Genomic DNA, 51636 nt, shown 5'->3' with positions numbered 1-51636 from the left:
CTCGACCTCGGCCTGCCCGACCTCGACGGCCAGCAGGTACTGCGCGGCCTGCGCGAATGGAGCCAGATACCGGTGCTGGTGCTCTCGGTGCGCGCCAGCGAGGGGGAGAAGGTGCTGGCGCTGGACGGCGGCGCCAACGACTACGTGACCAAACCCTTCGGCATTCAGGAATTTCTCGCCCGGGTGCGCGTTCTGCTGCGCCAGGGCCTGGGCCGCGAAGCGTTGCCGGCGAGCATCGCCTGTGGCGCGCTGAATATCGACCTGGCCTATCGCCGGGTCAGCCTCGACGGCACCGAAATCGCCCTGACGCCCAAGGAATACGCGGTGCTGGCGCTGCTCGCCCAGCACCTCGGGCGGGTGGTGACCCAGCAACAGTTGCTGCGTGATATCTGGGGCCCCAGTCACGTCGGCGACAGTCATTACCTGCGCGTGGTGGTCGGCCACCTGCGGCAGAAACTCGGCGACGACCCGGCCGCGCCGCGCTATCTGATCACCGAGGCTGGTGTCGGCTATCGTCTGCGCGACTCTGCCTAAAGCTCCAGCGCCAGGCGCAAACGATCCCGATGCCGCAGGCCATTCTCGAACAATGGCTCGGGGTAGTGCTGCAGGAAGTAGTCCGGTTCCACCGCGACCACGCGAAAGCCGGCGCGCTGGTAGAAGGTCAGTTGGTGGCCGAAGCTGCCGGTGCCCAACTCCAGGCGCTTAGCACCGAGTTGCCGGGCTTGGTCGATGGCGTGGTGCAGCAGCAGGGCGCCGATACCCTGACCCTGGTGTTCGGGCGCCACGGCGATGTTCATCAGTTCCCAGGTATCGACGGTCAGGGCCTTGATTACGTAGACGCCGACGATCACGTCGTTCAGGCGTGCGACCACGCAATGACCGTCCTGTAGATAACGGACGATGAGGGCGATGTTGGGATCGGCTTCCAGCAACAGCGCCATGGGCGTCTGTTCGCTGGGGATCTCGTGCAAGGTTGGGGTGGTCATGACGCTCTTTCTTAAAAGATTTTTTGGTTATAAATAAATCATTATTTATTCTTTTTGTTTCGTTTCGTTCCTGAGCATAGTGAGCACCACGCAAGCCGCTGCCAAGGAGCACGATCATGACCATCCGCCTGGGCGACATCGCCCCTGACTTCGAACAGGATTCCAGCGAAGGCCGCATTCGTTTTCACGAGTGGCTCGGTGACAGCTGGGGCATCCTTTTCTCTCACCCGGCTGACTTCACCCCGGTGTGCACCACCGAGCTGGGTTTCACCGCCAAGCTCAAGGATGAATTCGCCAAGCGCGGCGTCAAGGCCATCGCCCTGTCCGTCGACCCGGTGGATTCGCACATCAAATGGATCGACGACATCAACGAGACGCAGAACACTGCGGTCAACTTCCCGATCATCGCCGATGCCGACCGCAAGGTGTCCGACCTTTACGACCTGATCCACCCGAACGCCAACGACACCCTGACCGTGCGTTCGCTGTTCATCATCGATCCGAACAAGAAGGTGCGCCTGACCATCACCTATCCGGCCAGTACCGGGCGCAACTTTAACGAAATCCTGCGCGTGGTCGATTCGCTGCAACTGACCGACAACTACAAGGTGGCCACCCCGGCCAACTGGCAGGACGGTGAAGAGGTGGTGATCGTGCCGTCATTGAAGGACGAGGCCGAGATTGCCGAGCGCTTTCCGAAAGGCTATCGCGCAGTGAAGCCCTATCTGCGCCTGACGCCGCAGCCGAATAAATAAGGAACCAGCATGCACGTCGTGTTGCTCTCCGGTAGCCCTGCGGCGCGTTCGCGCACCGAGGTGCTGCTGGATTACGTCCGCCAGCGCCTCGAGGCGCAGCAGGTGGAAGTGAGCCTGCTGCGGGTGCGGGATTTTCCCGCCGAGGACCTGCTGCACGCTCGCTTCGACAGCCCGGCAGTGCAGCAGCTGCAGGCCGTGGTGGCCAGCGCCGATGGCCTGGTGGTCGGTACGCCGGTGTACAAGGCGTCGTTTACTGGCGCGTTGAAGGTGCTGCTGGATCTGCTGCCCGAGCGCGCCCTGGCGCACAAGGTGGTGCTGCCCCTGGCCAGTGGTGGCAGCCCGACTCATCTGCTGGCTGTGGATTACGCGCTCAAGCCGGTGCTGGCCGCGCTGAAGGCGCAGGAAATGCTCTCCGGCGTGTTCGCCGTGGACAAGCAGATCGCCTACCCGGAAGGGGACAGGCCCGCGCAGATCGACGACGAGTTGCGCGAGCGCCTCGACGAGTCACTGGAACAACTGGGCGCAGCCCTGGCGCGACGGCCGAAGCCGATCGATCCGAACGTATTGAACGACCGGCTGGTGAACGCCCGCTGGAGTATTTGAAAGAGCAGCGATGAGCTGCAAGCTACAAGCTGCAAGTAGAAGCCAGAGCAACAGCGGGCACGCCCGCTTGCGACTTGAGGCTTGAAGCTTGCGGCTGCTTCCTCGCCTTACTCGCCCGCCAACGGGCAAGCAGGCCCACACTCAATCTGCAAAGGAGGTCGCCATGGGCGCCAACACTTTGCGTCGGAGTCTGGTCGCCCTGTTTGCCGCGGCCATTTCCTTCGGCGCCATCACCCAAGCTCAAGCCGAGACGTTGCGTATCGGCTATCAGAAATACGGCACCCTGGTACTGCTAAAGGCCAAGGGCACCCTGGAAAAGCGCCTGGCCGAGCATGGCGTGGAGGTCAAGTGGACGGAGTTCCCGGGCGGCCCGCAACTGCTCGAAGGGCTCAACGTCGGCTCCGTGGACTTCGGCGTTACCGGTGAAACCCCGCCGGTATTCGCGCAGGCCGCTGGCGCCGACCTGCTCTACGTCGCCCATGAGCCGCCGGCACCGAGCGGTGAGGTGATCCTCGTACCGAAAGGCTCGCCAATCAAAACGGTAGCCGAGCTCAAGGGCAAGAAGGTCGTCCTGAACAAGGGTTCCAACGTGCATTACCTGCTGGTGCGCGCGCTCGAAGATGCCGGCCTCAAGTACGGCGATATCACCCCGGTCTACCTGCCGCCAGCCGACGCCCGCGCCGCCTTCGAGCGTGGCAGCGTCGATGCCTGGGTGATCTGGGATCCGTTCCAGTCCGCCGCCGAGCAGCAGTTGCAGGCCCGCAGCCTGCGTGATGGCACTGGCCTGGTCGACAACCACCAGTTTTACCTGGCCACCCGCACCTATGCCGAGCAGCACCCGCAGGTGATTGGTGTGCTGGTCGAGGAAATTCGCGGTGTCGGCGAGTGGGTCAAGGGCAACCTCGACGAGGCCACCAGCCAGGTCGCGCCGCTGATAGGCCTGTCCCCGGAGATCACTCGTCAGGCCGTTGAGCGCCAGGGTTACGGCGCGCAATTCATCACCGCGGATGTGGTCGAGGCGCAGCAGAAGATCGCCGACACCTTCACCGAGCTGAAGCTGATCCCCAGGCAGCTGACCATCAAGGATGTGATCTGGAATCCGCCGGCCAAGGTCGCGCAGGCCCAGTAAGACCATAGCCTCTCCCCCAAACCCCTTTTCCGTGAACGGGAGAGGGGGAGCCGATCAAGGTCGGCGGACGTTTCGGCGCCGCCGGCCAGCTCCCTCGCTCGTCGAGCCGAGGGTGGGGGCGGGGCCGAATTTCCCGGATTGATCCGGACTATGACGATTTCCGGAAAGGAGACAACTCCATGAGCCTCAATATCTTCTGGTTCCTGCCTACCCATGGCGATGGCAAATACCTGGGCACCGCCGAAGGCGCGCGTGCCGTCGACCACGGCTACCTGGTGCAGATCGCCCAGGCGGCTGATCGCCTCGGTTTCGGCGGCGTGCTGATCCCGACAGGACGTTCCTGCGAGGACTCCTGGCTGGTGGCGGCCTCGCTGATCCCGGTCACGCAGAGCCTGAAGTTCCTCGTCGCCCTGCGCCCTGGGATCATTTCGCCGACCGTGGCCGCGCGCCAGGCGGCGACCCTGGATCGCCTGTCGAACGGCCGTGCGCTGTTCAACCTGGTGACCGGTGGCGACCCGGACGAGCTGGCTGGTGATGGCCTGCATCTGTCCCATGCCGAACGCTATGAAGCGTCCGTCGAATTCACCCGCATCTGGCGCCGCGTACTGGAAGGCGAAACCGTCGACTACGCCGGCAAGCACATCCAGGTGAAGGGCGCCAAGCTGCTTTACCCGCCGATCCAGCAGCCGCGTCCGCCGCTGTATTTCGGTGGCTCATCCGACGCTGCGCAGGAACTGGCCGCCGAGCAGGTCGAGCTGTACCTGACCTGGGGCGAGCCGCCGGCCGCCGTGGCCGAGAAGATCGCTCAGGTGCGCGCGAAGGCTGCTGCGCAGGGCCGCGAAGTGCGCTTCGGCATTCGCCTGCACGTGATCGTGCGCGAGACCAATGAGGAGGCCTGGGCAGCGGCGGATCGTCTGATCAGCCACCTGGATCAGGACACCATCGACCGCGCCCAGGCGTCGCTGGCGCGCTTCGATTCGGTCGGTCAGCAGCGTATGGCGGCGCTGCACGGCGGCAAGAAAGACAACCTGGAAGTGTCGCCGAACCTCTGGGCCGGTGTCGGCCTGGTGCGCGGCGGCGCGGGTACCGCGCTGGTCGGCGATGGCCTGACCGTGGCGGCGCGGGTCAGGGAGTACGCCGAGCTTGGAATCGACACCTTCATCTTCTCCGGCTATCCGCACCTGGAAGAGTCGTACCGGGTTGCTGAGTTGCTGTTCCCGCACCTGGACGTGGCTCAGCCGCAGCGCCCGGAGAGCCGCGGCTATGTCAGCCCGTTCGGCGAAATGATCTCCAGCGACATTTTGCCGAAGGCGGCTTCGGCGAGTTGAAAAGCGCCCTCTCCCCAACCCTCTCCCATAAATGGGAGAGTGGGCTGATCGGTGTTGCGGGGTGATTCGGTGGCACGGCTTGGCTCCCCTCTCCCGCTTGCGGGAGAGGGGCGATGTAGCCCGGATGCAATCCGGGAACAGAGACACAGAATTCTTCGAGGCAACCATGAGTAACACGACCCTTCACAAACTGGCCCTGCGCGCTGCGCGCTGCGCCCTGGGCCTTGCCGCTGGGGCTGCTGGCCGCCTGGCAACTGGCTGTGGCCAGTGGCTGGCTGTCCAGCCGCATTCTGCCGGCGCCCAGCGCCGTGCTCGCCGCTGGCTGGGAGCTGCTGGCCTCCGGCGAAATCTGGCAGCACCTGGCGATCAGCGGTCAGCGCGCCGGGATCGGCTTCGCCATCGGCGGCGGTATCGGCCTGCTGCTGGGCTTTATCACCGGCCTGTCGAAATGGGGCGAGCGCTTTCTCGACAGCTCGGTGCAGATGATCCGCAACGTGCCGCACCTGGCGCTGATCCCGCTGGTGATCCTCTGGTTCGGCATCGACGAGGCAGCCAAGGTGTTCCTGGTCGCGCTCGGCACGCTATTCCCGATCTACCTCAACACCTACCACGGTATTCGTAACGTCGACCCGGCGCTGGTGGAGATGGCGCGCAGCTATGGCCTGTCCGGCTTCTCGCTGTTCCGTCAGGTGATCCTGCCCGGTGCGTTGCCGTCGATCCTGGTTGGCGTGCGTTTCGCCCTCGGCTTCATGTGGCTGACGCTGATCGTGGCCGAAACCATCTCGGCCAGCAGCGGTATCGGTTACCTGGCGATGAACGCCCGCGAGTTCCTGCAGACTGACGTGGTGGTGCTGGCGATCCTGCTCTATGCGGTGCTCGGCAAGCTGGCCGACGTCGCCGCCCGTGGTCTTGAGCGCGTCTGGCTGCGCTGGCATCCGGCCTATCAGGCCAAGGCAGGTGAGCAATGACTGCACTGCACAACATTCCCCAAGGCATTGCGTCGGGCGGCGTTCCGCTGGCAATCGAGAACATCGAGAAATCTTTCGGCGAGCGTCAGGTGCTCAAGGGCATCGACCTGCATATCCCGGCCGGGCAGTTCGTTGCTGTGGTCGGTCGCAGTGGCTGCGGCAAGAGCACGCTGCTGCGCCTGCTGGCCGGGCTGGATCAGCCCAGCGGCGGCCAGCTGCTGGCCGGCAGCGGCTCGCTCAACGCGGTGCGCGAGGACATCCGCCTGATGTTTCAGGACTCGCGCCTGCTGCCTTGGAAGCGCGTGATCGACAATGTCGGCCTGGGCCTTTCCGGCAACTGGCGCAAGCAGGCCGAGGAAGCGTTGGCGGCGGTCGGCCTGGCGGATCGCGCAGGTGAATGGCCGGCAGCGCTGTCCGGTGGGCAGAAGCAGCGCGTGGCTCTGGCCCGTGCGCTGATCCATCGCCCGCGCCTGCTGCTGCTCGACGAGCCGCTGGGCGCGCTAGATGCCTTGACCCGTATCGAGATGCAGCAACTGATCGAACGTCTGTGGCAGCAGCATGGCTTCACCGTGCTGCTGGTCACCCACGACGTGGCCGAGGCGGTGGCCGTGGCCGATCGGGTGATCCTGATCGAGGACGGCCAGATCGGCCTCGATCTCGATGTGCAACTGGTACGCCCACGCCCCCATGGCTCGCCGCTGCTGGCGGCCCTGGAAGCACGCGTGCTCGACCGCGTGCTGGCGCAGCCGGAATTGCCGACGCCACCGGAACCCGTATCACCTCTGCCCACGCAACTGCGTTGGGCGCTTTAACGCAGCTAAAAGCTGCAAGCCACAAGCTCCAAGCAAGAGCCGCGCGCTTTTTACTTGTAGCTTGCAGCTTGAAGCTTGCCGCTGATTTTCGACCCCAGGAGAAAAACCCATGACCATCAAAGCCATCAACGTGCGTAACCAGTTCAAGGGCAGCATCAAGGAAATCGTCGTCGGCGACGTGCTGTCGGAAATCGACGTGCAGACCGCTGCAGGCATCGTCACCTCGGTGATCACCACCCGTTCCGTGCGTGAGCTGGAGCTGCAGGTGGGCAGTGAGGTGATCGCCTTCGTCAAATCCACCGAGGTATCCATCGCCAAGCTGTAAGAACCTTTGCATAGTTCTTCAGCCCATTTCGTCGTTTTTGGCAGCCAATTGGCGGAATAAGCCGCTTGCGATCTTGTAGGAGCGGCTTTAGCCGCGAGCTCTTTGCGCCCCAATAAAGCTCGGGGCTGAAGCCCCTCCTGCATGCTCACCGAACGCTTTTGCCTTGTAGTTTTCAGGCACATAAAGATCGTGAACAGGTCCTAAAAGTGGTTGCCTGAGCAGCCTTCGGATACGATGGCTGCATGGCGTTTTCGAAGGCAAAGAGAGGCTGGTTATAAGGCGCAAAGAAAAAGATATTTTTCAGCTATATGTTTTTTCTGCAGAATCGCGCCATCAAATAGCCTGCCTGCAGGCTTCTCTTTCGATAAGGACGCCTTAGATGCTGAAGAAGATCGTTCTGGCCACCGTGGCCAGCGCCACCCTGCTGACTGGCTCGCTGAGCCATGCTGCGGCCGATACGCCATTCCACAACGCCTCCTACGACATCGCTCGCGAACTGTTCGGCGAGATCAACCCGCTGTTCGTCGAGCATTGGAAGCAGCAGAGCGGCAAGGAAGTGAAGATCATCCAGTCGTTCGCCGGTACCTCGCGTCAGGCGCAGGACATCATCCAGGGCAAGAAGGTCGACGTGGTCACTTTCAACCAGGTAACCGACGTGGACATCCTGGCCAAGCGCAAGCTGCTGCGCGAGGACTGGGCCGAGCAGTTCCCCAACAACAGCTCGCCGTACTACAGCACCACCGCTTTCCTGGTACGCGAAGGCAACCCGAAGAACATCAAGAGCTGGGACGACCTGATTCGCGATGACGTGAAGCTGGTATTCCCCAACCCGAAAACCTCCGGCAATGCGCGCTACAGCTACCTGGGCGCTTGGCTGTTCGCCAACGAGAAATTCAATGGCGACCAGGAGAAGGTCAAGGCCTTCGTCGGCAAGGTGCTGAAGAACGTCGAGAACTTCCCCACCGGCGGCCGTGGCGCCACCGTGGCCTTCGCCCAGAACGGCCAGGGCGACGTGCTGCTGACTTTCGAATCGGAAGTGATCAACATCGCCAAGGGTGACGAGTTCAAGTCCGCCAACCTGGAAATCGTGGTACCGGAAGTCAGCGTACTGGCTGAATTCCCGGTGGCCATCGTCGACAAGGTGGCCGACGAGCGCGGTACCCGCGAGCAGGCCAAGGCCTTCCTCGACTTCCAATACAGCAAGGATATTCAGCAACTGCTGACTCGCTACAACTACCGCGTGCACAACCCGGAAGTGGTCGAGGCGACCAAGGCGCAGTTCGCTCCGGTGCGCCTGATCAACCCGACCGAGGTGTTGGGCAGCTGGGACGAGATCACCGCCAAGCACTTCGACAACGGTGGTATCCTCGACCAGCTTCTCGCCGAGGGTCGCTGATAGCGACGGTCTGGCGTAGGGCGGGTGCAACCCGCCAGCCGGGAGTGCGAGCATCGTAATGGTCAGTTGGCCGCCTTTTTGGCGGCCAACTGCATTTGTAGAGCTGAGCTTTTTCGTGAGTAAACCGACGCTGTTCTTCCTGCAGACTCCGCTGCTGCCTGGCTTCGGCCTGAGCTTCGGCGTCAGCGTGCTGTATCTCTCCCTGGTGATCCTGCTGCCGCTGTCGGCGCTGCTGTTTTACGTCAGCGACATGACCTGGGCGCAGTATTGGTTCGCCATCAGCGATCCGCGCGTGGTGCAGACCTACAAGGTGACCATCTCGGCCGCGCTCTATTCGACCCTGGCGGTGCTGGTGCTGGGCCTGCTGCTGTCCTGGATCATCACCCGCTATGATTTCCCCGGCCGGCGCATCGTCGATGCGCTGGTCGATCTGCCTTTCGCCCTGCCGACTTCGGTGGCCGGCCTGACCCTCGCCGCGCTGCTGGTACCCAACGGCTGGATCGGCCAGTGGCTGGGCTTCAAGGTGGCCTACGCCTACGCCGGTATCGTGGTGGCGATGGTGTTCACCAGCATTCCCTTCGTGGTGCGCACGGTGCAGCCGGTGCTGCAGGATCTCGGCTCGGAATACGAAGAGGCCGCGCGCACCCTCGGCGCCAGCCGTGTGCAAACCTTCCGCAAGGTGATCCTGCCGACTCTGGCGCCGGCACTGGTTACCGGTGGCTCGCAGGCGTTCATCCGCAGCCTCGGCGAGTTCGGCGCGGTGATCATGATCGCCGGCAACATCCCCTACCAGACGGAAGTCAGCTCTCTGATGATTTTCGTCCGTCTGCAGGAATTCAATTACCCGGCGGCGGCAGCCATCGCTTCGGTGATCCTGCTCGCATCGCTGACTCTTCTGTTCCTCCTGCAGGTCGTGCAGGGGCGTCTGTTCGCATGGCAACGGCAAGGTCGATGAAAAAGCCCCAAGATTGGCGCCAGTGGGCGCTGGTAATCCTCGGTCTGATGGTGGTGGCGCTGATCCTGTTGGTGCCGCTGGCGCTGATCTTCACCAAGGCGCTGGCCGGCGGGCTCGACCTGCTGTGGAGCAACCTCGGCGAGGACTACATGCTCCACGCCATCGGCCTGACCCTGCTGGTGGCAGCGATCACCGTGCCGCTGAACTTGTGCTTCGGCATCTGCCTGGCCTGGTGCGTGACCCACTACGATTTTCGCGGGCGCAAGTTGCTGACCACCCTGATCGACATTCCCTACGCGGTGTCGCCGGTGGTCGCCGGTCTCTGCTATCTGGTGGTCTACGGCCTGGAAAGCTTCATTGGCCGCTGGTTCTACGATCAGGGCCTGCAGCTGATGTTCGCCTGGCCGGGCATCGTCATGGTCACCGTGTTCGTCACTGCCCCCTACGTGGCGCGCATCCTGATTCCGGTCATGCAGACCCAGGGTCAGGACGAGGAAACCGCTGCGATGTGCCTGGGCGCCAGCGGCTGGCAGATCTTCCGCCGCATCAGCCTGCCGAAGATCAAATGGGCGCTGCTGTATGGTGTCGTCGTCACCAACGCCCGCGCGGTGGGTGAGTTCGGCGCGGTATCTGTGGTGTCCGGCACCATCATCAACCAGACCCTGACGTTGCCGCTGCTGGTCGATCAGCTCAACAACGACTACAAGCCGGCGGCTGCCTTCACCGCGGCCGGGCTGCTGGCGTGCATGGCGCTGCTCACGCTGTTCCTCAAGACCTTCATGGAGTGGCGCCAGCGCCGCCTGATGCAGCGCGCCGAGGCGTGATTGGGGGGGCCAGCGTTGTGGTGGATGTGGAGAGCGACATCCACCCTACGGCCTGTAGCCTTATGACCTATCGCGGCTGAAGCCGCTCCTACGGAGCGTGGAGCTTCAGCCGCGATGCTCTTCCGAAGCTGCCACCTGCACCTGGTTGCGGCCACCATGCTTGGCTGCATAGAGCGCCTTGTCGGCGCGCTCGCGCAATTGTTCGGCCTGGCTGTGTGCGTCGGTGCCGGCTATACCGGCGCTGAGGGTGCAGGAAAATTCGCCGCCGTCGGCGATGAAGCGTAGCTCGGCGAAGCGTTCGCGGATCTCGTCGACGATCTGTTTGGCCTGCTGCGGTGTGCAGTCCGGCAGCACCGCGAGAAACTCCTCGCCGCCATAGCGCCCCAGGCTGTCGATCCGGCGCAGGCGCTGGCGCAGCAGGTTGGCCAGCGCGCGGATGACACTGTCGCCGGCCGCGTGGCCATGCTCGTCGTTGACCCGTTTGAAGTGATCGATGTCCAGCATCACCACGCTGGCGCGGTTGCCGGTGCGTAGCGCGCGCTCCAGCTCGGTGGCCACCTGTTCCTTGATGTCGCCATGCTTGAGCAGGCCGGTCAGGCTGTCGCGCGACAGCGCATCTGACAGCAGGCGGGCGCGCTGCGCGCGGGAGAACACGGCGGCGACCAGGGCGTTGTCGGAAATCGGCTTGGTGACGAAATCGTCGCCGGCCTTGATCAGCGCATTCATCTGCTTGGCGATGTCGGTCTCTGCCGACAGGTAGATGATCGGTATGCGCAGCCAGTCGTCGTTGCAGCGGATGATCTGCGCCAGCTCGGGGCCGGTGCAGTCCGGCATGTTGACGTCGAGCAGCACCACCTCCGGATTGAAATCGCGCAGATGCTCGAAGATTTGCGCTGGGTCCTGAAGGATTTCCACCAGCATGCCCGCGTCGCGCAGCACCAGGCTGTAACGGCTGGCCAGGTCGCGGTCGTCATCGACGATCAGCACCCGGTAGGGTTCGCCGCTCTGCTGGGCGAAGCAGCGCTCCAGGCGGCTTTCCAGCTGCGGGATGTCCACCGGCTTGGCGAAGAAACCCTGCGCGCCGGCACGCACCGCCTGCAGCTGGGTGGCGAAGTCATGCTGGTGGGTCAGCACCAGCAGCGGCAGGGGCACTTCCAGTCGTTGCTGCAGGCGTGCGGCGTAATCCAGGCCGCTGCTGTCCTCGTTGGCTAGGTTGACGTCGACGATCAATGCATCCGGCAGTTGCTGCAGCAGAGCGTTATCGAGATCGGTTGTAGTCCGGAAATGTTCGGCACGATAACCAAAGTTGCTCAGCGTCAGGCGCATGTTTTCGCCGACGGCCATTTCATCTTCGAGAATGTAGATGAGCCGCGTATCGTTCTCGGTGCGTGCCAACGGCTTGGCCGTTTTCTGCTGTTCGTCCTGGCTGCTGTCGGCATCCGATTGCTCGCCGAGCTGCAGCAGCGCGGCCACGAAGGTGTCCAGGTCCTGTTGTTGGCGCTGCTGCTGTTCCAGCCAGCGTTCAGCCTGTTGTTCCAGTTCTCGCGCTTGCTGGCCGAGCAGGTCGAAACCGAAGGTGCCGGCGCTGCCGGCGAGGCGATGAAGCTGGTCGCGTAGCGCTCGCAGCAGTTGCCCGCGCTGCTCGTCGCTGGCCTCGAGCAGTTGCTCGCCCTGCTGCATCAGTTGCGGAAGCTCCTGGCGCAGGCGTTCGGCGAACTGCTGGCCGAGCTGTTGCAGATGCTGCTGCAGGGTCTGCGGGATGGCATTGCCCTGCTTATCCATGGCGCTGGCTCCAAATCTGTCGTATCTGTGCGGCGAGTTGCATGGGGTCGAAGGGCTTCACGATCACGTCGAGTGCACCCAGGCTGCGGTAATGGGTCACTTCGCCGGGCTGCACCTTGGCGGTCATGAAGGCCACCGGCACGCTGCCGATGTCCACCAGCTCACGCAGCTTTTCCAGGGTCTGCGGGCCGTCCATGCCGGGCATCATCACATCGAGCAGGATGAAGTCGGGGGCGAAGCCCTGTACCTGATCGAGCGCCTCCTGGCCGCTGGAGCAGCTCAGTACCTGAAAGCCGCCAACGGCTTCCAGGGCCACTTTGGCCACGGCCTGGATCGAGGGGTCGTCCTCGACGTGAAGGATGCGCTTGAGCTCACTCATGGCCGGTCTCCTTGGCGGGTAATAGACGGTCGAGCAGGTGCAGGAAGTGTTGTCCATCATTGCGCGATTTGGCCAGCGTCGCACTCACCCCGGCCAGCTCGCGGCCGTCCATCTCGCTGGCCGAGAGCACGGCTACCGGTAGACCCGGGCGCTGGCGCTGGAGTTCGTCGACCAGCTCCAGGCCGTTGCCGTCGGGCAGGCCGAGGTCGAGCAGGACCAGATCGAAAGGCTGTTCGGCGAGCAGGCGACGCGCTTCGGCGAGGCTGTCGGCGGGGACGAACTCGGCCAGTTCGCGGCCCTGTTCGGCGACCACCAGGCGCAGGTCGTGATCGTCCTCGACATGCAGTACGCGCGGTCTGTGCGGCAGATCCTGCAGGGCCTGGGCGAGGCTGCCGAGCAGGCGCTGTGGGTCGATCGGCTTGCTCAGCCAGTCCAGCGCGGGCGCGCCCTCGAGCGCCAGGCGGCCTTGCTCGCAGGCCGCGGAGACTACCAGGATCGGCAGCTCGCGGTAGCGCTCATCGGCGCGCAGCTCCTGCACCAGTTGCAGGCCGTCGCCGTCCGGCAGGCGCAGGTCGAGACTCATGGCAGCGGGTATTTCCTCGCGCAGGCAGGCGCGTGCTTCGTCCAGGCTATGGGCCAGACGCACGCGGTAGCCGGCGTTTTCCAGCAATTGGCGCAGCAGATTGGCGATGTCCGGTTCGTCCTCGACCACCAGCAGGCTGCGTCGGCCGTCGCCAGCGGCAGGCCGGATGGCTTCGCTCAGCATCGGCAACTCGAACCAGAAACAGGCGCCCTGGCCCACGACCGAGTCGAAGCCGATCTGGCCGCCCATACGCTCGATCAGCTCCTTGCTGATGGCCAGGCCGAGCCCGGTACCGCCTTTGCTGCGGCTGTCGCTGGCATCGGCCTGGGAGAACTTGCTGAAAATGCGCTGGCGAAATTCGGCGGCGATGCCCGGTCCCTGGTCGATCACTTCGACGCGCACGCGGGGGCCTCGATGTTCGGCGCGCAGCTGTACCTCGGCGCCGGGCGGCGAGTACTTCACGGCGTTGGAAATGAAGTTGGCCAGCACCTGTTGCAGGCGCATGGCGTCGACCCGCACGCGCGTCGGCAGGCAATCGAGCAGACGTAACTGGACCTGGTGTCGGTCGGCATAGGCCTGGTTGCTGGCCAGCGCCTCCTCGAGCTGGTCAGCAAGGGAGCATGGTTGCAGGTCGAACTGCATCTTGCCGGCTTCGAGCTTGTCCATGTCCAGCAGATCGTTGATCAGGTGGCTGAGGCGCTGGCTGTTGTCCTGGGCGATGCTCAGCATGGTGCGCATACCCTCCGGTACCGCGCCGAGGGCTCCGCCGTTGATCAGGCCGAGCGAGCCGGCGATGGCGGTGAGCGGGGTGCGCAGCTCGTGGCTGACGGTGGAGACGAACTCGCTCTTGAGGCGCTCGATGCGTTTGGCCTCGCTTTGATCCATGGTGGTGCCGGTGATGCGCAGCGGGTAGCCACTGGCGTCGCGCTGGATGTAGCCGCGCAGTAGCGCCGGCAGCTCGCTGCCATCGACACGCAGCAGGCGACAATCGATGGTGAAGTTGCTGGCGCCCTCATGAAACGCCTGATTCAGACGGGCGCGTGCCACTGGCAGGTCGTCCGGGTGCACCAGATTTTCCCAGGCCAGGGGGTCGTCGGTGAAGCCTGGTGGCCCTTGTTCTGGATAGCCGAGCATTTGCCAGCCGTGCGCCGAGGCGAAGAGGCTGCCGGCCTTGACGTCGATATCCCACCAGCCATCGTTGCTGCCCTTGAGCGCCAGTGCCAGACGTTCTTCGCTGCGGTGCAACTGCTCGGTGATGCGTGCGGCCAGCTCCTGTACCTGAGCGCGACGCAGGCTGAGGCTGCTGACCAGAAAGAACAGCAGCAGACTGATGCAGGCACCGAGCACCAGCAGTGCCACCTCGCCACGGTGTTCGCGGGCGAGGTAGCCCGGTGCGTAGTGGAAGTTCAGGTGCCAGGTCTGGCCGAACAATTCGAGCTGATGCTGCCTGTCGGCCGGCTGGCTGGTCGATGCTTTACCGCGACTGCTGTAAAGCAGTTCGGCATCCTTGCTGATGGCGCCGACGTACAGTTCGAAGTCCAGCTCGCGCTTGCGCTCGCCGAAGATGCCATGCATCAGATCGTGAACGCGGAACGGGCTGTAGGCGAAGCCACGCAGCGCGGCCAGGCGCTGCTCCGGGCTGTCCAGCGGGCGTTGTGGCCAGTAAAGCGGGACGTACAGCAGCAGCCCTGGCTGGACCTTGCCGTGGGTTTCCTGACGCAGGGTGACACGGCCGGACAGGCGGCTCTGACCGCTGCGCGCGGCGGCTAACATGGCCGCGCGGCGTACCGGCTCGGAATACATGTCGAAACCGAAGGCGGCCAGGTTGCGTCCGGTAAAAGGCTCAATGAAGCGGATCACGCCGTAACGTTCGCGCTGGCCGGGTGGCTGCATGTGAAAATCGGCAAAGCCCTCGGCGCGTATCTCGCTCTCGAATGCCGACAGTTGCTGCGCCTCCAGCATCTGGACAAAACCCAGCCCCTGGATGCCCGGGTAGCGTTCGTCCAGTCGCAGGCGTTCGGTATAGGCGCGCCAATCCGCACGGCTGACGTCTTCGCTGGCGTCGAGCAGGCCGGCGGCACCGAGCAGGATGCTCTCCTGCTCTTCCATGCGTTTGACGATGGCCCGGCTCAGCTCTTCGGTGAGCAGTTCGAACTGGCGGGTGGCAGACTCGGTCTGGCTCTGGCGCAGGTTGTACCAGGCCAGCAACGTCGCCCCCAGGGCCAGCGCCAGTACGGCCCAGGCCAGCAGGTTGACGCGACTGAACAGAGACGCGAGCAGGGCGCGGGTGGTTCTCATGATTGCGCTCCAGCCAGGGGCAGTCTCAGCCAGAAGGTGCTGCCCTGACCCAGGGTTGAGTCGAAGCCGATGTGTCCGCCCATGTGTTCGATGATTTCCTTGCTGATTGCCAGACCGAGGCCGGTGCCGCCCTGGCGGCGCGTGTCGCCGGCGTCGGCCTGGGCGAATTTGCTGAAGATGCGGGGTTTGAAGTCGTCTGCGATGCCCTGGCCTTGGTCACGCACGCTAATGCGTACCCAGCCGTCTTCGGGTATGGCGGCCAGCTCCACCTGTTGCCCAGCGGCGGAAAACTTGGCGGCGTTGGCCAGCAGGTTGGCCAGCACCTGTTCCAGGCGCTGGGCATCGGCCATGACCTGGCAATCAGCGCCTGCCAACAGCTGCAGCTGCACCTGGTGGTGCTCGGCATAGGGCTGGTTGTTGTGCAGTGCCTGTTGCAGCAGCGGGCTTAGCGCCAGCGGCTGCAGGTCGAAGTGCATCTTGCCGGCAACCAGCTTGTCCATGTCCAGCAGGTCATCTATCAGGTGGCGCAGGCGCTGGCTGTTGCTTTGCGCAATCTCCAGCATCTGGCGCATGGCCTGTGGCACTTCGCCGAGTGCGCCGCCGTTGATCAGGCCGAGCGAGCCGGCGATGGCGGTCAACGGCGTGCGTAGCTCGTGGCTGACGGTTGAGACGAACTCGTTCTGCAACTGTTCGCCGCGTTTACGTTCGCTGATATCGCTGATGAAACCGTGCCAAAGGGTGTCGCCGCCGGGCAACCGCTGGGGGGCAGCGCGGCCTTCTACCCATATCAGGCCGCGTTCGGGATGCAGCACGCGGTACTCCTGGTGCCAGGTAGTCAGGCTCCGGGCCGAAGCGGCGATCGCTTCGCGCACTGGCGATGCATCTTCGGTATGCAAGCGCGCGAGTACCGGGGCGGCGTCCTGGCCGACTTCCTCGGGAGTGCAGCCATAGATATCGCCGATACCTGCGCTGGCGTAGGGAAAGCAGCTGCTGCCATCGGCGCGCAGCAGATATTGATAGACCATGCCGGGCAGTTGTGCGGCTATACGCTGCAAGCGCTGACGGGCCTCATCACGTTGACTGAGGTCGTTGGCCACCAGCAGGTAGCCCTGCAGCGGCTGACCTTCGGCACGAATCGGTGAAAGATTCAGGCGTACCGGCAGGCTCTGCCCGCTGCGCGCGCGCAGTTGCCCTTCGGTGCTCTGCGGCTCGCGGATACAGGCGGCACACAGACGCTCGAACTGGCCTGGATCGGTCAACAGCCGCGGCAGGAATTGCTTGCCCAGCTCATCGGCCGAGTAGTCCAGCAGTTGCTGCGCTTCGGGATTGCTGCGCAGCACCCGGCCCTGCGGGTCGAGTACCAGCACCGCGCTGCCGGCGTTGTCGAGCATGGCCTGGTGCATGGCGCTCTGTTCGGCCTGGCGGCGCGCCTGCAGGCGCAGCTCGAACAGCTCCCCGGTCAGCTGCGCCAGGTGCTGCAGTTGGCTGCGCTGGTGATTGTCGAGGTGACGCGGCTGGCGGTCGATCACGCACAGGGTGCCGAGGGCCAGGCCTTTGCCGTCGTGTAGCGGCACGCCGGCGTAGAAGCGGATATCCGGCGCCGAGGTGACCAGCGGGTTGTCGCGAAAGCGCGCATCCTCCAGGGCGTTGTCCACCTCCAGCAGCGCGTCGGCATGTACTGCATGGGCGCAGAAGGCGAGTTCGCGCGCGGTCTGTTCCGCATCCAGGCCGACCCGACTCTTGAACCACTGGCGCTGGGCATCGACCAGCGAAATCAGGGCGATGGGCGTATCGCAGATTTGCGCAGCCAGCGCCGTGATGTGATCGAACATCGCTTCGGGCGGGCTGTCGAGCAGCTCAAGAGAGTGCAACGCAGCCAGGCGCTGCTGCTCGTTACCGGGGATCGGGGCTGGGTTCATGACGCACTCCCTGTATCGGTAGTTCGAACCAGAAGGTAGCACCATGGCGGGGCGGCGAGTCGAAGCCGATCTGTCCGCCCATGCGCTCGATGATTTCCTTGCAGATGGCCAGCCCCAGGCCGGTACCGCCCTGTTGCCGCGTGTCACCGGAGTCGGCCTGGGAGAACTTGCTGAAAATGCGGGACTTGAAGGTCTCAGGGATACCGGGGCCGTTGTCCGACACGCTGACGCGCAGTCTCTCGCCAATCGTCTGCAGGCGCACCAGAACACTGCCGCCGGAAGGCGAGAACTTGGCGGCATTGGACAGCAGATTGGCCATTACCTGGGCCAGGCGCTGAGCGTCGACGTGGACCAAAGCGTCGTCGTCGACCTGCAGGCGCAGCGTGACCTGATGCTGTTCGGCATAAGGCTGGTTGTGCAGCAGTGCCTGCTCCAGCAGCGGCTGCATCAGCTTCGCCTGCAGGTCGAACTGCATCTTGCCGGCGACCAGTTTGTCCATATCCAGCAAATCGTTGATCAGCGCGCTGAGGCGCTGGCTGTTGCTGTGGGCAATCGTCAGCATCTGGCGCATGGTCTGCGGTACCTCACCGAGAGCGCCGCCGTTGATCAGTCCGAGCGAGCCGGCGATGGCAGTCAACGGGGTGCGCAGTTCGTGGCTGACGGTGGAGACGAACTCGTTTTTCATCTGCTCGATGCGTTTGCGCTCGGTGATGTCGCGAATCACCGCAATGAAGCGACGCTGCCCCTGGTGGCTGATCTGCGAAACGGCCAGTTCCATGGCGAAGCGCTCGCCATTCTGACGCATGCCTTCCAGCTCGCGAACCTGGCCCACCACCCAGGCCTCGCCGGTGCGCAGGTAGCGCTGGAGGTAGCTGTCATGTGCGCTGCTGTCAGGCTCGGGCATCAGTAGGCTGACGTTGCGCCCGGCCACTTCATCCTGTTGGTAGCCGAATATTTCTTCGGCCGCGTGGTTGAAGGTCTCGATACGGCCGTGTTCGTCGATGGTGACGATAGCGTCGACCACGTTGTCGAGCAGGGTACTCAGATAGTGCTCGCGCTCGCGCACAGCGCGTTCGGCGGCGACGCGGTCGCTGAAGTCCTGGATCTGCGAAACGAAGTGCACCGGCTGCCCGGCACTGTCACGTACCAGCGATACGCTGAGCAATACCCATAGAACACGGCCCTGCTTGTCCAGATAGCGTTTTTCCATCTGGTAGGCATTGATCCGCCCGGCCAGCAGGTTCGCCACGTTCTCCTGGTCGGCATTCAGGTCGTCCGGATGGGTGACCTGCTGGTAGGTACAGGCCAGCAGCTCCTCGCGGCTGTAGCCGAGCATGCGGCACAGTTCGGCGTTGACTTCCAGCCAGCGACCGTCCGGGCCAACCAGCGCCATGCCCTGCGGGGCGGTGTCGAAGGCACTTAGAAAGCGCTGTTGACTCAGGCGCAGCTCGTCTTCCATGGCATGACGTTCGCTGACGTCCCAGATGAAGCCATCGACCCACAACAGCTGGCCATTACTGTCGTACTCGCCGCGGCCCTTACCTCGCACCCAGACGTCATGGCCATCGGCATGACGCAGGCGGTAGGTCAGTTCGAAGGGTTTCTGCTGTTCGAGCGCTTCACCGATACGGAAGGTGATGGGCAGATCATCGGGATGCACGATGCTGGAATAGCTGCGCACGCGATTGTCGATGATGTCGCCGGCCGGGTAGCCGCAGAGCTTGGCGATCTCGTCGCTGATGTAGCGCATGGTCCAGTCGGCATCATGGGCGCAGCGATACGCCACGCCGGGCAGGTTGGCCACCAGACCACGGAAGCGACTCTCGCTCTTCTGCAGGGCGCGGGTGGCCTGCAGCAGCTCGCTGATATCGCTGGCGATGCCGAGGAAGCCGGTGATCTGGCCGCCCTCGTCGAACATGGCGCTGACGGTGAGGTTGACCTGGCGCAGGCTGCCGTCCTTGTGGCGATAAGTCCACTGGCGGGTTTCCGGCTCGCCGCCACGTGCGTTGTGCACGAAGACTTCGAGGCCCCTCACTGGCTGGCCGACAACCTCGCTCAACTCGCTGGCTCTGGCCTGGACTTCTTCCGCGAGGTGAAACACGGCCGGGGTCTGAAGTCCGACCATCTCTTCGGCGCTGTAGCCCAGCAGGCGTTCGGCGCCGGAGTTGAACAGGGTGATGGTGCCGGCGCTGTCGGAGGCGATGATCGATACCCCGGTGGCCGAGTCCAGCAACGTCTGCAGATAAGCGCGGGCCGAACGTACGGCGTGCTCCTGCTGCTGACGTTCCAGCATGGCGCCGACCCAACGGGCGAACAGGCCGAGGAAGTCGCGGTCGGCGGCATCGAACGGCCGCTCGCGGCGTTCGGGATTGGCGAATGCCAGCGTACCGAAGGGCTTTCCGCCGACACGCACCACGATACCGATGTAGCTTTCCAGGGCGAATTGGCCGTAGCAAGGATGGTGCCGATGCGGCGAATCAGCCATGTGGGTGATGGCCAGCGCCTCGTCCTGCAGCAGTGCCAGGCTGCAGTAAGTGTCGCCCAGCTCGAATTGCTGGCCATCGCGCAATTCGCCCTCGGGTGAAACTTGCACCAGCACCTGGTAGTGCTCGTCTTCGATGCGACTGATGATGCCCAGCGGCATGCGAAAGTGATCGGCGCCCAGGCGCAGCGCCTGACGCAATTGTTCGGTGCGACTCAGGCTGGGCAGCGCGGCGATTTCGTTGAGCGCGCGCAGCGCCGCCTGCTGGCGCTGCATCAGGCGCTGGGTGCTGCGCCGGGTGCTGCGCAGCAGGCCCAGCAACAGAGCTTCGGCGCCGCACCAGGCGAGCAGCCACTTGATCACCAGCCAGCGTTTGTCGCGTCGGTGCACGGTGTATTGATCGCTGATGTCATGCCAGATCAGCGCGACCGCCAGTGGCCCCTGGCTGGGCCTGTGAATTTGCTGGTAGCTGCTCAGCGCGACCTGGTTGACCAGGTAATGGCGCTCGCCGTCGTCCAGCAGGCGCACGCTATCGCCCTCTGCCGGCGCAGGCAGACTCCGTTGTTGCTGCCAGGTCAGTATCTGTGGCCGCGAATGGCCCATCATCTGCCAGCGCTGGGAGCCATCGGACGGACTGCGGGGCGCCTCGTCACCGTCGGAACTCCGCAGCAGATCCTCGCGCAGCAGCAGGGCGACGCCGCTGTCGAATTCCCGATCCAGTTGCGCGAGGTCTTCGAGCACGCCCATGGCCACTTCGATGGCGCCGACCTGTATGGGTCCGTCCGCCCCGTCAGCCAGCAGCGGAGCGATCGCGCGCATGCCGATGCTGCCCCGAGTCAGGCCCAGGCCGGCCTGGCTTCTGGCGCTGCGCAGCGCCTCCAGCACCATGGGGCGCCAGCCGATCTGCAGATCGCCGAAGCGCGCGGGATCGTGCACACGCAGCAATACCCTGACATCCGGCGCAAGATGCACGTACAGGCGAAACGGTTGATGCGCTTGCAGGTTGCGCCAGCGCGGCGCCAGGCGGGTGTAGAGCTGGTTGCGAATGCTGGCCAGGCTTTCCAGGTCGCCTGCCGGCAGCGCATGGGCCTGGCGCACCAGCTCCGTTACCCAGGCATCAGCGGCGATGGTTTCGGCCAGCAGTTGTGTGCGCTCCTGCAGCCCGTGCTGAGTGCTGTTCAGGGCCATGCGCTGGATGTCTGCCTGTTTGCCGATCTGCAACTGCCAGAGGGCTTCGCGCTCGCTCAGCGCCCGGCTGCCGAGAAAGGCGAAAAGCAGCGCCAGGCACAAACTCCCTATGACTATTCGGTGGCCGGCATCCCGGTGGCCGGCATCCCTTTGGCTGGCGCGCCAGCGATCGAACCAGCGCTTACCCGGCTTCGGCCTGTTCATCAGTCGTGCCTCAGGTCAGCCCGGCCAGGCGGCGCAGGCGTTGTACTTCCTGGCTTTCGGCGTTGTGCATTTCGGCACTGGCCAGGCGCATGACGATGGGCTCGCGGCGTGCGTTGCCCGGCGCCAGGGCATAACAGGCGCCGATCAGCTCTCGCAGGCCGTTGGGCAGGCGCCAGTAAGCCTTGAGTCGGTTGGCCAGCTCGCTGCTGTGCTGGCGCAGGGCTTGTTGCAGCTGCGCTTCGTGCAGCTCCAGGCCGCGCTTGCGCCAGATCTGCGCCTGCTGCAGCACGGCCAGCTCACCCATGCGCTGCAGCATGGCCGCGCATTGCAGCGGCGCCGGGTCCAGTTGGCAGGCCCTGGCCAGCTCCGCGACCCTCTGGCGCAGGTTCAACTGCGCTTGCAGCAGGCTTTCGCCCTGGGTCTTCAGGTCAGTGTCCTGCAGGCTGGCTACCGGGCGCAGCGCCAGGCCCTGGACAAGGTTCAGCGCAGTGGCCGCACCCAGGCGGCGTACGGCGTCGGCGAGGCTGCTGCATGGCTGGCCTGCGCTGTTGTAGAGCGGATTGTTGGCCGCAGCGACCAGTCGCGCCTGCACGGCCGGGTCCTGCTGCCAGAGATCACCAAGCTGCTGCAGGCTGGCGGATGCTTCGGTGATGGCGAGCAGCTGCTGGCGAAGATCATCGCGCAGGGGCAGGTCGAGCTCGTCGTCAGGCAACGCCGCGAGGTGCTGAAGGAAGTCCTCTTCGCCAGCGGGCGCAGCGGCCGGCGAGGCTGCCTCGGGCAGCAGCCGCTGCAGGCATTCCAGAACCTTGGGTACCTGGAACGGCTTGCTGATGAAGGCATTGATGCCCAGGGGGCGTACCTCGAGCACGCTGTTGCGGTCTGCGCGGGCCGTGATCATCACCAGGGCGACCTCGCGATCCTGGCGGCGCACGGCCTGCAGCAGCAACGTGCCGCTGCCGTCCGGCAGGTTCCAGTCGGCGATCACCAACTGCGCCGGTTCGCGGTGCCAGGCGGCGATGGCCTCGGCCACGCGCGTCTGGCAGTCGACCCGAGCGCCAGGGCGCAGGCTCAGTACGATCTGTTTGAGCAGATCGGCGATCCAGGGATCGTCTTCGAGAATCAGCACGCGCATGTTCAGCTCCTGGTGCTGGACTGGCTACTTTTCGCGTCGTTGCGTGACGTGTTGTCGATGGTCTCGGCCGCTACCGGTTGTGGGGGGCCGAAGTGATAACCTTGGCCATAGTTGCAGCCTAGCTCACGTAGGAAGTCGGCCTGGTCCGGTTGCTCGATGCCCTCTGCAAGGACCTTGAGGCCCAGGCTCTTGCCCAGCGCGATCACCGCACGGGCGATGGCGGCGTCCTCGGGGTCGTTGGGCAGGCCGCGGACGAAGCTCTGATCGAGCTTGAGCTTGTCCACCGGCAGGCGCTTGAGGCGCGCCAGCGAACTATAGCCGGTGCCGAAGTCGTCGATCGCCAGGCGCACGCCCAGCGCGCGCAGGCTGGTCAGCAGTTTCAGGGCGGCGTCGGGGTCTTCCATGATCGCGCTTTCGGTTACCTCCAGCTCCAGTTGCTCGGGAGGCAGGCCGGTTTCGGCGAGCACGCTGGCGACCTTCTGGTCGAGTTCGCCGCGGCTGAACAGACGGCTGGAGACGTTCACCGCGACGAAGCTCAACGCGTGCTCTTCGGTATTCCAGCGCACCATCTGGCGGCAGGCCTGTTCCAGCACCCAGGCGTCGATGACGCCGATCATGCCGTTGTCTTCGGCAATCGGGATGAATTCGCCGGGTGGAATCAGCCCGCGTTGCGGATGCTGCCAGCGCACCAGCGCCTCCATGCCCACCTGGCGACCATCGCGTAGATCGTGCAGCGGCTGGTAGTAGACGCGCAGCTCTTGGTTATCCAGGGCGTGACGCAGGCTGCTGGCCAGCTCCACGCGCTGGCGGGCGTAGTCGGTCAGTTCCTGCACGTAGAAGGCATAGCCTTCGCGGCCGCTGCTCTTGGCCTTGAACAGCGCCGAGTCGGCATTGCGCAGGATCTGCTCGACGCTGTCGGCATCCTCGGGAAACAGGCTGATGCCGATGCTGGCGCCGATGTACAGCTCGTGACCGTCGAGGCGAAAAGGCGTTTCCAGGCTGCGCAACAGGCGCTGCGCCAGCTCGGCTGCCTGCGCAGCTTCGCTGCAATTCTCGCTGAGCAGGCCGAACTCGTCACCGCCCAACCGGGCCAGGGTGACGCCATTGGGCAGGTCTTGCTGCAGGCGCTCACCGACGCTCTTGAGCAGCAGGTCGCCGACGTTGTGGCCAAGGCTCTCATTGATGTGCTTGAAGTGGTCCAGATCGATCAGCAGCACTGCGCCGCGCAATTCCTCGATCCTGCTGCGTTCCAGCGCATGGGCGACGCGCTCGGTGAACAGCAGGCGGTTGGGCAGGTTGCTCAGCGGGTCGTGGTGGGCCAGGTAATCCAGCTCACGTTGCGAGCGCTTGAGCGCGGTGATATCGGAGAACACCGCCACGTAATGGCTGACGCGCCCCTGCTCGTCGTAGATCGCGCGTATGCATTGCCACTGCGGGTAGATTTCGCCGCTCTTGCGCCGGTTCCACACTTCGCCACTCCAGGCGCCGCGATTCTCCAGAGCGTGCCAAAGGCTTTGGTAGAAGGCGGCGTCGTGGCGGCCGGATTTGAGCAGCGTGGGGTGCTGGCCGAGAATTTCCTCGCTGCTGTAGCCGGTGATGCGGCTGAAGGCCGGATTGACGTGAACGATGCATTGCTCGGCATCGGTGACCAGTACGCCTTCCTGGGTGGCATCGAACACGGCTGCGGCCTGGCGCAGGCTATCGTCGATGGCACGTTGCCGGGTGATGTCGCTGGCGATACCGATGAAGCGTTGTGGCTGACCATTTTCGTCGCGCAGCAGACGACCGCGGGAGTGAATCCAGCGGTAGCTGCCATCGGCATGACGCAGGCGGTAGATATTCTCGTAGGGTTGCTCGCTCAATTCGGCATTGAGCGCATGCAGTGCGCGCTCCCGATCATCCGGATGCAGGCGTGCAGCCCAGTCTTCGCGGGTGTCGCCGAGGGTCTGCGGGGTCAGCCCGAGCAGCCTGGCATAGCCTTCGGAAAAGAATACGCGGCGGCTGGATACGTCCCAATCCCACAGGCCGTCGCGTGTGGCGTCCAGCGCCAGGCGCAGGCGTTCCTCGTTGCCCGTCAGTTGCAGGCGTGCGCTGCGATGTTGCCGGGCATGACGCTGCAGCACGAGGTAAAGCAGCGAACTGGTGAGTACGACGAAGAACAGGCCCTTGAGCGATTGCAGGCGATCCTGCTGCGCCACGGAAAGCCCCAGAGCCGCGAGTAGCTGATCGCTGAGAAGAATCCATAGACCGGCCAGGAGCAGGTAGCCCAGGGTCAGACGCAAGGCGGCGGTGTCGATACGCATGGGTGGGCGGCTACGCTCCCTAGAAATGTTGGGCAGTATAGAGGCGGTGGCTCTGAAACATTCTTATCTAAAAGACCAACTGGTTTTCTGGCATGGGTCAGGGATAATGTGATCTGGTTCGTCCTTGTAGGACAACCGCGTTTCCCTATCAAGAGGCAACAGCGCCCATGTGGTACAACGGTTTACTCGACCTGTCGGTCTGGCAGCTGGTGGCTGCGACCTTGCTGATGACGCATGTGACCATCGTCAGCGTCACCATCTATCTGCACCGCTACTCTGCGCATCGGGCATTGGAACTGCACCCGGCGCTCAAGCATTTCTTCCGTTTTTGGCTGTGGCTGACCACCGGCCAGAACACCCGCGAGTGGACCGCGATTCACCGTAAGCATCACGCCAAGTGCGAAACCGTCGATGATCCGCACAGTCCGGTCATCAAGGGCCTGAGCACTGTGCTGCGCAAAGGTGCCGAACTCTATCAGGAAGAGGCGAAGAATCAGGAAACCCTGCGCATCTATGGCAAGAACTGCCCGGATGACTGGATCGAGCTCAATGTCTACAGCCGCTATCCGATTGGCGGCGTGGTCTTGATGGCGATCATCGACCTGGCTCTGTTCGGCGTGCTCGGCATGACCGTCTGGGCGATCCAGATGATGTGGATTCCGTTCTGGGCCGCCGGCGTGATCAACGGCCTGGGCCACGCGATCGGCTATCGCAACTTCGAATGCCGCGACGCTGCTACCAACCTGGTGCCATGGGGCATCATCATCGGTGGCGAAGAGCTGCACAACAATCACCATACCTACCCCAACAGCGCCAAGTTGTCAGTGAAGAAATGGGAATTCGACATGGGCTGGGCCTGGATCAAGCTGTTCAGCTTCCTCGGCCTGGCCAAGGTGCAGCGCGTCGCGCCCATCGCCCATCGCGTGGAAGGCAAGGGGCATCTGGACATGGACACTGCCATGGCCATTCTCAACAACCGTTTCCAGATCATGGCGCAGTACCGCAAGCTGGTGATCGCGCCGCTGGTCAAGCAGGAAGTGGCCAAGGCCGACGAGTCCGTTCGTCACCTGTTCCGTCGTGCCAAGCGGTTGCTGTCGCGCGAACCGAGCCTGCTGGAAGAGCAGCACCATGCGCGCATCGCCGACATGCTGGCGCAAAGCCAGGCGCTCAAGGTGATCTACGAGAAGCGCCTGGCGCTGCAGCAGATCTGGGTCAAGACCAGCAGCAACGGCCATGACATGCTCGAGGCCATGAAGCAGTGGGTGCATGAGGCCGAGGCCAGTGGCATCCAGTCGCTGCGAGAGTTCGCCGAGCAGCTCAAGACCTACTCGCTGCGACCTTCCGGCGCCACTGCCTGATCGTCATTCGTTACAAGCAAAGGCCCGCCGAACTGGCGGGCCTTTGTGTTTGTCCAACAGCTCGCACTATGCTCAATTCAATTCAATGCGAGGCAAGGCGGGATGGCCGCTGTAATGGACGATCAAGGCAACGCTGTTTCCGAGTTGGAAGAACTCACCCTGGCTCTGCTGCACAGCCGGGCCGAAGTGGAACGTCTGGGTGAACGCGAGCAGCTGTTCAGCAGTCTGCTTGGCAGCGTCAATGCGGTGCTCTGGGCCTTCGACTGGAACGAGCAGCGGATGATTTATGTAAGCCCTGCCTATGAGCGCATTTTTGGCCGCTCTGCCGCGTTACTGTTGGCTGACTACGGCGAATGGCGCAACAGCATTTACCCGGATGATCTCGATTACGCCGCCGAAAGCCTGGCCAAGGTGCTGGAAACCGGCGCTGTGGAGTCGCGCGAGTACCGCATCATTCGCGCCGATGGCCAACTGCGCTGGCTCAGCGACAAGTGTTTCGTCAGCCCGAGGCTGGGCTCGGTACAAGGCAATGTGATCGTCGGCATCGCCGAAGACATCACCGAGAAAAAGCGTCTGGAGGGGGAGCTGCATCGCCTGGCCACCACCGACGTGCTGACCCAGAGCAGCAATCGCAGACACTTCTTCGAGTGTGCCCGCCGCGAGTTCGAACATGCGCGCAAGTTTGGTAGCCCATTGGCCTTCCTGCTGCTTGATCTCGATGACTTCAAGAAGATCAACGACCAGTACGGTCATCAGATCGGTGACGAGGTGTTGCGGCGCCTGGCTCATTGCGGCAGCAATGCCCTGCGACGCGGCGATCTGTTCGGGCGTATCGGCGGTGAGGAGTTCGCAGCGCTGTTCCCCGGCTGCGAGCAGGATGTGGCCTTGCAGGTGGCTGAACGACTGCAGCGTGAGGTGCAACGCCTCAGCTTTCAGCATGAAGGCACCAGCTTCAGCATTACCGTCAGCCAGGGCCTGACCAGTCTGCTGGCGACCGATGTCAGCCTCGATGCGCTTTACGCACGCGCCGATGCAGCGATGTATCTGGCCAAGCGGCAAGGCAAGAACCAGATCGTGCTGGGATGAGGCTGGCGATTTTCCGCCTGAGAGCTGGTTCTCATGGGCGGAAAATTGCCGACACTGAATTGTCATTGACTGGTCATTCGTCTGCAGAAAAACTGTAACCTGTTGTTCTAGAAGCCTTAGACTCACGCTGGCAGGAGCTGGCGCGCTATCTGCATAGCCCCGCCAGATGCCGGCAGGATGTCGGCGTAAAATAACAACGACGAGAGAGTTCTCCTCATGCACCACTCTGCCCTCATTCCGGTCGCTTCGTTGCGTTCGCCGTTGTTGCGTTCTTCCTGAGTTTTCACGCGCCCATTCGAGCCCGGCTTTAGCCGTGTCCTGGCTCGCGGGTGCGTATGCCCCATTCGTTCCGGCCTGCCTCTTCGTGCCGAAGCCTGCGCCGGACGATGCGTCACCTTAAACACACTGGAGAGAAACATAATGAGAAAGACCTCCCTGGCACTGGCCGTAGCCGCCAGCACCCTGGGCCTGAGCCAAGTCGCCTTCGCCGATTTCATCGGTGACAGCAAGGCCAGCTTGACCATGCGCAACTTCTACTTCGACAACGACGTCAAGAACACTGCTGACAACAACGGTGCCGCTCGTGAATGGGGTCAGGGCTTCATTCTTAACTACACCTCCGGTTTTACCGAAGGCACCGTAGGCTTCGGCGTCGACGCGGTCGGCATGCTGGGTGTGCGTCTGGACGGTGGTGGCCGTGCCGGCAAAGCTGATCGTGACCGTACTCCGGGCCAGCTGTTCCCGCTGGAAAGCGATGGCAGCGCTGTGGATGACTTCAGCAAGGCTGGCGCGACTGCCAAGGTTCGCATCTCCAAGACCGAAGGCCGTATCGGCACTCTGATGCCGAAGCTGCCGATCCTGGTTTCCAACGACGGCCGCCTGCTGCCGCAGATGTTCGAAGGTGGCATGATCACCTCCAACGAAATCGACAACCTGACCCTGACTGCAGGTCAGATCGAGCGCGCCACCAGCCGTGCTTCGAGCAACAGCACCGGCTTGTCGGTCGCTGGCGGTAGCGAAGCCTCCAACAAGTTCTACTTCGCTGGCGGTGACTGGAAGGTCAATAGCGACCTGACTGCGCAGTACTACTACGCGAATCTGGAAGACTATTACAAGCAGCATTTCGCTGGTCTGGGCCACAATCTGGCCCTGGGCGAAGGCAGCCTGAAGACCGACCTGCGTTATTTCCATACCACTTCCGACGGTAAGAACGGCAAGGAAGCGGGTTACTCCGTCGGTGGTTACACCCGCAACGGTGACGGCGAGATCGACAACAACACCTGGAGCGCTGCCTTCACTTACAGCCTGGGTAGCCATGCCGTAATGCTCGGCCATCAGCGTGTTTCCGAAGACAGCAACTTCGTCCAGCTGAACCAGGGCGGCATCGAAGGTTCCGCGGGCGCCAGCGTGTATTTGCTGACTGACCGTCTGGTTAACAGCTTCACCCGCGCCGGTGAGCGCACCACCTTCGGTCAGTACAGCTATGACTTCGCCAGCGTCGGCGTGCCGGGCCTGAAGGCTTCGGTAGCCTATCTGAAGGGCACCAATATCAAGACCACTGGCAGCGATGCCAAAGAATGGGAACGCGATATCGCTCTGGATTACGTCTTCCAGGACGGTGCTCTGAAAGGTCTGGGCCTGGGCTGGCGTAACGGTATGCTGCGTGGCAACGCCGCTACTGATGCCGACCAGAACCGTCTGATCGTCAGCTACACCCTGCCGCTGCTCTAAGGCGTTATTGGCAGGGCACTGTCTCTGCTTGCGCTCTAGCGAGAAGCCCGCATCGAAAGATGCGGGCTTTTTCATTTTGCGTTCGCTACGTTCTCGCTCGCATTTGCCGACGCAGCGAGAATGGCACTGGCCAGGGCCATATCGTCGGCGTCCTGCAATTGCGGGTTAGCGCTGCGCAACTGCTGCATTGCAGCTTCCAGGTGCGGGCCGCGGATTTCGCCGTTGCTGGCGACGAAGCTGCTGGCGTCTTCTTCAGTCGCCGCGACCAGCTTGCGATCCTTGAATGTGAGGTAGGTCGAGGCGGTGGTAGCGCCCGAGGACAGAATATCGCGCAGCAGGCCATCGGCAGCTGCGGTCTGGGCGATCAGGCAGGCGCTGAACGCCAGCGCGGCACGGCTCGTTACACGCATGATGAAGCTCCTGTAGGGTGGTTTCTCTCCTAGGAGTCTTTTTGGCCGCTTGTGGTTCCTCGCAGGCGATGGCCGGTTGCCACGCCGGTCAGTTCCGCAGCCTGTGCGCGCGATGTTGATGACGCCACCAGAGTAGTGCCGAAACGACTGCCAGCGCACCGAACAATAGAAACTGCCAGGCCCAGGGCAGATCCGGGAAAAGATAGGACAGCGCGCCGATGCCGACAGCCACCAGACCTATCCACAGCAGATAGCCACCGGCGCCGAACACCTCGAGAATCAACAGCAGGGTAGCCAGAGCCAGCCAGTCCCAGAACGACAGTTGTTGCAGGTAGGTGATCATGAGAAGACGCGGCTAGCTGTAGCTAGAGGGTTCGCCGGTCGCCTTTCGGTGTGCATCGTTTGGACTCCATTGCCAGATTCTTCCATCTAAGCATAGCCATCCGTGCTCTGCCGCCGACCCCTTCGCAAGGTGGGCGCGTGCCTGGTGATCCATGAGAACTGGTTGCCAATCCGGCTGGAGGGCGACGGCTAATTCGCAACTGAGCGATGATCGCTGGCGCGGCGCTGCGGATTGTCAGCGCTGGTCGCTCTGCGGCGTGACGCGCAGCACTTCCTCGATAGTGGTCAGCCCGGCCGCTACCTTCTGTGCGCCGGACAGGCGCAGGCTGCGCATGCCGTCCTTAAAGGCGGCGCGGCGCAGGGCGGTAAGGTCGGTGTCGGCATTGATCAGCGGCTTGATCGCGTCGTTGAGCAGCATGATCTCGTAGACCCCGGCCCGGCCGCGGTAGCCGGTTTCGCGGCATTCCAGGCAGCCGACGGCGTGGTGCGCCTGAGTCGGCAGCGGCGAGCTCCAGGGCCGGGTCAGGCCGTTCCAGGTGTCCTCGTCCAGTTGCACCGGCGCCTTGCAGTGCGGGCACAGGGTACGCACCAGGCGCTGGGCCATGACGCCGAGGATGGTCGCCTTGAGCAGGTAATGCGGCACGCCCAGTTCAAGCAGACGGGTGATGGCGCTGGGGGCGTCGTTGGTGTGCAGGGTGGAGAGCACAAGGTGACCCGTGAGCGCCGCCTGGATGGCCATCTCGGCGGTTTCCAGGTCGCGAATCTCGCCGACCATGATGATGTCCGGGTCCTGGCGCATCAGTGCGCGCACGCCGCTGGCGAAGTTCAGATCGATGTTGTGCTGCACCTGCATCTGGTTGAAGGCGCCCTCGATCATCTCGATGGGATCTTCGATGGTGCAGACGTTCACCTCCGGTGTGGCCAGTTGCTTGAGCGTGGTGTACAGCGTGGTGGTCTTGCCCGAGCCGGTGGGGCCGGTAACCAGGATGATGCCGTTGGGCTGGCTGGTCATGCTGGCCCAGCGGCGCAGATCTTCGGGAGAGAAACCAAGCTGGTCCGGGCTTTTCAGCAGCACTTCCGGGTCGAAGATACGCATCACCATCTTCTCGCCGAAGGCGGTGGGCAGGGTCGACAGGCGCAGCTCAACCTCGCCGCCGTCCGGGGTCTTGGTCTTGACCCGACCGTCCTGCGGTTTGCGCTTCTCGGCGATGTTCATGCGGCCGAGGTTCTTCAGGCGGCTGACCACCGCCATGGTGACCTGGGCCGGGAACTGGTAGACGGTGTGCAATACGCCATCGATGCGAAAGCGCACGGAGCCCTGCTCACGGCGCGGTTCGATGTGGATATCGCTGGCGCGCTGCTGGAAGGCGTACTGGAACAGCCAGTCGACGATATTGACGATATGCGCGTCGTTGGCATCCGGTTCCTGATCCTGGGCGCCCAGGCTCAACAGTTGCTCGAAGTTGCCGACGCCGCTGACCTTCTGATCGGTGGCGCTTGCGCCACTGACCGAGCGCGCCAGGCGATAGAACTCGGTGGTGAAGCGCTGGATGTCGGCGGGGTTGGCCACCACGCGCTTGATCGGGCGCTTGAGCACATGAACCAGGTTGGCTTCCCAGCTGTGCACCAGCGGCTGGCTGCTGGCAATGGTGACGCACTCGCTGTCCACTGCCACGGCGAGAATCTTGTGGCGCTGGGCGAAGGCGTAGGACATCAGCGGGGTGATCGCCGGTACGTCGATCTTCAGCGGGTCGATGCGCAGGTAAGGTTGGCCGGCGAAGTTGGCCAGCCAGACGGTCAGGCTTTCCAGGTCGAGCTTCTTGCCCGGTCGCGTCAGGTCATCGACCTGTTGCGCCGCGAGGAACTCCAGCGGGTGCTGGGCGTGGTTCAGCGAACTGCGGCGAATCGCCAGGCACTGCTCGGCCACGTTCTGATCGACCCGGCCCTGGGCCACCAGCTCGCGCAGCAGGTCGCCAAGATCCAGTACACGGTCAGTTGCGGTAGCGGTGAAGGCGGACATGCGGGCTCCTCGGGGTCGGCCTGAACAAGGGTAGCAGGTCGTTCTTCAACGACCTTTCAGCCGAGCTAGGATGCCCGAAAAGCTGCGTGAGGGCGAAGTGTCTGGCGTGACCGAATGCCCGCTTCAGGCCACCTCCGTCACCAGGCTGTGATCCAGATGCTGCCAGCTCACCTCCCACACGCACACCAGGCCGCGCAGTTTTTGCGCCAGCACGCCGGCGCGATGCAGCGAGATGCCGGGCAGGCGCAGGCTGATGTGCAGATCGTCCTGCAGGCGCTCCATGTGCAAGGCTTCGGGTAACAGCTGCAATTGCGCGAACAGGCCCAGCAGGCGGCACATCACGTCGGCTTCGGCATCGGTGCGCAATTGGTATTCGACACAGGCATCGGGGCGATCCTGCCAGGGATCGCGACGGTTGTAGGTAGGCGGAAACGGAGTGGTATCAGGCATGGCGGCAGCTCGGGCAGGTTTTGCCTAAGTGTCCGCCTTCTTCCGGCAAAAGTTCTGCCTAGTTTTCTGGGTTAATGCGGTTTTGCTGGATAGAATTGCCTTATTGTTCTGATTCGGAGGAATTTTTATGTCCATCGCGCTGGATGCCTATGATCAACGCATTCTTGCCCTATTGCAGGAGGATGCCGGCCTAGCCACCGCCGAGATCGCCGAGCGCATCGGCCTGTCGCAATCGCCATGCTGGCGCCGTATTCAGCGGCTCAAGGAAGAAGGGGTGATCCGCAAGCAGGTGACGCTGCTCGATCGCAAGCGTATCGGCCTGCACACGCAGGTCTTTGCCCAGGTCAAACTCAACGCCCATGGCCGCTCCAACCTGACCGAGTTTGCCGAAGCCATGCGCGAATTTCCCGAGGTGCTCGAATGCCATGTGCTGATGGGCGCGGTGGACTTCATGCTGCGCATCGTCACCCGCGATATCGAGGCTTATGAGCGCTTCTTCTTCGAGAAGCTGTCGCTGGTGCCTGGTATTCAGGAGGTGAACTCCATCGTCGCGCTGTCGGAGATCAAGTCCACCACCAGTTTGCCGCTGGCCTAGGGCTTGATCACCACCGGAGGCGACTGCTCGGCGTTGCGCTTGCCAGGTGGCGTAAGCCCCATCGACACGTAGATGCTGGTCAACTGATCCACGCCCATGTCGGCGGGTCGCACCCATTGCTCCGGTACGTAGAGCAGGCCACCGCCGACGGGGATGGGCGCGGTGGGAATGAGAATGGCGCAGTAGGCGCGGCCGTCCAGCTCCACGCTTTCCGAACTCGGGCGCAGGGCGAGCACGGCGGCGCCATCGCCGCCGAAGAAGCACCACACCGGCGCCATGGTGGTGATGTCCGGGTTCTTGCTCTTGTCCAGCAGGCCCACGAAGCGGTCGGCCAGGTTGTAGAAGTTACCGATCAGTGGGGTGCGCCGTAGCGTGCGGTCGAGCAGCCAGGACAACGGGCGGCGCAGGCCCAGTTGCACGGCCAGGCCCAGCGGGTAGAGGCTGGCCAGCAGCACCAGGCTGCCGAGTAGATAGGCCATGTAGCCGTTGCTGGAAAAGGGCTGGCCGAGGGCGGCGAATAACTGGCCGATCAGCGTCGACGGGCCTACCAGGCGATTGAACAGGCTGAATATCCAGGCGAGCAGTGCCAGAGTCAGCACCAACGGGAGTAGCGCCAGCAGGCCGGTCAGCCAGGTAGCGACAACGGATTTCAGGCTGCGTCTGATCATGCCTCGGTTTCCTCGATGAAGATGCCGGCGACTTTACGCCAGGATGTCGGGCACCGTGCAGTTATGTCTGTCCCGCGAACCGGGAAATGGCGACAACATCTTTCCTACGACCGTTTCGCTTTGCTGGCGTGCAAAAAAAGCCCGGCACAGAGGCCGGGCGGAGTGGGTACACAAGGTACCGAATTAGCAGCGTTCGTTGGAACGGTTACATCCCGAGCAGATTCGGCAAGGTCATGGACACGGCCGGGATGTAGGTGATCACCATCAGGAAGCTGATCAGCATCATCAACCACGGCAAGGCGGCTTTGATCACCGAGGTCAGCGGCATGCCGGTCACCGCCGAGGTGACGAACAGGTTCAGCCCCACCGGTGGCGTGATCAGACCGATCTCCATGTTCACCACCATGATGATGCCCAGGTGAATCGGGTCGATGCCCAGCTGCATGGCGATCGGGAACAGGATCGGTGCCAGGATCAGGATGATCGCCGACGGCTCCATGAAGGCACCTGCGATCAGCAGCACGATGTTCACCACCAGCAGGAACTGCCACGGCTGCAGGCCCAGCTCCACCACCCAGGCGGTGATCTGCTGCGGGATCTGCTCGGTGGTCAGCACGTGGGCGAAGAGCATGGCGTTGGCAATGATGAACATCAGCATGATGGTCAGCTTGCCGGACTCCAGCAGCACCTTCGGGCACTCGCGGATGGTCAGGTCCTTGTACACGAACAGGGCGACGAAGCCGGCATAGACCGCCGCCACGGCCGCAGCCTCGGTCGGGGTGAACATGCCGGTGTAGATGCCGCCGAGGATGATCACCATCAGCAGCAGGCCCCAGAAGGCCTCGCGGGCGGAACGCAGCCACTCGCGGAAGCTGGCGCGCGGCAGGGCCGGCAGCTTCTTGATGCGCGCGACGATGTAGATCGCGATCATCAGCGCCAGGCCGAGCATCACACCGGGTATCACACCGGCCATGAACAGCTTGCCCACCGACTGCTCGGTAGCGGCGGCGTACACCACCATCACGATCGACGGCGGAATCAGAATGCCCAGGGTACCGGCGTTACACACGATGCCGGCGCCGAAGGCTTGCGGGTAACCGGAGCGCACCATGCCGGCGATGGCGATGGAGCCCACGGCCGCGACGGTGGCCGGCGAAGAACCGGACAGCGCGGCGAACAGCATGCACGCCAGTACCGCGCCAATGGCCAGGCCGCCACGGATGTGGCCGACGCAGGCGTTGGCGAAGTCGATCAGGCGACGTGCCACGCCACCGGTGGTCATGAAGGCACCGGAGAGCAGGAAGAACGGGATCGCCAGCAGGGTGTAGTGCTCGGAGGTCTCGAACAGCTTGATCGCCAGCGAGCGCACCGAGTCGGGGCTGAACAGCATGATGGTGATCGAGCCGGCCAGGCCGAGCGATGCGGCGATCGGCACGCCGATGAACATCAGCAGGAACAGCAGCAGGAAGAGGAACAGCACGGTCATTATTTGGCCTCCTCGTGCTCGTTGATTTTCAGCGCATCGGCGGCTTCGTCAGCCAGGCCGAGGCCGGTCTGCTCGTTGCGCAGGATACGCACGAGGATTTCCAGGAAACGGATGAACACCATGGCGTAGCCGAACGGCACGATCATGCCGATATGCCATTGCTGGATGCCGTAGTGGCCCAGGTCTTCGGCGCCGATACCGGCCCTGAACAGGGTGCTGACCCAGTCGAAGCTGCCGACGGCGATCAGGCCGGCGTAGCCCAGGCAGGCCGAGCAGGCGATCACGCCGATGACGCGCTGCACGCCGCGCGGAGCGAGTTTGACCAGCGCGTCGACGCCGATGTGGCCGGCGGTACGCACGCCGTAGGCCAGGCCGAAGAAGATCAGCCAGCCGAACAGGGCTTTGGTCAGGGCGTTGCTCCAGGTCATCGCCTGGGCAAGGTCGAGAATGAAGTCGCCGATAGCGAGCAGGGCCTCGTTACCGCCGAAGGTGTCACCCAGCCAATAGAACAGGGTGTAGAAGTTATTGAGGATCACGTAGACGAAAGTGATCAGCGTCATGGCCGCCAGGAGGAAAGCGATGAAGCCTTCCTCGAAGTGCTCCCAGACGCGCCGCAAGGCGTTCATGGTCGGTTCTCCCGAATGGAAAGGGCGTAGGGTGGGACGGCAGCCGGCCCACCGGTTACAGCATTGAACGACGCCCGTCGCGGGCGTCGTGGTGGGTCAGCGCTGCAGTGCCCTGCCCACCCTACGGCTCTCCGGCCTTATTGCTGGTTGGCGGTTTGCGCGGCCTTGATCAGGTCGGCACCGATTTCGCCTTCGAACTTCTTCCATACCGGCTGCATGGCGTCGCGCCACTGGCCGCGCTGCTCGGGAGTCAGGGTCAGGATCTCGGTAGTACCGGCATCGAGAATGCGCTGCTTGTCGCCTTCGTTGAGGGCGTCAGCCTGCTTGTTCACCTCGACGGTGACCTCGGCGATGATCTTGTCCAGCTCGCTACGTACGTCAGCCGGCAGACCGTCCCAGAACTTGGTGTTGGTGATCAGCATGTAGTCCAGCAGGCCATGGTTGGACTCGGTGATGTACTTCTGCACTTCGTGCATCTTCTGGCTGTAGATGTTCGAGTACGGGTTCTCTGCACCGTTGACCACGCCGGTCTGCAGGCCTTGGTAAACCTCGGCGAAGCTCATCTTGCGCGGGTTGGCGCGCACGGCCTTGAACTGCTCTTCCAGTACGGCGGAAGCCTGTACGCGGAATTTCAGGCCACGGGCGTCTTTCGGCTCCAGCAGCGCCTTGTTGGCCGACAGCTGCTTCAGGCCGTTGTGCCAGTAGGCCAGGCCGGTGATGCCCTTGTCGGTCATGGAGGTCAGCAGCTTCTGGCCTTCCGGACCTTTCTGGAAGCGATCGACTGCAGCCATGTCGTCGAACAGGAACGGCAGGTCGAATACCTGCAGCTGCTTGGTGTAATGCTCGAACTTGGCCAGGGACGGGGCGATGATCTGGACGTCGCCGAGCAGCAGCGCTTCCATTTCCTTGCCGTCGCCGAACAGCGAGGAGTTCGGGTAGACCTCGACCTTGACCTTGTCGCCCAGGCGCTCTTCAGCCAGTTGCTTGAACAGCACGGCACCCTGACCTTTCGGGGTGTGCTCGGCAACCACGTGGGAGAACTTGATGACGATCGGGTCGGCAGCGTGAACCACGCCAGCGATGGACAGGGACAGGGCGCAAGCCAGCGCCTTGGCAGTCAGTTTGAACATGCGGATGCTTCCTCTTGTTGTGTTTATCGCATTTGCGCCGAAGCGCTGCTGACGAACGGACAAGAGCAAGTCTAGGCGGCTTGGAGAAAAACGCCGGTGGCATCAGCGAGGCCTGGACTTGTACTTGTGGGTTCGCTTGGAGCTAGCCTAGAGCAACCCTTGTGCCAGTCTGCGATGGAGGGCTTGCCTGCCTAGAGGAAAAGCCCGTGGCTGTGGGCTTTGATGGCGTTTTGCCGAGCGCCGGGCGGGCGTATGCGCCCGCTGCCGGCCAGTCTTTGATGATGGCTTTGGCGGTTTGCCGCCAGTCAGTCGAAGTCCTCTGGCGAGCTTCCGCCAGCACCGGAGAAATTCAGCCCATGTTTGCGCAGCTTGTCGTGTAGAGTCTTGCGCGGCACGCCCAGCGCTTCGGCCAGGCTGCGCAGCGAGCCGTGCGGACGACTCAGCTCGGCGGCGATCAGCGCGCGCTCGAAGGCTTCGACCTGTTCGCTGAGCCCGCCGTTGACCGGTGGCAGGTTCGGCGCGTTGCTATCGAGTGCCAATTCCAGGCCCAGGGCGAAACGCTCGGCGGCGTTCTGCAGTTCGCGCACGTTGCCCGGCCATGGATGACGCAGCAGCAACGCACGCTGTCCCGGTTGCAGCTCACGCGGAGCCAGGGCGTGGCGGGCTGCCGCCGCTTCGGCGAAATGCTGGAACAGCAGCAGGGCATCCTCGCCGCGCTCGCGCAGCGGGGGGATGGACAGCGGCGCGACGTTGAGGCGGTAGTAGAGGTCGGCGCGGAAACGCCCGGCGTCGGCTGCCTGGCGCAGGTCTTCCTTGGTGGCGGCGATCACGCGGATATCCAGCGGGATCAGCTGGTTGCCGCCGAGGCGTTCGACCACGCGCTCCTGCAGCAGACGCAGCAATTTGACCTGCACGTCCAGGTTCATGCTCTCGATCTCGTCGAGGAACAGGGTGCCGCCGTTGGCAAATTCGAACTTGCCGATGCGGCGCTTCTGCGCGCCGGTGAAGGCGCCGGCCTCGTGGCCGAACAGTTCGCTTTCCACCACGGACTCGGCCAGCGCACCGGCGTTGATGGCGACGAAGGGCCCGTCGCGGCGGCTGGACAGATCGTGCAGGGCGCGGGCGACCACTTCCTTGCCGGCGCCGGTCTCGCCGAGGATCAACACGTCGGTGGTGATGCCGGCAAGCGCGCCGATCTGCTCGCGCAGGCGCTGCATGGCAGGCGACTGACCCACCAGGCGGCTGGACAGTTGCTGGCGGTCATTGAGCGCCATGCGCAGGCTGCGATTGTCCAGTACCAGGCGGCGCAGCTGCAGTGCGCGGCGCACGCTGTCGAGCAGCGCCTCGTTGGCGAAGGGCTTTTCCAGAAAATCGTAGGCGCCGGCGCGCATCGCCTGCACGGCCAGCGGCACGTCGCCGTGGCCTGTAATCAGCAGTACCGGCAGCTCGGCATCGCGCTCGCGCAGTTGCTGCAGCAGTTGCAGGCCGTCGATGCCGGGCATGCGGATATCGCTGACCACCACACCCGGCCAGCCCACCGGAATTCGCTCGGCCAGGCCCTGGGCATCGCCCAGGCTGATGACCTTGAGCCCGGCCAGATCGAGCGTCTGGCTGAGCGCCTGGCGCAGATGGGCGTCGTCGTCGATCAGCAGTACCTGAATGCGGCTGTCGATGGCGCTGTCGCTGGTCATGGCGAAGGGTCCTCAGAAGGTTGCAGGTTGACGCCGGGGCTGGCCAGGCGCAGGCGCAGGGTAATCAGCGCGCCGCCGGCCGGATGATTGGCCAGCAGCAGTTCGCCGTCCAGCGCCCGCACCAGACTATCGCAGATGGCCAGACCTAGCCCCAGGCCCTGGGCGCTGGTCTTGGTGGTGAAGAACGGCTCACGCGCGCGGGCCAGGGATTCGCTTGAGAAGCCGGGACCGTTGTCGCGCAGCAGCAGGTCGAGATGCTCGGCCTGATGTTCGATGCTGATCCAGATACGCCGTGGCGGCGCCTTGTCGACCAGGGCGTCGAGCGCATTGCCGAACAGGTTGCCGAGTACCTGGCGCAGGCGCGTTTCGCCAGCCTGAACCCAGAGCGTGGCGTCCGGCAGGTCGCGAATCAATTCCACATCCATGGCCCGGCGGCGTTTGGCGAGCAGGGCAAGGGCGTCGTCCAGTGCCGGTTGCAGCGCCACTCGCTCGGGCGCATGGCGGTCGCGGCGGGCGAAGGCGCGCAGATGCGCGATGATCGAGGCCATGCGCTCGGTCAGTTCGCTGATCAGCTTGAGGTTGGCGCGGGCATCGTCGCTGCGCTGGTGGTCGAGCAGGGTACTGGCGTTCTCGGCGTAGCTGCGGATCGCCCCCAGTGGCTGGTTGAGCTCGTGGCTGATACTGGCGCTCATGGTGCCGAGCGCGGAGAGTTTGCCGGCCTGGACCAGTTCGTCCTGGGCGCGCACCAGCTCCTGCTGCGCCTGCTCGCGTTCGAGCACTTCCTGCTTGAGGCGGCTGTTGAGCAGTTCCAGGTCCTGCGTACGTTCGGTCACCCGCTGCTCCAGTTCGGCCTTGGCGCTAGCATCGAGGGCGATGCGCTCAAGATAGTGTCGGCGGCGCAATATCAGCAGGCCGAGCAGCAGCAGCAGGGCCAGCAGGGCAGCCGCACCCACGGCCACAGCGCTGCGCACGGGGCGATCGAGGAGGATGCGAGGGGCGAGAATACTTACCGTCCAGCCGGTTTCCTCCAGGGCGCGGCTTTGCGTCAACCAGGCGTTGGGATCAAGGTCGAGCGCGGGCGGCGCCTGGGTCGGGTAGGGCTGGTTGGCGGCGATGGCCGACTGTTCTACGCGGTCCAGCGGGCGGCTGGCGTGAAAGCGCCAGTCAGGGCGCGAGGTGAGAATCACCACGCCATTGGTGTCGGTGACCAGCAACTGTTCCGGGGTGTTACCCCACAGCGTTTCGGTGTGGTCGAGGTCGACCTTGACCACCAGTGCGCCAATGTTGTGGTCGTCCTCGCGCACCGGGTAGGCAAAGTAGTAGCCGCGTTTGCCTGAGGTGGTGCCGAGGCCGAAGAAGCGGCCCAGGCGGCCGGCCAATGCTTCGCGAAAGTACGGGCGAAAGGCGAAGTTGCCGGCGACGAAACTGTCCGGCTTGTCCCAGTTGGAGGCGGCCAGGGTGACGCCGCGTGTGTTCATCAGGTAGATCACGTCGGCCCCGGTCTGGCTCTTCACGCGGGCCAGCAGGCGGTTGGCGTTATCCAGTACTGCAGGGGCTTCGGGCGCCTTCAGGGCTGCGCGCAGGCCGGGCAGGTCGCCGAGAATCTGCGGCAGTACCTCGTAGCGGCGCAGCGTGCCAAGCAGGTTGGCGACGTACAGGTCCAGGGTTTGCCGGTTCTGTTCGATCAGGACTTCGCGGTAGTAGCGTTCGGCCAAAAAGTGTACGGGCAACAGCAGGGGCGCGAGCAGCAGCGCCAGCAGCACGAGGCTGCGCCAGCGCAGGCGGCGGGGAGTGGCAGTGTTTGTGCTCATGGAGAACCGTGCAGAAATGATCGGCGCATTATGCACGTTAAGCGTGCGGCCGGTGACGTGCGCCGGCCGCTGGCGATGAAATGCCGGGCGTCAGCCCATGCGCTGCAGACAGGCGTCCAGTGCCGTTCGCCAGTCCGGCAGGCGAATCTGCCATTCCTCTTCCAGGCGTTCGCCGTCCAGGCGCGAATTGAGCGGGCGCTGCGCCGGCGTCGGGTACTCGCTACTGGAGATCGGGCGCAGCCGGGCACAGGGCTTGCCGGCCGCGCGCAGGCGCTCGGCGATGGCGCTGGCAAAGCCGAACCAGCTGGTTTCACCCTGGCAGGTCAGATGATAGGTGCCCCAGCGATGGCGCCCGTGTTGCCACTTGTCGATCAGCTCGGCGGTGGCGCTGGCGATGCTGCCGGCCCAGGTCGGCGCGCCGATCTGGTCATCGACCACGCTGAGTTCTTCGCGCTCCTGCAGCAGGCGCTGCATGGTCAGGAGGAAGTTGCGCCCATGCTGCGAGTACACCCAGCTGGTACGCAGGATCAGGTGGTCGCAGCCGCTGATGCGCAGCGCCTGCTCACCAGCCACCTTGCTGGCACCGTAGACGCCCAGCGGGCGAGGCGTGTCCGCCTCGCGGTAAGGCGTGGCCTTGCTGCCGTCGAAGACGTAGTCGGTGGAGTAGTGGATCAGCGGGATGTCCAGCTCGAAGCAGGCATCGGCCATGGCGCCGGGTGCCTCGGCGTTGATGGTGAAGGCGAGCTCGCGCTCCTGTTCGGCCTGGTCGACAGCGGTGTAGGCGGCGGCATTGATCACCAGCGCCGGGCGCTCGCGCAGGATGGTTTCGTGCAGGCTTTCCGGGCGTGACAGGTCGAAATCCTGACGGCCGAGGCTGATCAATTCATGCTCGCGCAGGGCCAGTTGCAGCTCTCGCGCGACCTGTCCGGTGTGGCCGCTGATCAGAATCTTCATGCGAACGTCTCGGCGTCGGTCAGGCTCAGGCCTTGTTGATCCTTGGCCGACAGCTGTGGTGTCAGGCCGTCGAGCGGCCAGTCGATGGCCAGCTGCGTATCGTCCCAGCGGATGCAGCGTTCGTGAGCCGGAGCGTAATAGTCGGTGGTCTTGTAGAGGAACTCGGCGTACTCGCTGAGCACCAGAAAACCGTGTGCGAAGCCTTCCGGCACCCACATCTGGCGCTTGTTCTCGGCAGACAGATGCACGCCCACCCACTTGCCGAAGTTCGGCGAGCTGCGGCGTACGTCCACTGCGACGTCATAGACCTCGCCGGCACTGACGCGCACCAGCTTGCCCTGGGCCTGCTGCAGTTGATAGTGCAGGCCGCGCAGTACGCCTCGCGCGGAGCGCGAGTGGTTGTCCTGCACGAATTCTCGGGTCACTCCGGTTGCCTCGGCGAAGCGCTGCGCATTGAAGCTCTCGTAGAAGAAGCCGCGTTCGTCGCCGAACACCTGGGGGTCCAGAATCAGCACTTCCGGTAGTGCGGTCGTGATCACTTTCACAGCGACTCCTCCGCCAGTTTGTAAAGGTATTGACCATAACCCGTCTTGCCCAGTGCCTTGGCACACGTAAGCAATTTCTCTCGGTCGATCCAGCCCTGCTGATAGGCGATCTCTTCCAGGCAGGCGACCTTCAATCCCTGACGCTTTTCCACCGTTTGCACGTATTGCGAGGCATCGAGCAGGCTGTCGTGGGTGCCGGTATCGAGCCAGGCGAAACCACGGCCGAAGCGCTCCACGCGCAGGTCTCCACGGGCCAGGTAGGCATTGTTCACATCGGTAATTTCAAGCTCGCCGCGTGGCGAGGGTTTAACGGCCTTGGCGATTTGCACCACATCGTTGTCGTAGAAATACAGGCCGGTCACGGCAAAGCTGGACTTGGGTTTCGCCGGTTTTTCCTCGATCGACAGCGCGTTGCCGGCGGCGTCGAACTCGACCACGCCAAACCGCTCCGGATCGCTGACCCAATAACCGAATACCGTGGCGCCACTTTCGTTGCTGGCGGCGCGAAGCAGCATTTCGGTGAAGTGTTGGCCGTGGAAAATATTATCCCCGAGGATCAGGCAGACCGAGTCGTTACCAATGAACGACTCGCCTATCAGGAACGCCTGGGCCAGGCCGTCCGGCGAGGGTTGCTCGGCATACCGCAGAGTGATGCCGAACTGGCTGCCGTCGCCGAGCATCTTCTCGAAGTTGGGCAGGTCTTCAGGGGTGGAGATGATCAGAATCTCGCGAATGCCGGCCAGCATCAGCACCGACAGCGGGTAATAGATCATCGGCTTGTCATAGATCGGCAGCAGCTGCTTGGACACGCCCAGGGTGATGGGGTGCAGGCGGGTGCCGGAGCCGCCGGCGAGGATGATGCCTTTCATATTTTTCTGTGTTCCTTGTCGATGCGTAGGGCGGTGCAACCCGTCGCTGCCTGGCTGGAGGGTTGCACCCGCCCTACGTCTTGAACTCTAGAGTGCGCCGAGTCGCTGGCCCTGATAGCTGCCATCCTGCACGCGGCGACACCAGTCGAGATTGTCCAGGTACCACTGCACCGTCTTGCGCAGGCCGGTTTCGAAGGTTTCCTGCGGCACCCAACCCAGTTCGCGTTCGATCTTGCTGGCGTCGATGGCGTAGCGCAAGTCGTGACCCGGACGGTCCTGCACGTAGGTGATCAAGTCTTCATAGCGCGCGAGGCCGGCGGGTTTCTGCGGCGCCAGCTCTTCCAGCAGGGCACAGATGGCGCGTACCACGTCGAGGTTCTTCTGCTCGTTGTGTCCGCCGATGTTGTAGGTCTCGCCGACTTCGCCTTGGCTGACCACCTTGAGCAGCGCACGTGCGTGGTCTTCCACGTACAGCCAGTCGCGTACCTGCTGGCCGTTGCCATACACCGGCAGCGGCTTGCCGGCCAGGGCATTGAGGATCATCAGCGGGATCAGCTTCTCGGGGAAGTGATAGGGGCCGTAATTGTTCGAGCAATTGGTGATCAGCACCGGCAGGCCATAGGTGCGTTGCCAGGCGCGGACCAGATGGTCGGACGCGGCCTTGCTCGCCGAGTAGGGCGAACTGGGGGCGTAGGGGGTGGTTTCGGTGAACAGGTCGTCAACGCCGTGCAGGTCGCCGTAGACCTCGTCGGTAGAGATGTGGTGGAAGCGGAAGGCCGCCTTGCGCTCGGGGCTCAGGGTTAGCCAGTAGGCGCGCGTGTTCTCCAGCAGGCTATAGGTGCCGACGATATTGGTCTGGATGAAGGCCGCCGGGCCATCGATGGAGCGATCGACATGGGATTCGGCGGCCAGGTGCATGATGGCGTCTGGCTGGAATTCGCTCAGCGTCGCAGCGACTCGCCCGGCATCGGCAATATCGGCCTGAACGAAGCGGTACCGGGGGCTTGCGGCGATCTCCAGAAGGGATTCCAGATTGCCGGCATAGGTCAGCTTGTCGAGATTGAGCACTTCGTGCTCGGTGTCCTGAATCAGGTGGCGAATCAGCGCCGACCCGATGAAGCCGGCGCCGCCGGTAATAAGGATGCGCATTTACTGTGTCCTTGGCGATGAGTGACGGCAGACGAGGCCCTGGATCAATTGAAAGTCGCGGAAGCTGTGGCGCAGCAGGCCACGTAGAGGCTCAGTAGCCATACGCCTGCATGGTTGAAGGTGCATTTTGTACATCAAACCGCTTCGGTTACGCGAGTCGTTTTGGCGGTAGTACGAGCACATGGCGTTCTTCAACAAAGCTGCTTTTTTGCCGGCTTTCTGGCGCCAGAAATTAACTGTGCTATTCATTAGTGCGGATGTTGAAATGCCATCATAAAAGTGGTTAAGTCGCGCCATAAAACAATTTGACGATTTTCTGTCGAAAATTTGATTTTTTGCATTTTACTGCCTGCTTTTTGACGTCAGCCGATATTCATGAGCGAAAATAAGGCGGGAGTGATTTTTCATGCGTCTGCAATCAGCCGGTGGTTCCTTGCTGGCGCGTCCCGGGTTCATCGAATATTTTTTGGCGGCTATTCGCCTGGTTCATGGCTTTACCGCCATTTTACCAGGGTTTGCGCTTTTGGTATGGCTATCGGATGAGCCCATGCTGACGCAAAGCTACGCCACGGTACTGTTCTTCTTTGGCGTTCTTACGGTAATGATGTTTCAAGCCCTGGGCGTTTACTCCGAAGAGATATTCAGTAGCCTGTTGCGCTTTCGCATGATGTTCTTTGCCTGGTCTGCGGCGTTCTGTCTGTTGCTCTTTATGCATCAGGCGCTGGCAATGTTCAGTTTCATGGAGTGGCATTTCCTCAGTCTCTGGTTTCTGGCCAGCCTCTTCGCGTTCGGCGCCGAGCGTTTGGCGCTGCTCGCTCTCTATCGGTATTGGATGCGTGCCGGACAATTTCTGCAGAGCGCGGTCATCCTCGGGGCGACCGAGAATGGCCTGCGGCTATCGGAATTCATGCAGCGCCATAGCGACATTCGTTCTGGTTTGATCGGTTTTATAGATGACCGTATCGGTCGCTTGCCCGATACGTTGGGTGGTCTACCGTTATTGGGCGACAGCAATGCCCTGGAGCGCCTGGTGCGGGATGAGCGAGTAACGCAAGTGCTGGTCGCACTGCCTTGGTCGGCCGAGAATCGCATCGGCCAGATCGTGCGCGAATTGCGCAAACTTCCGGTAAACGTTCTGCTGGTGCCGGACATGCTGGCTTTTCGGCATGCGCGCAACCGCATCACCGAGGTGGCCGGGCTGCCGATGTTCAACGTCTCGGAAAGGCCGCTCGACGGTTGGTCGCCTTTGATCAAGCGCATTGAGGACCTGCTTCTGGCGCTGCTGGCTCTGGCTTTCGCTCTACCCCTGATGATCCTGGTCGCGCTGGCGATCAAGCTCGACTCCCCTGGGCCTGTGCTGTTTCGCCAGAAACGTTACGGCTACAACAACAAGCTGATTGAAGTGTTCAAGTTTCGTTCTATGTACTGTGACCGCGCCGACGCCAACGCAGAGCGGCAGACCACGCGCAATGACGACCGCATCACTCGAGTCGGACGCTTTATCCGCAAGACCAGCCTGGATGAGTTGCCGCAGCTGTTCAACGTATTGCTCGGCAGCATGTCCATGGTTGGCCCGCGCCCGCATGCCACGGCGACCAAGGCGGCTGGCATCCTTTTTGAGGATGCGGTGAAGGAATACACCGCCCGCCATCGGGTCAAGCCAGGCATTACCGGTTGGGCACAGGTCCATGGCTATCGCGGCGAGACCGACACGCTGGAAAAGATTGAGAAGCGTGTCGAGTTCGACCTGCAATACATCGAAAACTGGTCGGTGTGGTTCGACCTTTACATCCTCTTCCGCACCTTGCCGGCGGTCATCCTCACCCGCGAGGCCTACTGAATGAGCGTCCTGATCCCTTGTATCATTGCCGGTGGTGCCGGCACGCGCCTATGGCCGGTTTCCCGCGAGGCCATGCCCAAGCCGTTCATGCGCCTGGCCGATGGCCGCAGCCTGTTGCAGAAGACCTTCGAGCGTGTCGCCGGCCTGGATGACGTTGCCCGATTGCTGACGGTGATCAACCGTGATCTTTTGTTTCGCACGCTGGATGACTATCGCGTGCTGAATCGGGGACTTGTGGGGCTGGACTTTCTCCTCGAACCCACGGGGCGCAATACCGCGCCGGCGATTGCGGCTGCAGCGTTGCACGTCGCGCATCATTACGGCGAGGACGCCCAGTTACTGGTGTTGCCTGCCGATCATCTGATTCGCGATCAGGCTGCTTTCGTCGCCGCTATCGCACAGGCGCGAGCACTTGCCGAGGCCGGCTGGTTGGTGACTTTCGGTATTCAGCCGGATCATGCCGAGACCGGCTATGGCTATATCCAGCAAGGCGAGAGCCTGGAGGGCGGTTACCGCGTCGCCAGTTTCGTCGAGAAGCCCGATCTGGCGACGGCCGAGGCCTACCTGGCCGGTGGCCGGCATCTGTGGAACGCTGGCATGTTCTGTTTCCGCGTGGACGTACTGTTGCGCGAACTGCGCGAGCATGCGCCGCAGGTCGTCGAAGGCGTGGAGAAATGCCTGGCTCTGAGCGTGCCCACGGCAGGCAAGCAGGGCGTGCAGTGCGAGCTGGACGCGGCGAGCTTCGCTGAAGTGACCGACATTTCCATCGACTACGCCCTGATGGAGCGCTCGCCCAAGGTGGCCGTAGTGCCCTGTGACCTGGGTTGGAGCGACATCGGTTCGTGGCAGGCGCTGCGCGAACTCACCGCCGCCGATGCCAACGGCAACCAGATCAATGGCGAGGTGGTGCTGCACAACGTGCAGGGCTGCTATATCGACTCGCCCAAGCGCCTGATTGGCGCCGTGGGTGTGCGTGACCTGGTTGTGGTGGACACGCCCGATGCGCTGCTGATCGCCGATGCCAACAGCACGCAGGACGTCAAGTACGTTGCCCAGGAACTGAAGAAGCGAGGCCACGAAGCCTATCGCCTGCATCGCACCGTGACCCGTCCGTGGGGCACCTACACCGTGCTGGAAGAGGGCGCGCGCTTCAAGATCAAACGCATCATGGTGCGCCCTGGCGAGTCCCTGTCGCTGCAGATGCACCATCACCGCAGCGAACACTGGATCGTCGTCAGTGGCATGGCGCGGGTGGTCAATGGTGAGCGTGATTTCCTGCTCAATACCAACGAGTCGACCTTCATTCCCGCCGGCCACCGCCACCGCCTGGTCAACCCGGGGGTGATCGACCTGGTGATGATCGAGGTGCAGAGCGGTGAGTACCTCGGCGAAGATGACATCGTCCGTTTCAACGATATCTATGGTCGTGCGCCGGTGAGCGAGAAGACCAGCTGATGCGTGTGGCCCTGATCATCCCGACTCGCAACGCTGGCGCTCATCTTGATCGCCTGTTGCCGGCGCTCGCCATGCAGACGCTGCAGCCGGACGAGTTCCTGGTTGTCGACAGCGCCTCGCGTGACGATACGGTGGCGCGCTTTCGCGGCGCCGGGGCGCGTGTGGAAGTGATCGACCCATCGCAGTTCAACCACGGCGGCACCCGCCGCTGGGCGAGCGAGCAGGTCGATGCGGACGCGCTGATCTACCTGACCCAGGACGCGATCCCGGCCAATGCCGGTACCTTCGCCAACATCATTGCCGACCTGCACGGCAAGGCCGATATCGGGGTTGCCTATGGGCGACAACTGCCGCACCCGGATGCAGGCCTGCTGGGCGCGCAGTCGCGTCGTTTCAACTATCCGCCGCAGAGCCGCACCAAGCGCATGAGTGATGCACCTGAGTTGGGGATCAAAACCTGTTTCAGCTCCGATTCGTTTTCGGCCTACCGGCGTGATGCGCTGGTCGCCGTGGGTGGCTTTCCCGAGGACGTGATCGGCAGCGAAGACGCCTACGTCGCGGCCCGCATGCTGCTCGGCGGTTATGCCGTGCGTTATGCAGCGACCGCCGAGGTGTATCACTCGCACGATTACAGCGTGCTCGAGGAGTTTCGTCGTTACTTCGATATCGGTGTTTTTTACGGACGTGAGCGCTGGATCAGGCAGGCGTTCGGTTCGGCCGGTGGCGAAGGCATGCGTTATGTGAAGGCCGAGATGGCAGCGCTGCGCGCGGCCGGCTGCCTCTACCGTTTGCCCGAGGTCTTTTTGCGCAGTGCGATGAAGCTGGCTGGTTACCGTCTTGGTCAGAAGGAAATGTCTTTGCCATCAACCTTCAAGCGTCGCGTCAGTATGTTTTCCGGGTACTGGCGTTAGCCCCCACTTTGCTACAGGAAGTTCGATAAATGAAACATGTGATCTTGTTGTTATCCGTCGTGATGCTGGGGGCATGCACCACACCTGCGAGGGTTATGCTGCCTGATACGGACACCATCGAGGCCGGACAGCAGGCGCTCGATCAGCTTGCCCTGGTGCCGCCACCGCAAGAGCGTGTGCGGGTGGGCGATACGTTACGCATCGTCCGCGATGCCGGTGAGATGCCGACGTTATCTGCCTTCAACGTTAGTACCATCTACGAGCTGACGCTGTTCACCGTACTCAACGACGGTTCAATCTATTACCCGTTCATCGGCAACGTGCAGGCGGCGCGCCGCACGCCCGGCGAAATCGCCGAATCCCTCACCGAGCGGCTCAAGGAGGTCTACCGCCAGCCCAAGGTAACGGTGAACATCAACAACGCGCCGGGCAACACCGTTTTCGTCGGTGGTGCGGTGCGCAATCCCTCGGCCGTGCCGATTCCGGCGGCCAACAACATCCAGCAGGCCATTATCGGGGCCGGTGGCGTGCTTCCCACGGCGGACAGCCGCAAGGTCGCCTTGCTGCGAGAGGATTCCGAGGGGGCCTATCACGCCTATTTCCTCGACTACAGCCAACTGCTCGTCACCGGTGAGCACGGGCGTAAGACAGTCGGGCTGCAGCGCGGCGATATCGTCTTCGTGCCCAAGTCGGCGGTCGGCGAGCGAATCGAGGGCGTGGACGTCTATCTGAACCAGCTCATTCCTTTTACCAAGTCGATGGGAATCGGCGCCAGTTACACAATCAATCGCTGAGGAGCGACGCACTCATGATCGAAATTCGTTCCTTTCGCGACCTGCTGCGTCTGCTGTTTATATTCTTGCGAGAATTCAAGTGGGCGATGGGGATAACCCTGGTTGTGATCTTGCTGGGCGCATTCCTGCTGCCCGCCAAATACGAGTCCAATGCGCGATTGCTGGTGAAGCCGGGGCGTGATGCTGCCTTACCGCTGGAAATCAGCGATCGCCAGGCTATGGTGATGCCCATCAGCCAGCGTGATCCGATTGTCGACGAAGAGCGCATGCTCACCGGCCGGCCGATCGTCCGCGAGGTGGCTGAGCATTACCTGGAAGTGCTGGCCAACCAGCCGCCTCCGCCGTGGGTATGGAAGCGCATTAAATATGAAGTGAAGCGCGTTGTCGGTGCGGTTATCGATGGGGTGCGCACGGTCTTCGAAACCATCGGCGTGATCGAGGAACAGACCGACGTTGAGCGTCTGGCACGTGCCTTGGAGAAGAACTTCGAGGTCGACCATGCGCTGGGCTCGAGCGTTATGGAGATTCGCTTCACCTGGAACGAGCCGGATGTGGCGCAAGCCATTGTCGAGCACTGGATCGAAATCTATCAGCGCCAGCGTACCGATGCGCTTGGCCGAAAGAGCCTGTTCACGTTCTACGAAGCGCAGAGTGCGGCCAGTGCCCTGCAAATCAAGAGCTACAAGGAACAGTTGCTGCAGAAGATGACCGGGCTCGGCGCCGCCAGTATCACCGATCGTTTGGAGGACCTGTCGGAGCGTATCAACATCCTGCGTGGCGAACGCTTCAATACCCAGCGCCTGATCAGTTCTTCGGACAGCGTTCTGGAAAACACTCGCAATCAACTGAAGGGGCTGCCTCAGGAGGTCGTAACGGTTCGTCAGATCGCCCTGAACCCGGCCCAGCAGGACCTGCGTCGCCTGCTCAATCAGAAGCGTCTCGAGCGCGTCGATATGCTGCGCACCTATATGACCACCGCCGAGCCCGTGCGGGCGCTCGACGAGTCGATCGCCTCGCTGGAGAAGCAGGTGGCCGATGAGGGGGATACGGTGCAGAGCTCCGAGGACCGTGCCCCTAATACGCTGTCCATTCACCTGCAGCGTGTTCTGCTCGACGAAACCAGCAATAACAAGGCATTGCGCGCTCAGCTCGCGGCTCAGGAATCTCAACTGCATGAACTCGAGGCGCAGCGCAACGAGGCGATGCGCGAGGAGCCTGAAGTGGCTCGCCTGCAGCGTGAGCTGGATGCGGCAGAGAAGAACTATGTGCTCTATACCGACAGCCTGGAGAAGTCCCGGATTGATCGCGAACTGGACAACAGCCAGATCAGCAACATCGCAGTCATCGAGGCCGCGACGCTAAACCCGGCCCGGGTCTTCCCCAAGACGCTGGTGATGTTGCTGCTGGCTTTGCCATTCTCGGCGCTGGTGGGCTTGCTGGTGGTCTATGTGTGCTACCTGCTGGATCAGCGCATCCATGATGGCGGCCTAGTGGAGTCGCGCTTTGGCCTGCCCCTGTGGACGACGCTTCCCGAGCGGAACAATTCCAGTGCCCAGACTAGCAATGCCTTCGCTGCCAGTGTCTACCGGCTGTATGGTTTCATGCCGCTCAAGCGCATCGCCAGCGATGGTTTGATGCTTGGCCTGACCTCAGCACGTCATGGCGAAGGGGTCGGCTTCGTCATCGAGCAGATGCGTCAGTTGCTTGAAGAGAATGGCCTTAATGTACGCGTAGGCGGCGCAGAGCCGGCCCAACCCGGCGAGGTCGTGCTGCTCGATGCGTCTGCTCTGCTCGACAGCCGCGAGGCATTTGTCACGCTGCGCCGCGCGGACATGATCGCGCTGGTGGTAGAGGCACGACAAAGTTCCATTCCAGTGGTCCAGCACGTGCTGTCGATTCTCACCACCGCGTTCGGCAAGGTGGACGGCATCATCATCAACCGTCGCTGCTTCGAGGTGCCGGGCAAGGTTCTGAAAGTGATTGATCGTTTCCGAGGCGCGTTCTGATGCGCATTGCCCTGCTGGCGCCGTTGCCCCCCGAGAAGAACGGCATTGCCGATTACGCGGGGCATTTCAAGGCGGCGCTGGAAGCCGACGGGGTCGAAGTACTGACCCCGCTGGCCGGGTGTGGCGCAGAGCCGGGGGCCGTCAACGCCCGGGTGTCATCCTTCGACTGGAGCGGCGTCGATCTGGTTCATGGCGAGCTTGGCGGTGGGCGTCTGCGTGAGTTCCACGCGCTGGAGCTGCTGCGCATGCGCTATCCCGCGCTGCCGTTGACGGCGACCATCCACGATCCCGAGCGCCTGGTATGGCGTCAGGCGAAGTTGCCCCGCGTCCTGGCCTGGACGGAACGCTTTCCGGGCCTGCTGCAGCAGGCGGCGGTGGTGCTGAATGACCCGTTCACGTTGCGTCAGGAGCGCAAGCTGGCGCACGGCATGAATCGTCTGTTCACCCTGACCGGGCTCGGTGCATCCTGCCTGCGCCAGCGCATGGGGCTTGCCGACGGGCGGGTCGCCGTGGTCCCGCACGGCAATCTCGACATAGCGCCGGCTGCCCTGCCGGAGCTGGATGTGATGCGTCTGCTGTATTTCGGCTTCATCTACCGGGGCAAGGGCATCGAGGATCTTCTGCAGGCCCTGGCCAGGGTTCTGCAAGCCGACGAGTCGCTGCACGGACGCCTGCGCCTCACGCTCGCTGGTGGTACCGCAGCCGAGATGGCATTTGACGGGCGTAATGATTACCTCGACGAGCTTCGCGAGTTGATCGGTCGCCTTCAACTGCATGACAGCATTGATTGGCGCCTGGACCTGCCACGCGAGGAAATCGCCCAGGTCATTCAGCAGCACCATGTCATGGTTCTACCGTACCGGGAGTCGCAGAAGCTGCGCATCCTGGGTGAGCAACGTGGCACCAGTGGTGCACTTTCCTGGGCTGCGGCCTGCGGTCGTGGGGCGATTACCTCGGACGCCAGGGCATTTGCCGAAGAGGTCAGTAGCGGAAACGGCATGACCTATGCTCAGGGAAATGTCGAGGCGCTCGCGCAGGCGTTGCAGGGTATCGCTCGTCAGCCACAACTGGCTGCGGCCTGGGCGGACCGGGCAAGATCGATCGGGCGTGAGCGCCGGTGGAGCAGTGTTGGGCGGCGTTTTCACGAGCACTTCGACGAACTGTGCAGACAGGAGCCGATGCCATGAGAAAGATAGCCACCGCCTTGATGATCGTTCTGCTTGGAAGCCTGTTGTTGTGGGGGATGCGGGTGGACGCCCAGATGCACGCGCTCAAGGCGCCGCGTGAGGTCGTCTGGAAGGATTTCCTGGGCGTGAATGCACAGTTCCTGTGGTTCAGCCCGGAGCGGTACAACCAGC

44 protein-coding genes (1 of these 44 cut by a window edge) are annotated in these 51636 nt (G+C 63.1%); 22 read left to right on the top strand and 22 right to left on the bottom strand.

Annotated features, from left to right (window positions below; translation table 11 throughout):
• Nucleotides 1–534 (top strand): winged helix-turn-helix domain-containing protein (locus B3P22_RS19740; RefSeq protein ID WP_296272264.1); only part of this gene is annotated, 534 nt, incomplete at its 5' end.
• On the opposite strand, the gene B3P22_RS19735 is transcribed toward B3P22_RS19740, so the two are convergent.
• Nucleotides 531–986, bottom strand: coding sequence for a GNAT family N-acetyltransferase (locus tag B3P22_RS19735; protein ID WP_296272263.1), 456 nt, complete (start codon nucleotides 984–986; stop codon nucleotides 531–533). The two genes, B3P22_RS19740 and B3P22_RS19735, sit on opposite strands and share 4 nt — an antisense overlap.
• Before the next feature lie 116 nt (nucleotides 987–1102).
• Here B3P22_RS19735 and B3P22_RS19730 point away from each other — a divergent pair, with 116 nt between their 5' ends.
• From B3P22_RS19730 to cysW, 10 genes are all read left to right on the top strand, one after another.
• Nucleotides 1103–1741: a peroxiredoxin gene (locus B3P22_RS19730; protein ID WP_296272262.1), complete on the top strand. Its 639-nt coding sequence runs from the start codon at nucleotides 1103–1105 to the stop codon at nucleotides 1739–1741.
• 9 nt (nucleotides 1742–1750) lie between these two features.
• Nucleotides 1751–2344: an NADPH-dependent FMN reductase gene (gene ssuE / locus B3P22_RS19725; protein ID WP_296272261.1), complete on the top strand. Its 594-nt coding sequence runs from the start codon at nucleotides 1751–1753 to the stop codon at nucleotides 2342–2344.
• Between the two features lie 163 nt (nucleotides 2345–2507).
• A complete protein-coding gene (locus B3P22_RS19720; RefSeq protein ID WP_296272260.1) occupies nucleotides 2508–3473 on the top strand; it encodes a sulfonate ABC transporter substrate-binding protein in 966 nt (321 codons plus the stop codon).
• A 179-nt stretch (nucleotides 3474–3652) separates the two neighbouring features.
• On the top strand, nucleotides 3653–4801 hold the full coding sequence (ssuD, locus tag B3P22_RS19715; protein ID WP_296272259.1) for an FMNH2-dependent alkanesulfonate monooxygenase: 1149 nt from the start codon (nucleotides 3653–3655) through the stop codon (nucleotides 4799–4801).
• Between the two features lie 203 nt (nucleotides 4802–5004).
• Nucleotides 5005–5769, top strand: coding sequence for an aliphatic sulfonate ABC transporter permease SsuC (gene ssuC / locus B3P22_RS19710; RefSeq protein ID WP_296272266.1), 765 nt, complete (start codon nucleotides 5005–5007; stop codon nucleotides 5767–5769).
• Nucleotides 5766–6581 (top strand): aliphatic sulfonates ABC transporter ATP-binding protein, encoded by an 816-nt coding sequence (gene ssuB / locus B3P22_RS19705; protein ID WP_296272258.1) that lies wholly within the window; start codon nucleotides 5766–5768, stop codon nucleotides 6579–6581. Before ssuC ends, ssuB begins: the two co-directional genes overlap by 4 nt.
• Before the next feature lie 109 nt (nucleotides 6582–6690).
• Nucleotides 6691–6906, top strand: a complete 216-nt coding sequence (locus tag B3P22_RS19700; protein ID WP_197858642.1) for a TOBE domain-containing protein — start codon at nucleotides 6691–6693, stop codon at nucleotides 6904–6906.
• Between the two features lie 379 nt (nucleotides 6907–7285).
• A complete protein-coding gene (gene cysP, locus B3P22_RS19695) occupies nucleotides 7286–8302 on the top strand; it encodes a thiosulfate ABC transporter substrate-binding protein CysP (protein WP_106735187.1) in 1017 nt (338 codons plus the stop codon).
• A gap of 115 nt (nucleotides 8303–8417) precedes the next feature.
• On the top strand, nucleotides 8418–9257 hold the full coding sequence (gene cysT / locus B3P22_RS19690) for a sulfate ABC transporter permease subunit CysT (protein ID WP_296272253.1): 840 nt from the start codon (nucleotides 8418–8420) through the stop codon (nucleotides 9255–9257).
• Nucleotides 9254–10081, top strand: a complete 828-nt coding sequence (gene cysW, locus B3P22_RS19685; RefSeq protein WP_197858645.1) for a sulfate ABC transporter permease subunit CysW — start codon at nucleotides 9254–9256, stop codon at nucleotides 10079–10081. The genes cysT and cysW overlap by 4 nt, the downstream gene beginning before the upstream one ends.
• Before the next feature lie 105 nt (nucleotides 10082–10186).
• On the opposite strand, the gene B3P22_RS19680 is transcribed toward cysW, so the two are convergent.
• Genes B3P22_RS19680 through dibA form a run of 7 tightly spaced genes read right to left on the bottom strand, consistent with a single transcriptional unit; the run spans nucleotide 10187 to nucleotide 24351 of the window.
• Nucleotides 10187–11863, bottom strand: coding sequence for a diguanylate cyclase (locus B3P22_RS19680; RefSeq protein WP_296272250.1), 1677 nt, complete (start codon nucleotides 11861–11863; stop codon nucleotides 10187–10189).
• The gene (locus tag B3P22_RS19675; RefSeq protein ID WP_197858647.1) at nucleotides 11856–12242 is read right to left on the bottom strand and encodes a response regulator; all 387 of its coding nucleotides are present in this window, start codon (nucleotides 12240–12242) and stop codon (nucleotides 11856–11858) included. The genes B3P22_RS19680 and B3P22_RS19675 overlap by 8 nt, the downstream gene beginning before the upstream one ends.
• Nucleotides 12235–15123, bottom strand: a complete 2889-nt coding sequence (locus B3P22_RS19670) for a CHASE domain-containing protein (RefSeq protein WP_296272248.1) — start codon at nucleotides 15121–15123, stop codon at nucleotides 12235–12237. Before B3P22_RS19670 ends, B3P22_RS19675 begins: the two co-directional genes overlap by 8 nt.
• Nucleotides 15120–17042, bottom strand: a complete 1923-nt coding sequence (locus B3P22_RS19665; RefSeq protein WP_296272245.1) for an ATP-binding protein — start codon at nucleotides 17040–17042, stop codon at nucleotides 15120–15122. Before B3P22_RS19665 ends, B3P22_RS19670 begins: the two co-directional genes overlap by 4 nt.
• Complete coding sequence (locus B3P22_RS19660) at nucleotides 17017–20916, bottom strand: PAS domain S-box protein (RefSeq protein ID WP_296272243.1); 3900 nt, start codon at nucleotides 20914–20916, stop codon at nucleotides 17017–17019. Before B3P22_RS19660 ends, B3P22_RS19665 begins: the two co-directional genes overlap by 26 nt.
• A gap of 10 nt (nucleotides 20917–20926) precedes the next feature.
• Nucleotides 20927–22048, bottom strand: coding sequence for an HDOD domain-containing protein (locus B3P22_RS19655; RefSeq protein WP_296272241.1), 1122 nt, complete (start codon nucleotides 22046–22048; stop codon nucleotides 20927–20929).
• A gap of 2 nt (nucleotides 22049–22050) precedes the next feature.
• Complete coding sequence (gene dibA / locus B3P22_RS19650; protein ID WP_296272239.1) at nucleotides 22051–24351, bottom strand: phosphodiesterase DibA; 2301 nt, start codon at nucleotides 24349–24351, stop codon at nucleotides 22051–22053.
• Between the two features lie 167 nt (nucleotides 24352–24518).
• Here dibA and desA point away from each other — a divergent pair, with 167 nt between their 5' ends.
• The 3 genes from desA to B3P22_RS19635 all read left to right on the top strand — a co-directional run bounded on the left by desA (nucleotide 24519) and on the right by B3P22_RS19635 (nucleotide 28526).
• Complete coding sequence (gene desA / locus B3P22_RS19645; protein ID WP_296272237.1) at nucleotides 24519–25709, top strand: delta-9 fatty acid desaturase DesA; 1191 nt, start codon at nucleotides 24519–24521, stop codon at nucleotides 25707–25709.
• Nucleotides 25710–25823: 114 nt separating this feature from the next.
• Nucleotides 25824–26795 (top strand): sensor domain-containing diguanylate cyclase, encoded by a 972-nt coding sequence (locus B3P22_RS19640; RefSeq protein ID WP_197858654.1) that lies wholly within the window; start codon nucleotides 25824–25826, stop codon nucleotides 26793–26795.
• Nucleotides 26796–27215: 420 nt separating this feature from the next.
• Nucleotides 27216–28526, top strand: a complete 1311-nt coding sequence (locus B3P22_RS19635; protein WP_296272235.1) for an OprD family porin — start codon at nucleotides 27216–27218, stop codon at nucleotides 28524–28526.
• 71 nt (nucleotides 28527–28597) lie between these two features.
• On the opposite strand, the gene B3P22_RS19630 is transcribed toward B3P22_RS19635, so the two are convergent.
• The 4 genes from B3P22_RS19630 to B3P22_RS19615 form a co-directional block, all read right to left on the bottom strand.
• Nucleotides 28598–28936, bottom strand: a complete 339-nt coding sequence (locus B3P22_RS19630) for a DUF2388 domain-containing protein (RefSeq protein WP_197858656.1) — start codon at nucleotides 28934–28936, stop codon at nucleotides 28598–28600.
• Nucleotides 28937–29024: 88 nt separating this feature from the next.
• Nucleotides 29025–29279, bottom strand: coding sequence for an NfeD family protein (locus tag B3P22_RS19625; RefSeq protein ID WP_197858657.1), 255 nt, complete (start codon nucleotides 29277–29279; stop codon nucleotides 29025–29027).
• Between the two features lie 234 nt (nucleotides 29280–29513).
• On the bottom strand, nucleotides 29514–31298 hold the full coding sequence (locus B3P22_RS19620; RefSeq protein ID WP_296272231.1) for a GspE/PulE family protein: 1785 nt from the start codon (nucleotides 31296–31298) through the stop codon (nucleotides 29514–29516).
• A 123-nt stretch (nucleotides 31299–31421) separates the two neighbouring features.
• On the bottom strand, nucleotides 31422–31748 hold the full coding sequence (locus tag B3P22_RS19615; protein ID WP_232106474.1) for a hypothetical protein: 327 nt from the start codon (nucleotides 31746–31748) through the stop codon (nucleotides 31422–31424).
• A gap of 127 nt (nucleotides 31749–31875) precedes the next feature.
• On the opposite strand from B3P22_RS19615, the gene B3P22_RS19610 reads away from it, so the two are divergent.
• The gene (locus B3P22_RS19610; RefSeq protein WP_197858659.1) at nucleotides 31876–32343 is read left to right on the top strand and encodes an Lrp/AsnC family transcriptional regulator; all 468 of its coding nucleotides are present in this window, start codon (nucleotides 31876–31878) and stop codon (nucleotides 32341–32343) included.
• On the opposite strand, the gene B3P22_RS19605 is transcribed toward B3P22_RS19610, so the two are convergent.
• From B3P22_RS19605 to rfbB, 10 genes are all read right to left on the bottom strand, one after another.
• A complete protein-coding gene (locus B3P22_RS19605; RefSeq protein ID WP_279922653.1) occupies nucleotides 32340–33011 on the bottom strand; it encodes a DUF502 domain-containing protein in 672 nt (223 codons plus the stop codon). The two genes, B3P22_RS19610 and B3P22_RS19605, sit on opposite strands and share 4 nt — an antisense overlap.
• A 205-nt stretch (nucleotides 33012–33216) precedes the next feature.
• Nucleotides 33217–34497, bottom strand: coding sequence for a C4-dicarboxylate TRAP transporter large permease protein DctM (gene dctM, locus B3P22_RS19600; protein WP_279922652.1), 1281 nt, complete (start codon nucleotides 34495–34497; stop codon nucleotides 33217–33219).
• Nucleotides 34497–35123, bottom strand: coding sequence for a TRAP transporter small permease (locus B3P22_RS19595; protein ID WP_279922651.1), 627 nt, complete (start codon nucleotides 35121–35123; stop codon nucleotides 34497–34499). The genes dctM and B3P22_RS19595 overlap by 1 nt, the downstream gene beginning before the upstream one ends.
• A 137-nt stretch (nucleotides 35124–35260) precedes the next feature.
• Nucleotides 35261–36253: a C4-dicarboxylate TRAP substrate-binding protein DctP gene (gene dctP, locus B3P22_RS19590; protein WP_275546788.1), complete on the bottom strand. Its 993-nt coding sequence runs from the start codon at nucleotides 36251–36253 to the stop codon at nucleotides 35261–35263.
• Nucleotides 36254–36558: 305 nt separating this feature from the next.
• Nucleotides 36559–37944, bottom strand: coding sequence for a sigma-54-dependent transcriptional regulator (locus B3P22_RS19585; RefSeq protein WP_279922650.1), 1386 nt, complete (start codon nucleotides 37942–37944; stop codon nucleotides 36559–36561).
• The gene (locus tag B3P22_RS19580; RefSeq protein ID WP_279922649.1) at nucleotides 37941–39755 is read right to left on the bottom strand and encodes a sensor histidine kinase; all 1815 of its coding nucleotides are present in this window, start codon (nucleotides 39753–39755) and stop codon (nucleotides 37941–37943) included. The genes B3P22_RS19585 and B3P22_RS19580 overlap by 4 nt, the downstream gene beginning before the upstream one ends.
• A gap of 90 nt (nucleotides 39756–39845) precedes the next feature.
• A complete protein-coding gene (gene rfbD, locus B3P22_RS19575) occupies nucleotides 39846–40709 on the bottom strand; it encodes a dTDP-4-dehydrorhamnose reductase (RefSeq protein WP_279922648.1) in 864 nt (287 codons plus the stop codon).
• Nucleotides 40706–41254, bottom strand: a complete 549-nt coding sequence (gene rfbC / locus B3P22_RS19570; protein WP_279922647.1) for a dTDP-4-dehydrorhamnose 3,5-epimerase — start codon at nucleotides 41252–41254, stop codon at nucleotides 40706–40708. Before rfbC ends, rfbD begins: the two co-directional genes overlap by 4 nt.
• Complete coding sequence (rfbA, locus tag B3P22_RS19565; protein ID WP_279922646.1) at nucleotides 41251–42123, bottom strand: glucose-1-phosphate thymidylyltransferase RfbA; 873 nt, start codon at nucleotides 42121–42123, stop codon at nucleotides 41251–41253. The genes rfbC and rfbA overlap by 4 nt, the downstream gene beginning before the upstream one ends.
• 87 nt (nucleotides 42124–42210) lie before the next feature.
• Complete coding sequence (gene rfbB / locus B3P22_RS19560) at nucleotides 42211–43272, bottom strand: dTDP-glucose 4,6-dehydratase (RefSeq protein WP_296272223.1); 1062 nt, start codon at nucleotides 43270–43272, stop codon at nucleotides 42211–42213.
• 406 nt (nucleotides 43273–43678) lie between these two features.
• Between rfbB and B3P22_RS19555 the strand changes: the two genes are divergently transcribed.
• The 7 genes in view from B3P22_RS19555 to B3P22_RS19525 are tightly spaced (at most 29 nt apart) and all read left to right on the top strand, a layout consistent with a single transcriptional unit that may run on beyond the window.
• Nucleotides 43679–45112, top strand: a complete 1434-nt coding sequence (locus B3P22_RS19555) for an undecaprenyl-phosphate glucose phosphotransferase (protein WP_296272221.1) — start codon at nucleotides 43679–43681, stop codon at nucleotides 45110–45112.
• Entirely contained in the window at nucleotides 45113–46567 is a 1455-nt protein-coding gene (locus tag B3P22_RS19550; RefSeq protein WP_296272219.1) for a mannose-1-phosphate guanylyltransferase/mannose-6-phosphate isomerase, read from the top strand.
• On the top strand, nucleotides 46567–47478 hold the full coding sequence (locus tag B3P22_RS19545) for a glycosyltransferase family 2 protein (RefSeq protein WP_296272218.1): 912 nt from the start codon (nucleotides 46567–46569) through the stop codon (nucleotides 47476–47478). The genes B3P22_RS19550 and B3P22_RS19545 overlap by 1 nt, the downstream gene beginning before the upstream one ends.
• Nucleotides 47479–47507: 29 nt before the next feature.
• Nucleotides 47508–48272 carry a polysaccharide biosynthesis/export family protein gene (locus B3P22_RS19540; protein ID WP_003464321.1) on the top strand — a complete coding sequence of 255 codons (765 nt, stop codon included), beginning with the start codon at nucleotides 47508–47510 and terminating at the stop codon, nucleotides 48270–48272.
• 14 nt (nucleotides 48273–48286) lie between these two features.
• Nucleotides 48287–50278 (top strand): GumC family protein, encoded by a 1992-nt coding sequence (locus B3P22_RS19535; RefSeq protein ID WP_279916892.1) that lies wholly within the window; start codon nucleotides 48287–48289, stop codon nucleotides 50276–50278.
• Nucleotides 50278–51465: a glycosyltransferase gene (locus B3P22_RS19530; RefSeq protein WP_296272212.1), complete on the top strand. Its 1188-nt coding sequence runs from the start codon at nucleotides 50278–50280 to the stop codon at nucleotides 51463–51465. Before B3P22_RS19535 ends, B3P22_RS19530 begins: the two co-directional genes overlap by 1 nt.
• A protein-coding gene (locus B3P22_RS19525; protein ID WP_279922640.1) for a GH39 family glycosyl hydrolase crosses the window boundary here: on the top strand, nucleotides 51462–51636 show its beginning. Its footprint extends 1139 nt past the window's final position; 175 of the gene's 1314 nt are visible here — the first part of the coding sequence; it begins with the start codon at nucleotides 51462–51464; the stop codon falls past the right edge of the window. The genes B3P22_RS19530 and B3P22_RS19525 overlap by 4 nt, the downstream gene beginning before the upstream one ends.

The organism is Pseudomonas sp. UBA6323, assembly GCF_002439135.1.
Lineage (GTDB): Bacteria > Pseudomonadota > Gammaproteobacteria > Pseudomonadales > Pseudomonadaceae > Aquipseudomonas.
This window is presented reverse-complemented; position numbering and strand designations above follow the sequence as displayed.

Excerpts from the sequence above, each read along its gene's own strand:
- B3P22_RS19735 (WP_296272263.1), bottom strand. The coding sequence starts at position 986 with ATGACCACCCCAACCTTGCACGAGATCCCCAGCGAACAGACGCCCATG.
- B3P22_RS19730 (WP_296272262.1), top strand. The coding sequence starts at position 1,103 with ATGACCATCCGCCTGGGCGACATCGCCCCTGACTTCGAACAGGATTCC.
- ssuE (WP_296272261.1), top strand. The coding sequence starts at position 1,751 with ATGCACGTCGTGTTGCTCTCCGGTAGCCCTGCGGCGCGTTCGCGCACC.
- B3P22_RS19720 (WP_296272260.1), top strand. The coding sequence starts at position 2,508 with ATGGGCGCCAACACTTTGCGTCGGAGTCTGGTCGCCCTGTTTGCCGCG.
- ssuD (WP_296272259.1), top strand. The coding sequence starts at position 3,653 with ATGAGCCTCAATATCTTCTGGTTCCTGCCTACCCATGGCGATGGCAAA.
- ssuB (WP_296272258.1), top strand. The coding sequence starts at position 5,766 with ATGACTGCACTGCACAACATTCCCCAAGGCATTGCGTCGGGCGGCGTT.
- B3P22_RS19700 (WP_197858642.1), top strand. The coding sequence starts at position 6,691 with ATGACCATCAAAGCCATCAACGTGCGTAACCAGTTCAAGGGCAGCATC.
- cysP (WP_106735187.1), top strand. The coding sequence starts at position 7,286 with ATGCTGAAGAAGATCGTTCTGGCCACCGTGGCCAGCGCCACCCTGCTG.
- cysW (WP_197858645.1), top strand. The coding sequence starts at position 9,254 with ATGAAAAAGCCCCAAGATTGGCGCCAGTGGGCGCTGGTAATCCTCGGT.
- B3P22_RS19680 (WP_296272250.1), bottom strand. The coding sequence starts at position 11,863 with ATGGATAAGCAGGGCAATGCCATCCCGCAGACCCTGCAGCAGCATCTG.
- B3P22_RS19675 (WP_197858647.1), bottom strand. The coding sequence starts at position 12,242 with ATGAGTGAGCTCAAGCGCATCCTTCACGTCGAGGACGACCCCTCGATC.
- B3P22_RS19670 (WP_296272248.1), bottom strand. The coding sequence starts at position 15,123 with ATGAGAACCACCCGCGCCCTGCTCGCGTCTCTGTTCAGTCGCGTCAAC.
- B3P22_RS19665 (WP_296272245.1), bottom strand. The coding sequence starts at position 17,042 with ATGAACCCAGCCCCGATCCCCGGTAACGAGCAGCAGCGCCTGGCTGCG.
- B3P22_RS19660 (WP_296272243.1), bottom strand. The coding sequence starts at position 20,916 with ATGAACAGGCCGAAGCCGGGTAAGCGCTGGTTCGATCGCTGGCGCGCC.
- B3P22_RS19655 (WP_296272241.1), bottom strand. The coding sequence starts at position 22,048 with ATGCGCGTGCTGATTCTCGAAGACGATCCCTGGATCGCCGATCTGCTC.
- dibA (WP_296272239.1), bottom strand. The coding sequence starts at position 24,351 with ATGCGTATCGACACCGCCGCCTTGCGTCTGACCCTGGGCTACCTGCTC.
- desA (WP_296272237.1), top strand. The coding sequence starts at position 24,519 with ATGTGGTACAACGGTTTACTCGACCTGTCGGTCTGGCAGCTGGTGGCT.
- B3P22_RS19640 (WP_197858654.1), top strand. The coding sequence starts at position 25,824 with ATGGACGATCAAGGCAACGCTGTTTCCGAGTTGGAAGAACTCACCCTG.
- B3P22_RS19635 (WP_296272235.1), top strand. The coding sequence starts at position 27,216 with ATGAGAAAGACCTCCCTGGCACTGGCCGTAGCCGCCAGCACCCTGGGC.
- B3P22_RS19630 (WP_197858656.1), bottom strand. The coding sequence starts at position 28,936 with ATGCGTGTAACGAGCCGTGCCGCGCTGGCGTTCAGCGCCTGCCTGATC.
- B3P22_RS19625 (WP_197858657.1), bottom strand. The coding sequence starts at position 29,279 with ATGATCACCTACCTGCAACAACTGTCGTTCTGGGACTGGCTGGCTCTG.
- B3P22_RS19620 (WP_296272231.1), bottom strand. The coding sequence starts at position 31,298 with ATGTCCGCCTTCACCGCTACCGCAACTGACCGTGTACTGGATCTTGGC.
- B3P22_RS19615 (WP_232106474.1), bottom strand. The coding sequence starts at position 31,748 with ATGCCTGATACCACTCCGTTTCCGCCTACCTACAACCGTCGCGATCCC.
- B3P22_RS19610 (WP_197858659.1), top strand. The coding sequence starts at position 31,876 with ATGTCCATCGCGCTGGATGCCTATGATCAACGCATTCTTGCCCTATTG.
- B3P22_RS19605 (WP_279922653.1), bottom strand. The coding sequence starts at position 33,011 with ATGATCAGACGCAGCCTGAAATCCGTTGTCGCTACCTGGCTGACCGGC.
- dctM (WP_279922652.1), bottom strand. The coding sequence starts at position 34,497 with ATGACCGTGCTGTTCCTCTTCCTGCTGCTGTTCCTGCTGATGTTCATC.
- B3P22_RS19595 (WP_279922651.1), bottom strand. The coding sequence starts at position 35,123 with ATGAACGCCTTGCGGCGCGTCTGGGAGCACTTCGAGGAAGGCTTCATC.
- dctP (WP_275546788.1), bottom strand. The coding sequence starts at position 36,253 with ATGTTCAAACTGACTGCCAAGGCGCTGGCTTGCGCCCTGTCCCTGTCC.
- B3P22_RS19585 (WP_279922650.1), bottom strand. The coding sequence starts at position 37,944 with ATGACCAGCGACAGCGCCATCGACAGCCGCATTCAGGTACTGCTGATC.
- B3P22_RS19580 (WP_279922649.1), bottom strand. The coding sequence starts at position 39,755 with ATGAGCACAAACACTGCCACTCCCCGCCGCCTGCGCTGGCGCAGCCTC.
- rfbD (WP_279922648.1), bottom strand. The coding sequence starts at position 40,709 with ATGAAGATTCTGATCAGCGGCCACACCGGACAGGTCGCGCGAGAGCTG.
- rfbA (WP_279922646.1), bottom strand. The coding sequence starts at position 42,123 with ATGAAAGGCATCATCCTCGCCGGCGGCTCCGGCACCCGCCTGCACCCC.
- rfbB (WP_296272223.1), bottom strand. The coding sequence starts at position 43,272 with ATGCGCATCCTTATTACCGGCGGCGCCGGCTTCATCGGGTCGGCGCTG.
- B3P22_RS19555 (WP_296272221.1), top strand. The coding sequence starts at position 43,679 with ATGCGTCTGCAATCAGCCGGTGGTTCCTTGCTGGCGCGTCCCGGGTTC.
- B3P22_RS19550 (WP_296272219.1), top strand. The coding sequence starts at position 45,113 with ATGAGCGTCCTGATCCCTTGTATCATTGCCGGTGGTGCCGGCACGCGC.
- B3P22_RS19545 (WP_296272218.1), top strand. The coding sequence starts at position 46,567 with ATGCGTGTGGCCCTGATCATCCCGACTCGCAACGCTGGCGCTCATCTT.
- B3P22_RS19540 (WP_003464321.1), top strand. The coding sequence starts at position 47,508 with ATGAAACATGTGATCTTGTTGTTATCCGTCGTGATGCTGGGGGCATGC.
- B3P22_RS19535 (WP_279916892.1), top strand. The coding sequence starts at position 48,287 with ATGATCGAAATTCGTTCCTTTCGCGACCTGCTGCGTCTGCTGTTTATA.
- B3P22_RS19530 (WP_296272212.1), top strand. The coding sequence starts at position 50,278 with ATGCGCATTGCCCTGCTGGCGCCGTTGCCCCCCGAGAAGAACGGCATT.